This is a genomic window from Kribbella sp. NPDC104218 (assembly GCF_055584105.1).
On sequence record NZ_JBVJMQ010000001.1, the window covers coordinates 2,286,072 to 2,342,691 of the forward strand.

50 protein-coding genes (2 of these 50 only partly in view) are annotated in these 56,620 nt (G+C 68.5%); 29 read left to right on the top strand and 21 right to left on the bottom strand.

Annotation, left to right across the window (positions count from 1 at the left end; genetic code table 11):
• Both ACZ6ZD_RS10900 and ACZ6ZD_RS10905 read left to right on the top strand, forming a co-directional pair.
• Positions 1-552, top strand: partial view of a hypothetical protein gene (locus tag ACZ6ZD_RS10900; protein WP_465670618.1) — the 3' portion only. Its footprint begins 270 nt before the window's first position; 552 of the gene's 822 nt are visible here — the last part of the coding sequence; its start codon lies off the left edge, out of view; the stop codon is at positions 550-552.
• The gene (locus ACZ6ZD_RS10905) at positions 545-2,212 is read left to right on the top strand and encodes a hypothetical protein (protein WP_465670620.1); all 1,668 of its coding nucleotides are present in this window, start codon (positions 545-547) and stop codon (positions 2,210-2,212) included. The genes ACZ6ZD_RS10900 and ACZ6ZD_RS10905 overlap by 8 nt, the downstream gene beginning before the upstream one ends.
• 3 nt (positions 2,213-2,215) lie before the next feature.
• On the opposite strand, the gene ACZ6ZD_RS10910 is transcribed toward ACZ6ZD_RS10905, so the two are convergent.
• From ACZ6ZD_RS10910 to ACZ6ZD_RS10920, 3 genes are read right to left on the bottom strand one after another with little or no spacing between them, the layout of a single operon-like run.
• Entirely contained in the window at positions 2,216-3,709 is a 1,494-nt protein-coding gene (locus tag ACZ6ZD_RS10910; RefSeq protein ID WP_465670622.1) for a class I SAM-dependent methyltransferase, read from the bottom strand.
• Complete coding sequence (pseI, locus tag ACZ6ZD_RS10915; protein WP_465670624.1) at positions 3,706-4,758, bottom strand: pseudaminic acid synthase; 1,053 nt, start codon at positions 4,756-4,758, stop codon at positions 3,706-3,708. The genes ACZ6ZD_RS10910 and pseI overlap by 4 nt, the downstream gene beginning before the upstream one ends.
• A complete protein-coding gene (locus ACZ6ZD_RS10920) occupies positions 4,755-5,264 on the bottom strand; it encodes a GNAT family N-acetyltransferase (RefSeq protein ID WP_465670626.1) in 510 nt (169 codons plus the stop codon). Before ACZ6ZD_RS10920 ends, pseI begins: the two co-directional genes overlap by 4 nt.
• A gap of 83 nt (positions 5,265-5,347) precedes the next feature.
• Here ACZ6ZD_RS10920 and ACZ6ZD_RS10925 point away from each other — a divergent pair, with 83 nt between their 5' ends.
• A complete protein-coding gene (locus tag ACZ6ZD_RS10925; RefSeq protein WP_465670628.1) occupies positions 5,348-6,922 on the top strand; it encodes a glycoside hydrolase family 10-like protein in 1,575 nt (524 codons plus the stop codon).
• Here ACZ6ZD_RS10925 and ACZ6ZD_RS10930 read toward each other — a convergent pair.
• Positions 6,919-9,216: a hypothetical protein gene (locus ACZ6ZD_RS10930; RefSeq protein ID WP_465670630.1), complete on the bottom strand. Its 2,298-nt coding sequence runs from the start codon at positions 9,214-9,216 to the stop codon at positions 6,919-6,921. The genes ACZ6ZD_RS10925 and ACZ6ZD_RS10930 overlap by 4 nt on opposite strands.
• A gap of 1,026 nt (positions 9,217-10,242) precedes the next feature.
• On the opposite strand from ACZ6ZD_RS10930, the gene ACZ6ZD_RS10935 reads away from it, so the two are divergent.
• From ACZ6ZD_RS10935 to ACZ6ZD_RS10950, 4 genes are read left to right on the top strand one after another with little or no spacing between them, the layout of a single operon-like run.
• Positions 10,243-10,452 (top strand): hypothetical protein, encoded by a 210-nt coding sequence (locus ACZ6ZD_RS10935; protein WP_465670632.1) that lies wholly within the window; start codon positions 10,243-10,245, stop codon positions 10,450-10,452.
• Entirely contained in the window at positions 10,445-10,660 is a 216-nt protein-coding gene (locus tag ACZ6ZD_RS10940) for an acyl carrier protein (RefSeq protein ID WP_465670634.1), read from the top strand. Before ACZ6ZD_RS10935 ends, ACZ6ZD_RS10940 begins: the two co-directional genes overlap by 8 nt.
• Positions 10,657-11,898 carry an AMP-binding protein gene (locus ACZ6ZD_RS10945; protein ID WP_465670636.1) on the top strand — a complete coding sequence of 414 codons (1,242 nt, stop codon included), beginning with the start codon at positions 10,657-10,659 and terminating at the stop codon, positions 11,896-11,898. The genes ACZ6ZD_RS10940 and ACZ6ZD_RS10945 overlap by 4 nt, the downstream gene beginning before the upstream one ends.
• Positions 11,891-12,637: an SDR family NAD(P)-dependent oxidoreductase gene (locus tag ACZ6ZD_RS10950; protein WP_465670638.1), complete on the top strand. Its 747-nt coding sequence runs from the start codon at positions 11,891-11,893 to the stop codon at positions 12,635-12,637. The genes ACZ6ZD_RS10945 and ACZ6ZD_RS10950 overlap by 8 nt, the downstream gene beginning before the upstream one ends.
• Here the strand turns inward: ACZ6ZD_RS10950 and ACZ6ZD_RS10955 are convergent.
• Complete coding sequence (locus ACZ6ZD_RS10955; protein ID WP_465670640.1) at positions 12,634-13,989, bottom strand: FAD-binding oxidoreductase; 1,356 nt, start codon at positions 13,987-13,989, stop codon at positions 12,634-12,636. The two genes, ACZ6ZD_RS10950 and ACZ6ZD_RS10955, sit on opposite strands and share 4 nt — an antisense overlap.
• Positions 13,990-14,091: 102 nt before the next feature.
• On the opposite strand from ACZ6ZD_RS10955, the gene ACZ6ZD_RS10960 reads away from it, so the two are divergent.
• A complete protein-coding gene (locus ACZ6ZD_RS10960) occupies positions 14,092-15,312 on the top strand; it encodes a DUF2786 domain-containing protein (protein WP_465670642.1) in 1,221 nt (406 codons plus the stop codon).
• Entirely contained in the window at positions 15,309-15,842 is a 534-nt protein-coding gene (locus ACZ6ZD_RS10965; protein ID WP_465670644.1) for a dTDP-4-dehydrorhamnose 3,5-epimerase family protein, read from the top strand. The genes ACZ6ZD_RS10960 and ACZ6ZD_RS10965 overlap by 4 nt, the downstream gene beginning before the upstream one ends.
• A 28-nt stretch (positions 15,843-15,870) precedes the next feature.
• Here ACZ6ZD_RS10965 and ACZ6ZD_RS10970 read toward each other — a convergent pair whose 3' ends face one another.
• From ACZ6ZD_RS10970 to ACZ6ZD_RS10980, 3 genes are all read right to left on the bottom strand, one after another.
• On the bottom strand, positions 15,871-16,854 hold the full coding sequence (locus ACZ6ZD_RS10970) for a GNAT family N-acetyltransferase (RefSeq protein ID WP_465670646.1): 984 nt from the start codon (positions 16,852-16,854) through the stop codon (positions 15,871-15,873).
• 40 nt (positions 16,855-16,894) lie between these two features.
• The gene (gene argS, locus ACZ6ZD_RS10975) at positions 16,895-18,580 is read right to left on the bottom strand and encodes an arginine--tRNA ligase (RefSeq protein WP_465670648.1); all 1,686 of its coding nucleotides are present in this window, start codon (positions 18,578-18,580) and stop codon (positions 16,895-16,897) included.
• A 78-nt stretch (positions 18,581-18,658) separates the two neighbouring features.
• Positions 18,659-20,680, bottom strand: a complete 2,022-nt coding sequence (locus ACZ6ZD_RS10980) for a bifunctional glycosyltransferase/CDP-glycerol:glycerophosphate glycerophosphotransferase (protein WP_465670650.1) — start codon at positions 20,678-20,680, stop codon at positions 18,659-18,661.
• 24 nt (positions 20,681-20,704) lie between these two features.
• Here ACZ6ZD_RS10980 and ACZ6ZD_RS10985 point away from each other — a divergent pair, with 24 nt between their 5' ends.
• The gene (locus tag ACZ6ZD_RS10985) at positions 20,705-21,481 is read left to right on the top strand and encodes a Fic family protein (protein ID WP_465670652.1); all 777 of its coding nucleotides are present in this window, start codon (positions 20,705-20,707) and stop codon (positions 21,479-21,481) included.
• A 291-nt stretch (positions 21,482-21,772) separates the two neighbouring features.
• On the opposite strand, the gene ACZ6ZD_RS10990 is transcribed toward ACZ6ZD_RS10985, so the two are convergent.
• Positions 21,773-22,597 (bottom strand): HAD family hydrolase, encoded by an 825-nt coding sequence (locus ACZ6ZD_RS10990; RefSeq protein WP_465670654.1) that lies wholly within the window; start codon positions 22,595-22,597, stop codon positions 21,773-21,775.
• Between the two features lie 506 nt (positions 22,598-23,103).
• On the opposite strand from ACZ6ZD_RS10990, the gene ACZ6ZD_RS10995 reads away from it, so the two are divergent.
• Both ACZ6ZD_RS10995 and ACZ6ZD_RS11000 read left to right on the top strand, forming a co-directional pair.
• On the top strand, positions 23,104-24,789 hold the full coding sequence (locus ACZ6ZD_RS10995) for a chitinase (RefSeq protein ID WP_465670655.1): 1,686 nt from the start codon (positions 23,104-23,106) through the stop codon (positions 24,787-24,789).
• The gene (locus ACZ6ZD_RS11000; protein ID WP_465670656.1) at positions 24,789-25,706 is read left to right on the top strand and encodes a helix-turn-helix domain-containing protein; all 918 of its coding nucleotides are present in this window, start codon (positions 24,789-24,791) and stop codon (positions 25,704-25,706) included. The genes ACZ6ZD_RS10995 and ACZ6ZD_RS11000 overlap by 1 nt, the downstream gene beginning before the upstream one ends.
• A gap of 5 nt (positions 25,707-25,711) precedes the next feature.
• Here the strand turns inward: ACZ6ZD_RS11000 and ACZ6ZD_RS11005 are convergent, their stop codons facing one another.
• On the bottom strand, positions 25,712-26,161 hold the full coding sequence (locus tag ACZ6ZD_RS11005; RefSeq protein WP_465670658.1) for an aminoacyl-tRNA deacylase: 450 nt from the start codon (positions 26,159-26,161) through the stop codon (positions 25,712-25,714).
• Positions 26,158-27,363 carry an MFS transporter gene (locus tag ACZ6ZD_RS11010; RefSeq protein ID WP_465670660.1) on the bottom strand — a complete coding sequence of 402 codons (1,206 nt, stop codon included), beginning with the start codon at positions 27,361-27,363 and terminating at the stop codon, positions 26,158-26,160. The genes ACZ6ZD_RS11005 and ACZ6ZD_RS11010 overlap by 4 nt, the downstream gene beginning before the upstream one ends.
• Before the next feature lie 71 nt (positions 27,364-27,434).
• Here ACZ6ZD_RS11010 and ACZ6ZD_RS11015 point away from each other — a divergent pair, with 71 nt between their 5' ends.
• Positions 27,435-28,322, top strand: coding sequence for a LysR family transcriptional regulator (locus ACZ6ZD_RS11015; protein ID WP_465670662.1), 888 nt, complete (start codon positions 27,435-27,437; stop codon positions 28,320-28,322).
• A 49-nt stretch (positions 28,323-28,371) separates the two neighbouring features.
• Here the strand turns inward: ACZ6ZD_RS11015 and ACZ6ZD_RS11020 are convergent, their stop codons facing one another.
• Together ACZ6ZD_RS11020 and ACZ6ZD_RS11025 are read right to left on the bottom strand one after the other, a co-directional pair.
• Positions 28,372-29,910: a cellulose binding domain-containing protein gene (locus ACZ6ZD_RS11020; protein ID WP_465670664.1), complete on the bottom strand. Its 1,539-nt coding sequence runs from the start codon at positions 29,908-29,910 to the stop codon at positions 28,372-28,374.
• Positions 29,911-29,938: 28 nt separating this feature from the next.
• The gene (locus tag ACZ6ZD_RS11025; protein ID WP_465670666.1) at positions 29,939-31,678 is read right to left on the bottom strand and encodes a glycosyl hydrolase family 18 protein; all 1,740 of its coding nucleotides are present in this window, start codon (positions 31,676-31,678) and stop codon (positions 29,939-29,941) included.
• A 211-nt stretch (positions 31,679-31,889) separates the two neighbouring features.
• On the opposite strand from ACZ6ZD_RS11025, the gene ssd reads away from it, so the two are divergent.
• From ssd to ACZ6ZD_RS11070, 9 genes are all read left to right on the top strand, one after another.
• The gene (ssd, locus tag ACZ6ZD_RS11030; protein ID WP_465670668.1) at positions 31,890-32,999 is read left to right on the top strand and encodes a septum site-determining protein Ssd; all 1,110 of its coding nucleotides are present in this window, start codon (positions 31,890-31,892) and stop codon (positions 32,997-32,999) included.
• Complete coding sequence (locus tag ACZ6ZD_RS11035; RefSeq protein WP_465670670.1) at positions 32,962-34,107, top strand: TadA family conjugal transfer-associated ATPase; 1,146 nt, start codon at positions 32,962-32,964, stop codon at positions 34,105-34,107. Before ssd ends, ACZ6ZD_RS11035 begins: the two co-directional genes overlap by 38 nt.
• Positions 34,104-34,883 carry a type II secretion system F family protein gene (locus ACZ6ZD_RS11040; protein WP_465670672.1) on the top strand — a complete coding sequence of 260 codons (780 nt, stop codon included), beginning with the start codon at positions 34,104-34,106 and terminating at the stop codon, positions 34,881-34,883. The genes ACZ6ZD_RS11035 and ACZ6ZD_RS11040 overlap by 4 nt, the downstream gene beginning before the upstream one ends.
• A 9-nt stretch (positions 34,884-34,892) precedes the next feature.
• Complete coding sequence (locus tag ACZ6ZD_RS11045; protein WP_465670674.1) at positions 34,893-35,606, top strand: type II secretion system F family protein; 714 nt, start codon at positions 34,893-34,895, stop codon at positions 35,604-35,606.
• Between the two features lie 118 nt (positions 35,607-35,724).
• The gene (locus tag ACZ6ZD_RS11050) at positions 35,725-35,943 is read left to right on the top strand and encodes a DUF4244 domain-containing protein (RefSeq protein WP_465670676.1); all 219 of its coding nucleotides are present in this window, start codon (positions 35,725-35,727) and stop codon (positions 35,941-35,943) included.
• Positions 35,944-36,002: 59 nt separating this feature from the next.
• On the top strand, positions 36,003-36,323 hold the full coding sequence (locus tag ACZ6ZD_RS11055; protein WP_465672676.1) for a TadE family type IV pilus minor pilin: 321 nt from the start codon (positions 36,003-36,005) through the stop codon (positions 36,321-36,323).
• Between the two features lie 105 nt (positions 36,324-36,428).
• Positions 36,429-36,767 (top strand): Rv3654c family TadE-like protein, encoded by a 339-nt coding sequence (locus ACZ6ZD_RS11060; RefSeq protein ID WP_465670677.1) that lies wholly within the window; start codon positions 36,429-36,431, stop codon positions 36,765-36,767.
• Positions 36,768-36,943: 176 nt separating this feature from the next.
• Positions 36,944-37,564 (top strand): response regulator, encoded by a 621-nt coding sequence (locus ACZ6ZD_RS11065; protein WP_465670679.1) that lies wholly within the window; start codon positions 36,944-36,946, stop codon positions 37,562-37,564.
• A gap of 29 nt (positions 37,565-37,593) precedes the next feature.
• Entirely contained in the window at positions 37,594-38,013 is a 420-nt protein-coding gene (locus ACZ6ZD_RS11070) for a hypothetical protein (protein ID WP_465670681.1), read from the top strand.
• A gap of 613 nt (positions 38,014-38,626) precedes the next feature.
• Here ACZ6ZD_RS11070 and ACZ6ZD_RS11075 read toward each other — a convergent pair.
• The 8 genes from ACZ6ZD_RS11075 to ACZ6ZD_RS11110 all read right to left on the bottom strand — a co-directional run bounded on the left by ACZ6ZD_RS11075 (position 38,627) and on the right by ACZ6ZD_RS11110 (position 48,616).
• Complete coding sequence (locus ACZ6ZD_RS11075) at positions 38,627-39,871, bottom strand: CehA/McbA family metallohydrolase (RefSeq protein WP_465670683.1); 1,245 nt, start codon at positions 39,869-39,871, stop codon at positions 38,627-38,629.
• A complete protein-coding gene (locus ACZ6ZD_RS11080) occupies positions 39,871-40,956 on the bottom strand; it encodes an ABC transporter ATP-binding protein (protein ID WP_465670685.1) in 1,086 nt (361 codons plus the stop codon). The genes ACZ6ZD_RS11075 and ACZ6ZD_RS11080 overlap by 1 nt, the downstream gene beginning before the upstream one ends.
• Positions 40,956-41,777, bottom strand: a complete 822-nt coding sequence (locus tag ACZ6ZD_RS11085; RefSeq protein ID WP_465670687.1) for a carbohydrate ABC transporter permease — start codon at positions 41,775-41,777, stop codon at positions 40,956-40,958. Before ACZ6ZD_RS11085 ends, ACZ6ZD_RS11080 begins: the two co-directional genes overlap by 1 nt.
• Positions 41,774-42,634, bottom strand: a complete 861-nt coding sequence (locus ACZ6ZD_RS11090) for a carbohydrate ABC transporter permease (RefSeq protein ID WP_465670689.1) — start codon at positions 42,632-42,634, stop codon at positions 41,774-41,776. The genes ACZ6ZD_RS11085 and ACZ6ZD_RS11090 overlap by 4 nt, the downstream gene beginning before the upstream one ends.
• An 83-nt stretch (positions 42,635-42,717) precedes the next feature.
• A complete protein-coding gene (locus ACZ6ZD_RS11095; RefSeq protein ID WP_465670691.1) occupies positions 42,718-44,136 on the bottom strand; it encodes an extracellular solute-binding protein in 1,419 nt (472 codons plus the stop codon).
• 579 nt (positions 44,137-44,715) lie between these two features.
• Positions 44,716-45,477 (bottom strand): hypothetical protein, encoded by a 762-nt coding sequence (locus ACZ6ZD_RS11100; RefSeq protein WP_465670693.1) that lies wholly within the window; start codon positions 45,475-45,477, stop codon positions 44,716-44,718.
• Between the two features lie 415 nt (positions 45,478-45,892).
• A complete protein-coding gene (locus ACZ6ZD_RS11105) occupies positions 45,893-46,273 on the bottom strand; it encodes a hypothetical protein (RefSeq protein ID WP_465670695.1) in 381 nt (126 codons plus the stop codon).
• Between the two features lie 36 nt (positions 46,274-46,309).
• Positions 46,310-48,616, bottom strand: a complete 2,307-nt coding sequence (locus tag ACZ6ZD_RS11110) for a DEAD/DEAH box helicase (RefSeq protein WP_465670697.1) — start codon at positions 48,614-48,616, stop codon at positions 46,310-46,312.
• A 149-nt stretch (positions 48,617-48,765) separates the two neighbouring features.
• Between ACZ6ZD_RS11110 and ACZ6ZD_RS11115 the strand changes: the two genes are divergently transcribed.
• From ACZ6ZD_RS11115 to ACZ6ZD_RS11145, 7 genes are all read left to right on the top strand, one after another.
• Positions 48,766-49,125, top strand: a complete 360-nt coding sequence (locus ACZ6ZD_RS11115; protein ID WP_465670699.1) for an STAS domain-containing protein — start codon at positions 48,766-48,768, stop codon at positions 49,123-49,125.
• A 225-nt stretch (positions 49,126-49,350) separates the two neighbouring features.
• On the top strand, positions 49,351-51,657 hold the full coding sequence (locus tag ACZ6ZD_RS11120) for a sodium-translocating pyrophosphatase (protein WP_465670701.1): 2,307 nt from the start codon (positions 49,351-49,353) through the stop codon (positions 51,655-51,657).
• A gap of 72 nt (positions 51,658-51,729) precedes the next feature.
• Positions 51,730-52,932 (top strand): DUF4142 domain-containing protein, encoded by a 1,203-nt coding sequence (locus ACZ6ZD_RS11125; protein ID WP_465670703.1) that lies wholly within the window; start codon positions 51,730-51,732, stop codon positions 52,930-52,932.
• Between the two features lie 216 nt (positions 52,933-53,148).
• Positions 53,149-54,147, top strand: coding sequence for an ABC transporter ATP-binding protein (locus ACZ6ZD_RS11130; protein ID WP_465670705.1), 999 nt, complete (start codon positions 53,149-53,151; stop codon positions 54,145-54,147).
• 1 nt (position 54,148) lies between these two features.
• Complete coding sequence (locus ACZ6ZD_RS11135; RefSeq protein WP_465670707.1) at positions 54,149-54,913, top strand: hypothetical protein; 765 nt, start codon at positions 54,149-54,151, stop codon at positions 54,911-54,913.
• A gap of 91 nt (positions 54,914-55,004) precedes the next feature.
• Positions 55,005-55,793 carry a DUF2785 domain-containing protein gene (locus ACZ6ZD_RS11140; protein WP_465670709.1) on the top strand — a complete coding sequence of 263 codons (789 nt, stop codon included), beginning with the start codon at positions 55,005-55,007 and terminating at the stop codon, positions 55,791-55,793.
• Positions 55,794-56,133: 340 nt separating this feature from the next.
• Positions 56,134-56,620: the start of a cytochrome P450 gene (locus tag ACZ6ZD_RS11145; protein WP_465672678.1), read on the top strand. It continues 818 nt past the right edge of the window; the window shows 487 of its 1,305 coding nt (coding positions 1-487); the start codon lies at positions 56,134-56,136; its stop codon lies off the right edge, out of view.

The window sequence follows — 56,620 nt, forward strand, 5'->3', positions numbered from 1 at the left end:
GAGGAGGAGGAGCGCGAGGGCACGCTGTGGTTCCTCTTCCATGGCTGGGAGGGCGGGAAGATCCAGGGCGACCACAAACGCCTGATCGACGAGATTCGCGACACCGAGCCCGGTCCGGTCACGTTCAGCCTCTACTACACCGAGTACGACCGGCCGGAGGTGCGCGGCTTCTACGAGGACGCCGGCTTCCGCGTGGTGTCCTTCGGTCGCCGCGGGTTCTCCTACGAGGGGACCGATAAACAGTTCCTGTACAAGCAGCTGGCCGAGCTGCGGCGGCACAAGCGCGTCGCGGCGAACCGGCTGTCCACTGCGATCTTCTACGGCGTCGCTGCGGGCTGTGAGCCGGCCGTCTACGGCGACCCGATGGAGATGGAGGGCGAGAACCCGCTCTTCGGCGGCCAGAGCCGGATCGAGCGCCTCTGGCCCGAGATGCTCGGTACGTCGATCGATCTCGAGGCGGCCCGCGCCACCACCGACGCCGAGCTTGGCCGCGACTGGATGCTGCCGGCCGCGGAACTACGGATGTTGTTCGATTGGAGAGAGCGTGTCTGAGGTCCTGGTGGTCCGCGGTGAGATGCAGCCGTGGACGGATCACACGGCTCCGCAGCCGGCTCTGGCCGCGCTGCTCACCGACGTGCTCCCGGCCAACCGCCGGACGCTGGTCCTCGGCCCGCACTCCGCACTCCAGCTCGAGTCCGTCCTGGCGCACTCCGCCGACGTCACCGCTCTGGTCCGCTCAGTCTCGGACGCCGAGGCGCTCGCCGAAAGCTTCGGTCCGAACCTCCAGGTGATCACCGGGGCGCTCGACGGCCTGCACACCGAGCCGTTCGAGGTCATCGTCGCTACCGACGGCCTGGACCGAGTCCTCGGCTACGACAGCGACCACCTCACCTGGCTGGACCGTCTGGCCGCCGTCCAAGCTCTCGCCACCCCCGACGCCGTCGTCGTCCTGGCGCTGCAGAACGAGTTCTCCATCCTCAACCTGCTGGACCGCCGCCCCGACCACCTGCGCCACGGCGACAACGACTGGACGCCGCTCCACGACGACCCCACCCGCCCAGTCTCCGCAGACCAGCTAACCGCAGCCCTCCCCTGGCCGGCCACCGTGTACGCCCACTACGCCGACCACACCCTCATCGAAACCAAAGCCGCCACCGCCGCCCGCCCCGGCCACCTCCCCACCCGCCTAGCCCTAGAAGCCCTCCAAACCTCCCCCACCCCCCTCCTAACCACCCCCACCGAATCCGTAGAGTCCGCCAGCCGAGCCGGCCTCCTAGCCGCCATCCCCACCACCTACCTAGCCATCTGCAACACCCCCCCACCCCAAACCCTCTACACCCCCACCCTCAAAGCCACCCCCACCCCCCAAGGCTGGCAAATCACGGCCTCTCCAACCGATCCAAACCCTTCCGGCGTGTACTACGACTCCGCGGTTGTTCCGGCGACGGTTCCGGATGGCGTCACCGTGGAAACTGCCCTCTTCCGTCTGGCGGCAGCTGAAGACGTACCTGGTTTCCGCAAGCTGGCGGCCCAGCTAGGGGAGTGGGCGACCAGTTCGAACCTCCTCCTCCGCTGGGACGAAGTAGTACTGACCGGCGACACGTTCGCGCACGGCGTCTCCGGCTGGGTAGCCGCCGAGCCCGTCGACAAGGCCGACCTGCTCGCCGCCGCCTGGCTCCGCTTCCACAACCGCCTCGTCGACACCCACCGCCGCCACCCCTGGCCCCCGTGGATGATCGGCGACGACCTCGTCGCCACCTGGCTCGCGATGTCCGGCATCACCCCCGCCCCCGCCACCCCCGCGACCGCACCGCACGCCGAGTCGAGCGCCGCCGAGCAACTGGCCCGCGCCAAAGAGCTCACCGCGGCCCTGTCCGCAGCCCTCGAGACCCAGGACCACTCCGACCCGGACCTCCGCACCGCGCTCGCCGACGCCGCCCGAGCCCGCCACGACCTCCACGAACTCCAAGGTCACGTCTTCGGCCTCGAACGCACCCTCAACTTCCGCAACAAAGCCCTCAAGACCCGCGAGAACCGCATCCGCGAGCTCCGCACCCAAGTCCAGCAAGCCACCGCCGCCCGCGCCAAACTCAACAACTCCCGCGCCTACGCCCTGGCCCGCCAAGTCTCCCGGGTGGCCCAACTTCGCAAGCCGCGCAAACTGAAGAAGGCCCTCCGCAAGTACACCAACAAACTGCGCCCGCGCCGCTGACCTTCAGCGTCGCGCGATCAGGAGCTGGTGCGTGTCCGGCCAGTCGAGCGCCCCGCCGTCCAGACTGCTGAGTGCGGCGACCGGTGCGATCCGGTTGTCGATCACCCAGTCGTTGCGCCACGGCTTCGAGGACGGGTCGAGCGTGAAGCCGGCTTGGGCAGCCACGGCTGACCAGCCGGCGAAGTTGAGGCCGCAGAACTGTTCGTGGGTCTCGCTGAGCCAGTTGTCGACGTAGTCCTTGCGGGTAAGGAAGTCCATCGCATCGGCCAGCCGAAGGACAAGGCGACCATCGCGGACGGCGTACTCGAACGGGACGCGCGCATTCCGCCGGAAGTCCTGGGCGAACTGGAAGAACCGCGCGCGCGTCGACAACCCGCCGATGTACGCCACGGGGTCGTCAAACGACTCCAGCTCAGCCGGCGCGGCCGGGTTCAACCCGTCGCTGTCGTCCAGCGCGAGGACGACGGGCCGGTCCGGCTCCGCGGGCCCGCAAACGTCGGAGTTGATCCACACGCCGCCCGGCGCCGTGTGCGCGAACACGGCGTCCGCGAACCGCTGAACGGTCTCCGGTCGCGACCCATCGGCGTACGACCAGATCTCGTGCGTGAGCGCGAGCGTCAGCGTGGTGTCGATCGAGCGCGGCGGGAAGACCGCCGAGCCGAGCATGTTGCGCTGGTAGAAGTACACGTTCGGGTTGGCGAACCGCCCCTGCTCCTTCTTGTGCTCACACTCGGCGTACAGATGCCGAGCGACCTCCACCCCGATCAGATCCGACTCGTGGAACCGCGGATCCGCGTCGATCAGCTGTAATGTCGCCCCGGTCGCGCACCCGATGTCGAGGATCCGCCCCGGCCGGACGAACTCCCGGATCTGCGCCCACTTGCGATCCGCGGCGGTCTCGAACGCGTCGGCGTACGTCTTGTAGTCCCGCGTCGTGGTCAGCCCGCCGTCGTCCCCGACCACCGGATCGTTCACGCAGCGCCGGACATGCGCGTCCAGCGCGTACCGCTCGAAGACGTCCACCGTCGCCGGATGCGCCTCCGACCGCCACAGTTCATTGCCTGCAGCAACCATCAGCAAAACGTCCCACGGCCGGACGACGCCCTCCGGTTCAACCCCGATCACGGCGAACCCGAGCCGCTCGTACAACTTGCTCACCTCGGGCGTCGAACACGCAACCACCGTGTTCGCCGGCGTCAACCGCACCAGATCGTCGGTCCCCGCCTCGATCGCCTTCACTGTCACCTCGGCGAACTCGTCCGTCGGTGGTGTGTCCACGACGCCGACCACCAGCGACCGGATCCCCTCCAGCACGCTGAACCGCTCGATCGCGGCCTGACGCCGATCAAAACCGATCGGGTTCCGCTTCGTCGTCCGATGGTTCGCCGACGTGACCGCCCACACCACAGTCCGCCCGGCCGCGTGCTCCCGCAGAAACTCACCCTGGAATCGAGTCAGCACATGATGCCGCCCCGGAAACAGGAGGTACTCGCTCACAACAGCTCCCAGGTGAACGGCGTCCCAGCCGCCACGTCAGCCCGAAACACTCGCCCTTGCACCTCAGAAAACAGATGCGGTGCCAGCCCGCCCGCTGGTCGCACCGAGCGCACGTTCTCCCGGGTGATCACGTCACCCGCCGAGACGTCCTGTGCGACGTACAGCGACCGCCGGAAGCGCAGTACGTTCTGTTCGGCCTCCTTCGGCCCAATCACCGGCCGGCCAAGCGCCAGCTGCGCGACGCGCGTGTTCTCGACCAGCGCCTCCAGCTCCTCTGGCTGCAGCGAGAACGCCGAGTCGACGCCGCCGTCCGCCCGCTTCAGCGTTACGTGCTTTTCGATCACCGTCGCGCCCAGCGCCACCGCTGCGACCGCCGCACCGATCCCCATCGTGTGGTCCGACAGGCCGACCTGGACGTCGAGCGCGTCCCGCAGCACCGGAATGCCGCGCAGGTTCGACTGCTCGGGCGGCGCCGGGTAGCTCGCCGTACAGGACAGCACGATGATCTGCTCGTTCCCGGTCGCCCGAGCGGCGCGGACGGAGGCATCGATATCGGTCAGCGTCGCGGAGCCGGTCGAGATGATGATCGGCTTCCCGGTCGCGGCCATCCCCTGGACCAGCGGCAGGTCGCCGATCTCGTTCGACGCGACCTTGTACGCCGGCACCTCGAGCTTCTCCAGGAAGTCGATCGCCGTCTGGTCGAACGCCGACGAGAACGCCACCAGCCCGAGCGACGTCGCCAGCTCGAACAGCGGCTCGTGCCACTCCCACGGCGTGTGCGCCTCGTCGTACAGGTCGTAGAGCCGCGCCGAACTCCACAGCTCGTGCTCGACCGGCAGCCGGAAGGCCGGCAGGTCGACGTCCAGGGTCATGGTGTCCGCGGTGTAGGTCTGCAGCTTGATCGCCTGCGCGCCGGACTCCGCGACCGCGCGGACGATCTCCTTGGCCCGCTCGAGGTCGCCGTTGTGATTCCCCGACATCTCCGCGATCACGAACGGCTGGTGCTCCGGCCCGACCGGCACGCCGCCGATCTCGATGGTGGTCCTCATACCTTCTTCCCCTGTCTCCGGTCCTCGCGGCGCAGGCTGATCGGGATCACGGTCAGCTCCCGCCCATCGGCGTACCGCTGCTCGGGCGTGCCCTCGGTGAACCGGAACCGCCGGTTCATCTGCCGGACGACGGTGTTGTGCTCGAGCACCTCGCCGGTCAGCACGTCCAGCCCGAGCTCGTCGAACGCGTACGACGTCGCCTCGCGCATCACCTCGATCCACGCGGGCAGCGTCTCGCCCCGCTCGGCCAGCCCCTCCGCGTCGAGGAAGAACCCCCACGCGCCGGTTGCGCCGTCCAGATCGAAGAAGCTCACCGCGCCGGCCGTCGCGCCGTCGCGCTCGTAGATCAGCACCCGGCGGGCCGGATCGACCGAGGTCTTCGCCCACCACGCCGCATGCTCCGCGACCCCGATCTCGTGGCTGGTGATACTCACCTCGCGGTTGGCCTGCTGGTTGCGCAGCCTCCGCATCTCGTCGACATCGTTGTCCGTGGCGGCCCGCAACATGGCTCTAACCTAATGCCTTCTCAGTCGCCGTCTTCTGTGTAAACATCTTTCCAACTCATCTGGAGACGATGTCGGAGAGTGACATGAGAGTCTGGCGTGCCATGGGCGTTCTCGGTGCCACCGCAGGTCTGTTGCTGGGCAGTCTGACCAGTACGGCGTCCGCTGCGCCGGTTGCGGACGACGGAAAGTGTGTGCCGAGCCAGACCACACCACTCCGGCAGTTCCGGGCCTCCTGGGTCGCGTCGGTGGTGAACATCGATTGGCCATCCAAGACCGGTCTGAGCGCCGCGCAGCAGCGGTCTGAGCTGATCAGCTGGCTGGACGACGCCGTCCGGCAGCGCCATAACGCGGTCATCCTTCAGGTGCGGCCGACCGCAGATGCGTTCTGGCCGTCCAAGGTCGAGCCCTGGTCGCAGTACTTGAGCGGCAAGCAGGGAGTGGACCCGGGCTACGACCCGCTGGCGTTCGCCGTCGCGGAGGCGCACAAGCGCAATCTCGAGCTGCATGCCTGGTTCAACCCGTACCGGCTCTCCATGGGGACAGACCTCAACACGCTGGTGCCGACGCACCCGGCGCGCCAGAACCCGGACTGGGTGGTCAACTACGGCGGAAAGCTCTACTACAACCCCGGCATCCCCGCTGCGCGCAGACTGGTCGAGTCGGCGATCATGGACGCGGTGTCGCGCTACGACATCGACGGCGTCCATTTCGACGACTACTTCTACCCGTACCCCGTTGCTGGTCAGGTCTTCGACGACGCTGCGACGTACGCGCAGTACGGCGCCGGCTTCCCGGATCTGAAGTCGTGGCGGCGGAACAACATCGACCTCCTGATTCAGGAGCTGCAGCAGCAGATCAAGGCCGTCAAGCCGTGGGTGAAGTTCGGCATCTCGCCGTTCGCCGTCTGGCGGAACAAGGCGACCGATCCGGAAGGCACCGACACCACTGCGGGCGTTCAGACCTACGACGACCTCGCTGCGGACACTCGGCGCTGGGTGCGCGAGGAGTGGATCGACTACATCGTTCCGCAGGTCTACTGGGCCGGTGGGTTCGCTCCGGCCGACTACAACAAGATTGTCCCCTGGTGGGCCGAGCAGGTCCGCGGCACGCGCGTCCACCTCTACATCGGTGAGGCGACGTACAAGGTCGGTACGTCGACGCAGTCGCCGGACTGGGCCGACCCGGCCGAGCTGAGCGACCACATGACCTTCGGGAGCACGATTCCGGAGGTGAAGGGGCACATCTTCTTCTCTGCCAAGGACGTCCGCGCAGACCGGCTCGGTGCGACCACTCTGCTCAACAACACCTGGTACACCCGGCCTGCGCTCATTCCGGCGATGCCCGAGCTGGACTCCCGTGCGCCGCTGCCGCCGCTCGCCGTCCAGGCCAAGCGCGGTGCGGACGGCGTCCAGCTCAAGTGGCGGCGGACGTCGAGTGACACCACGTCGTACGCCGTCTACCGGCGTGAGCTGCTGGCCGGCGACCACTGCCCGGACAACGACGCGCGGAACCTGGTAGCGACGCTGCGCTCGACAGGCGCTGCGCAGTCGTACGTCGATGCGACAGCTGTGCCCGGCAAGCTGTACCTGTACTCCGTTGCCGCGCTGGACCGGCTGTCGAACCAGAGCATCGCCATCCCGACGATCTCGCTGCGCTAGACGCCCGGTGAGAACGGCGTGGTCGGCATAGAGCTGCTGCCCGACGGACTGCTCGGACCGCTTCCGGGTGGGAAGGGCTGTGACGGCGGCGTCTGTCCTGGGGTTTGACCAGGAGTTTCGCCTGGTGTCTGACCCGGTGTCGGCGGTCCTGACGGGTTCTGAGTCGGGAAGCCGGGTGTTTGGCTTGGGAAGCCCGGCGTCTGGGTCGGAAAGCCTGGAGTCTGCGTCTGGCCCGGCGTCGGTGTCGTCGACGGGTTGGCTGGCACGGTCGGGTACAGCTGGTAGACGCGGACGGTGCCGAGCTCGAACCGGAGCTCGGTGAGCTTGGCCAGGTCTTCCGGCGCTTCGCCGACGCGGGTGTCCAGGAGGAGCCACTGCACGCGGTACTGCGTTCGCAGCGTCTCCAGGAGATCGCGGGTCGGCTTGGTGAAGACCTGATCGTTGAGTCGCAGCCGCTCCTCCTCCCAGTACGGGCTCTGCGGCCTGCCGGGGTAGGTGTCGTCCACTCTGGTCTGGTGGGCCCAGCCCTGGATGAGGACCCGGCGTTCGGCGTACCCGGCGATCCAGTACGAGCCGGCCAGACAGCGCGACGTGCCGGGTTTGTGGCAGTGCACGTTGGTCGCGATCAGGTCGTCCGAGCCGGAGTTCCGCCGAATGAAGCGCGCGGCCTCGATCCCGCCCGGTGCGATGGATTCGTACTCCGTGAGCGGCGGTTTCGCGAACTTATGCAGCGACTCGACGGTCGGGGAGACCGTAGTGCCCAGTAGGACTGCTACCGCGATGACTGCCCACGTACGCCGGGAGCCGCGCAGGATCAGGCCGAAGAGGCCGATGCCGATCGCTGCGATCACCAGCGCGACCGCAAGACCCTGGCCGTAGCAGTTGGTCGACGTACAAGAGTCGGGGGAGCGGTAGCGGCCCCAGTAGATCGCTGCGACGCCGATGAGCAGTGCGACGGCGGCGATCCAGTACTGCTTGCGCTCCAGTGAGCTGAGGGCCCAGGTGGCGAGCAGTACGCCGAAGATGAAGCCGGTCCGGACGAAGAAGAGCTGTGCTTGGCCGTCGACGTACAGGAGGGTCGCTGCGGTGACTGCGGCCAGCAGGCCGACTACCAGGAAGACTGGCATCGGGTCTCGGCGTACGCGGCTTCTGATCAGCAACGCGCCTACTGCGGGCATCAGCCAGCCGACGAGCAGTACGGCGCCGACAATCGGCTTGTTGAACAGGTGGTCCGGGTCGAAGCGAACTCCGGCCGGAGTGCCGCGGAGTACGACGAAGAACGTTGCGGCGTAGGCGGCGGCGATGCTTATGCCGATGACCAGTGCGCGGAGGTTGAGCCGGCGGGCGCGGACGGTCAGGTAGATCCATGCTGCGGCGACACCTGCTGCGTAGACGGGCAGTGTGGTCGATTTGGTCAGCGCTAGGGCCGTGATGAGGACGCCGGCTGTTACGAGCAGTCGGAAGACGTATGACTTGGACTGGCCGGGTTTGCGACGCAGTAGCAGTGCAGTGGTCGCGATGAGCGGTAGTAGTAGGACCGTTGAGAACGCCTGCGCCGGATTCGTCAGCTGGCCAAGCGAAAACGGGCCGTCGGCGAACGTGCGGTCCGACACGGCCCACGGCCACGCCGTCAGATCTCCTGCGGCGACGGTCAGCCCGGCGGCGATCGGAGCCGCCACCGCGCGGCCGGTCAGCACCATGCCCACCGCAGCCGCGCCGACGACCGTCATCAGGATCCACGCGAACGGCACCATCCGGTGCGTGAGGACGTCGAGTGGAACGGTCGTGATCCAGTGCGACGAGGCGATGTGGTCGTACGCCGCCCAGTGCCCGGTGAGCCACCGGCCGTCGGCGTACGGAAGCCGCGGCGGGAAGTGGTGCGTCAGCTCACTTGCGATCGCCAGGTTGTACGGCGCATCCGAATTCGGTCGCAGCGCGGCCGGACCGTTCAACGGAATCAGCTGCGACCCCACTCGCACGAACCACGCAGCCGCGACCCCGACCGCCACCATCACCCCCGCGACCGCCCACCAAGGCGTCGGCCGCGCCGCCCGCGGCGGCCGTGGCAACCCCCGGTGCATCCCGAACGCCAACGCCGGCATCAGCAACGCCGCGAACGGCATGCTGAACACCATCCCCACCGGATAGATCAGCGCCTCGACCGCCAACCCCAACCCGGCCCCCACCACCACATCAACCGCGAACCACCCGCTCCCACCCGTCAACCGCCGCCAGAAAACAACCCCCGGCACCCCCACCACCAACACGAAGTACCCGAAATAAGCACCCGCCATCCACACCGGATGCGCCCCCAACCCCAAAAACCACCCCACCCCCAAAACCGGCGCACTAACCACCCCCACCACCCGAACCCCCCACCCCGGCCGCCCCCGCCGCCCACCCCCACCCCGTCCAGAACCCCCAGCAGACGACGCCCCACCCGAACCACCCGAAGCAGCCGTGCCACCCGCCGCACCCACACCACCCGCCGCACCCGCGCCGCTCGCACCACCCGCGGCAGCCGACGCGGACTTGCCCCCGGCTGCCGCCACACCCCCGGCGGCAGCCTCCTTCGCCCCGCTCACCTCAGCTACCGGACGAACGCCCTCGGCACCTACCTTTCCCGCGGAAACAGGAGTCGCCGACTCCACAGCAGCCGCGGGACCGGAAGAAGACGCACCGGCGCCAGCCGCGCCTCCGGAAGCCGAGCTACCGGCGGACGACGTCCCAGCCGCACCAGCCGCGCCACCCGCGGCTGCCGGGGGTGCCGACGCGGACTTGCCCTCGGCCGCCGCCGCACCCCCGGCGGCAGCCTCCTTCGCCCCGCTCACCTCAGCTGCAGGCTGAGCGCTCTTGGCACCCACCTCTCCCGCGGAAATGGGAGTCGCCGACTCCACAGCATCCGCGGGATCGGAAGGAGACGTACCGGCGCCAGCTGGGCCTCCGGAAGCCGAGCTACCGGCGGACGACGTCCCACCCGAAGTACCCACACCGCCCGAGGTACCCGCAGCAGCCGCGCCACCCGCACCAGCCGAACCGCCCGCACCACCAGACAGGGGGTTGGTGGGTGGGGTGGGGCGGGGGCGGCGCCACCAGCGGGGGCGGCGGGGTGGGGTGGTGGGGAGGGGAGGGGGGTCGGCCGCGGGGACGGCGGGGAGCTCTTCGGTGACCGCTTCGGACGCGGTCTTGGGGTCCTCGTCGCCGGCTGAAGTCACCCGGAGAGTCTAGGCAAGGAGTGCGGGCTCCGAGGCGTTTACCGGCGGCGGGATCGCGTTTACACTCGGTAACCTCCCAGCGAGCCTACGCATCGGGGAGGTCCCATGGTCGCCTTCCACATCGCCGGCCTGCCGGTCGAGGAGGTCCTGCTGGCCGCGATCGCGGCCGCCGGTCCGTTGATCGCACTGATCGGGTGGGAGATCTCGAGCCGGGTGAAGCGGCTCAGATCGGCTCTGCGGCGCCGGTCGGGGCAGGCTAGGCTCTGGGACCATGAGTGCGGTCGCGCGGAACAGGGTCAGGGAGTTGATGGGTGAGGTGATGACCGCGCAAGGCCGGTCGTTACCGGCCGACGACAGCGCCGATCTGCGCGAGATCGGCTTCCGGTCGCTGGACTTCTCCGAGCTGGCCCTCCGGGTGGAGGACGAGCTGGACGACGAGCTGAACTTCGATGCCCCCGGGCTGCGCCGGATCTCCACCGTCGGCGACGTACTGGACTTCATCGAGCACCTCCAGTCCGCGTGAGTACGCGGCGCCGGACCACCGCGCTGATCGGTGACGACAACACAGTCGTCGTCGCTGGTAAGCGGCTGACCTGGCGAACCCTGCACAAGCTCCCGCAGCTGCCGTCCCCGGCCGCGGTTCTCGTCGACAACGGCGCCGATGCGCTGGCGGCTCTCCGACACCACGCAGTCCACGGCACCGAGCTGCTGGTCGCGACCAGCTCCCGCGTCGACGAGCACATGCGGGAAGAGCTCGGCGAGTCCGGCTTCGCCGTCGTTCTGCCCGGTGGCGACGTCACTCCGGCCCGGCTGAAGCGTGTCGAGGAGTCAGGCCGCGCCTGGCTGCTCACCTCCGGTTCAACCGGCCGCCCGAAGCGCATCGGCCACACGCTGGAGACGCTGACCACAGTGACCGCCGACCAGCCGCCGCGCACCTGGCTGCTGCCCTACTCGCCCGGCACCTACGCCTGGTGGCAGGTGGTCACCCTCTCCATCACCCAGGCCGACCAGGGCCTGGTAGCGATCGAGCCCCACGAGCTGGACGACTGGCCGGCCATCGCCGCCGAGCACGGCGTCACAGCAGCCTCCGGTACGCCGACCTTCTGGCGCCAGGCCATCTACCGGGACGCCGACGCCCTCGCCTCCGTCCCGCTGGAGCAGCTCACGCTCGGCGGTGAGCCGGTCGACCAGCCGATCCTCGACCAGCTCCGCGAGCTGTTCCCGAAGGCCCGCATCTCCTGGATCTACGCCTCCTCCGAGGTCGGCGCCTCGATCGTCGTCCACGACGGCAAAGCCGGCTTCCCCCGCGCCTGGCTGGACCGCAAGCCCGATCCGGACCGTCCGATGCTTTCGGTGGACGGCGACGAGCTGGTGATCCGCTCGCCGCACCACGGCGCCGGCCAGGTCGGTGCGGTCCACACCGGCGACAGAATCGAGTACGACGGCGACCGTGTCCTCATCACCGGCCGCCTCGACACCGACGAGATCAACGTCGGCGGCTCGAAGGTGTCGGCCGGCGTCGTCCGCAACGTGCTGATGGGTCACCCTGGCGTGTCGTGGGCCCGCGTCTTCGCCCGCAAAGCCCCACTGGTCGGTCGGATGGTCGCGGCGGAGGTCGTCACGAACAACTCGCTCGGCCCGATCACGGACGCCGACCTGGTGCAGTGGTGCTCCAGCCGCCTGCCGGACTACGGCGTCCCACGCCGCATCAAGTTCCTGGACGCGATTCCGCAGAAGGAGACCCTGAAGAGCGATGTCTGAGCCCAGCGCCGTTCCGCCCGCTTCGGTCGTGCTGGTCTCGGGAGGCTCCCGCGGCCTCGGCCTGGCGATCGTCACCGACCTCCTCACCGCAGGTGTCAAAGTGGCCGCCTTCGCGCGCACAGTGACCCCAGAGCTCACCGAGCTGGCAGCGAAGTACCCAGACCAGCTGTACGCCGGTTCGGCCGACATCAACGATGCCAAAGCCACGCAGTCCTTCGTGAAAACCGTGGAGTCGACGCTCGGCCCGATCGACGGCCTGGTGAACAACGCTGCGATCGGTCAGGACTCGCTGCACGTCCACACCGCTCCGGAGCGACTCGAAGACATCATTCAGACCAATCTGACCGCGCCTCTGCTGCTGACGCGGTTCGTCCTCCGCCGCATGCTGGCCAAGGGTCTGAAGGGCCGAATCGTCAACGTCACCTCGATCTGCGCCCAGCGCGGCTTCCCCGGCCTCGTCGCGTACTCCGCGACCAAAGGCGGCATGGATGCGGCCACCCGCTCACTCGCACGTGAGCTGGGCGGCCGTGTCCTGGCCAACGCCGTAGCGCCCGGCTTCTTCGCGTCAGAGATGTCCGCAGTGCTCGGCCAGACCCAGCTGGACCAGATCGTCCGCAGGACGCCGACCGGTCACCTGACCGAGCCCGAGGACGTCGTCCCCGTCGTCCGCATGCTCCTGCTGGAGAACACGAACATCAACGGCCAGGTGCTCGTCATCGACGGCGCCGCCTCGATCTAGGCCGGCCTGATGTTCGCGTTCCGGCGGAACACGTTGTCCGGGTCGTACTTCGCCTTCAACTGCTGAAGCCGCTCGTACTTCGATCCGTACGTCGCTCTGATCCGCGCGTCCTCCGCCTCGGTCATCCCGTTCACGTAGCTGCCGATCCCAGACGTCGCCGGCTGCAGCGCCTCCCAGAACGACCGCACCCACCGCTGCTCCGCGTCGAACAGCTCTGGCACCGGCGCCTGCCCGACGATGAACACGGCGTACTGGTCAGTGCGGCTGCCGCCGAACGCGGTGGCGTCGTCGTCGACCGCTGAGTACGCGTGGTCGAGCCGGTAGAACAGCGTGGCCGACAACGGCGACTGCTTGCGCGGCACGTGTTCCGTGATCACCGCGATCGCCTCATCGGTCAGCTCCGGCAGGTAGGCGCCCTTCTCGTACGAGTGGTGCCCCCACCCGTTCGCGTCGTCCAGCGACTGCTGCAGCGCGGTGTACGGCATCGGCGTGCCGAACGCGAACGTCGGCGGCAGCTCTCCCCGAATGCGGTTGACCACCGCAGCCTGCTCTTCCGGCGTACCGAAGCCCACAATGACCAGACCGTAGCCAGGCGCGAAGTGCAGCTCCTCCGGCACGAACGGCGCCGGCGGCGCGTTCAGACAGGCCAGTACGACGTTGGTGTCAGCCGAAAGCGACGGATACAGCTCCCGGGCCAGCCGCAGTACGTCGGCGCCCTGGTCGAGCGTCCAGAACAGCAGGTCGTAGTTGACCATCGGCCCGGCCTCGTTCAGCCGGAACTCGAACTCCGTGACCACACCGAAGTTTCCGCCGCCGCCTCGTACGCCCCAGAACAGATCCGGGTTCTCGTCCTCGGCAGCGCGCAGGATGCTGCCGTCCGCCGTGACGATCTGCACCGACTCCAGATTGTCGATGCTGAGCCCGTACTTGCGTGTCAGCCACCCCATGCCGCCACCGAGGGTCAGCCCGCCGACTCCGGTGTGGCTGACCACTCCGGCCGGTACGGCGAGGCCGTGCGCCTGTGTGGCCGCATCCAGATCTCTCAGCAGCGCACCGCCGCCTACGCGTGCCCGCCGGGCCGCAACATCAACCGTCACGCTGTTCAGCGCGCTCAGGTCGATCATCAGTCCGTCGTCGACCGACGACGCTCCGGCGATGCTGTGCCCACCGCCGCGGACGGCGATCTCCAGCCCGTTCTCAACGCCGTACCGCACAGCAGACTGGACGTCTGCGGCGTTCTGCACCTGTGCGATCACCGCTGGTCGCCGATCGTGGTGCGCGTTCCACAGCCGCCGCGCGTCGTCGTACCCGTCCTGCCCGGGCGTCAGTACCGTCCCCGCCAAATCCAGCATGCTTCCTCCCCGATCCGTTGTCGCCAAGGTAGATCTGCGGGCCGGCCGGGGCGGAGTCCTTTCGGGCAGACCTTCGCGCTGAATCCGTGTCAGACTCTGCGCGTGAGCGACGACGAGATCCTGCGCCTGCTTCCGATGGCGGCCGCGATCGTTGCCCTCAACGACGACCGTGCCGATCAGCAGTTGGCCCTCTTGGGAGCGTACGACGAACGCGACCAGCTGCAAATGGATCGGGTCCTGCGTGGTTTCCTGACCGGTCTGCTGCGCACCACCTGGGAGCGCGGCTGGGCGCCGGCCGATGTCGCACAGCACAGCCGCCGCACTCTGGAGTCAGGTGTCGAGAAGCTGCTCCAGGCCGCGATCTCCGCCGAACACCAGGCCTACCGCGCCGAGGCGATCGACCCGCGCTGGCTCGACCAGCTGACCGATCTCGGTGTCGAGCAGCCGTTCCAGGAGCTCGATCTGACCGCCTGGGCCGCCGCGGAGCGCGTCGGGCGCTATCTGACGCTCCACCACACGCTGTCGCTGGCCGGCTTCCTGCAGACCCTGCCGCCGCTCGCCCAGCTCTTCCCGCGCCCCGGCGCCGCCGTACGCCGAACCGCCGGCGACCGCCCCGCCGTACCGGCGAACGCGAAGATGCTGGCCCGGATCCGCGCCCTGCTCGCGAAGGCGGAGGCGACCGGCTTCCCGGACGAAGCCGAGGCGCTGTCGGAGAAGGCGCAGGAGCTGATGGCCAAGTTCTCGCTCGATCAGGCGCTGGTCGACGCGGGGCCGGCGGTCGAGATCCCGGACGACTCGGCCGCGCGGCGGATCTGGCTGGACACGCCGTACGTCTCGGCCAAGGCCCAGCTGGTCGGCTCGGTCGCGTCGGCCAACCGCTGCCGGACCGTCATCATCGAGCAGCTGGACGTGGTCACGATCGTCGGCGACGAGCTGGATCTGCAGCTGACCGAGCTGCTCGCGACGTCCCTGCTGGTCCAGGCCAATCGCGCGATGATTGCTGCTGGCAAGCATTTTGGCCAGCGCGGCGAATCCCGGACGCGCTCGTTCCGGCAGTCCTTCCTGATGGCCTACGCGCAGCGCATCGGCGAGCGGTTGCAGGCCGCCGCGGACGAGACCAAGGCTGCCGTCTTCGCCGCCGACGCGGACCGGCTGCTCCCGGTGCTGAGCCGTCGTGAGGAGCAGGTGGAGGCCTTGTTCAGCAGGCTGTTCCCGAACACCACGACCCGGCGAACGCGGATCACCAACGGCGCCGGCTGGGCGGCCGGGCTGTCCGCGGCCGACCAGGCACAACTCCAGGCCCGCAGGCAGGTCCGCCGATGAAGGCGCACGCGACCTCGATCGAAGGCCTCCTGCGGATCGAGCTCGAGCTCCAGCCGAATGCGGACGGCTGGTTCGCGGAGAGCTTCCACCGCGACAAGCTGATCGCCGCGGGCGGCCCGGCGTACGACGTCGTCCAGCACAACGTGCTCGCCGTCGACCGGGCCGGCGTCCTGCGTGGGATCCACGCCGAGCCGTGGGACAAGTACCTCGCGCCGTCAGCCGGCCGGGTGTTCGCGGCGATCGTCGAGCTGCGCGCGAACGACCACTTCGGCCAGGTCGAGTACTTCGAGCTCGCGCCCGGCGACGCGCTCTACGTCCCGCGCGGCTGCGGAAACTCCTTCTGCACGCTCGAACCGCACACGGTCTACAACTTCCTCGTGAACGAGACCTGGTCACCCGAGCGGATCGCCGTCGACCCCTTCGACCCGGAGCTGGCCATCCGCTGGCCCTTTCCACCGGCGCAGCTCAGCTACACCGAGCGGGACGCCGCCAACCCATCGCTAGCCGCAGTCAGGGCGCAGCTGGCCTAAGCCCGCAGAGCAGCCTGTGGTGGTCGACTCACACTTCTAGGGGCAGCCGGTAGGTGATCCACCTGCTGTGGACGGTGAAACCGAGGCCTTCGTACAGGCCGAGCGCACCGGTCGGGTTGTCGGCGTCCACGCCGAGAGCGGCCCGCTGGTAGCCGGCCTGTGCGCCCTCGGCGAGCACAGTGCCCAGTACGAGCCGAGCCAGCCCGCGCCCGCGGTACTCGCGTCGCGTGCCCACCTGGCCGATGTACACCTCACGGATGCCGGTGGCCTCGGTATCGGCGACCCACTCGTATCCGAGCGCGTACGCCGCCACAGTGTCGCCGTCCAGCACCAGATACGAGACGCCGGACCGGAACGCCCGGGAGCCGGAGACCTCACTCTTCCAGGCGTCCGGCTCGCGTGGCGTCGAGCCCCAGTGGTCCAGGAAGGCCTCGTTGTGGGCGACCCGCAACGCCTCGTCGTACGCCGGTTCGAACTGCACCAGCCGGAGTCCCTCCGGGACTGCCGTTGTTGTGACCGGCTCCGCGAGAGGGCGTTTCATGTCGAAGAAGTAGCGGGACTCCTCGAAGCCGAGCCCGGTGAGCAGCTGGACGGCTCCGACGTTCGAGTCCTTGGCGCTCGCCCGCACCTCGCCCGGGGCCTCTGGGAACGTCGCCCGGTGCTGTGCGTCCGCTGCCTGGATGAGCCACTGCATCAACGCCGTGCCGATACCGCGCCGGCGCCACTCCGGGTGCACAGTGCCTTCGACGGCCACCCGGTCGATGTCCACGACGGACGTCGACGCATGGACCTTCGCGTAGCCGACCATGAGCTCGCCGACCCACAGACCGACGGTGTGCCGCTCGGCATCCAGACGGGGGTCGTCCAGCTCCTCGGTCAGGTCGTCCGCGTCGTAGGACTCGCCGTCCTGGTCCGCCTGCTCGCGGGCCGCGAGCAGGGCCGCCCACGCGTGGACGTCGTCCTTGCGGATCGGCCGGGCGACCAACGGGTCCGGCCAGGTCACTGTCGTCATGGCACGACTGTAGGAGAAGGCCCGGTGGGCGGCGACGGAATTACATCGCGTCCGGAGCCGCGATACCCAGCAGGCCAAGCCCGTCCTGCAACACCTGCCGAGTTGCCGCGCAGAGCGCGATCCGACTGGTCTTGGTCGGCCCCTCACTGGTCAGCACCGGACACTGCTCGTAGAACACCGACAGCGCGGCAGCCACGTCGTAGAGGTAGGTGCAGAGCCGGTGCGGCTGCAGAGTCTCCGAGACCTGGACGACGGTGTCCGCGAAACCGGTCAGGAGCAGCGCCAGCCGCTGTTCAGCTGGGTGGTCGAGCACTGTCACCGTGTCGGACGTCTCGCCGGCCTTCGCGAGTAGCCGCGTCAGCCGTGCGTGGGCGTACTGCAGATACGGCCCGGTGTTGCCAGTCATCGCGACCATCCGGTCCAGGTCGAACACGTAGTCGTTGCCGCGGTCGCTGGACAGGTCGGCGTACTTGACCGCACCGATGCCGACGGCCACGGCGGTGGCGGACCGGTCGATTCCGCTCCGGTCGGCGAGCAGTGCGTCCGCCCGGTCGACTGCCTCGTCGAGGAGCGTAGTCAGCTTCACCGTGCCGCCGGCTCTGGTTTTGAAGGGCTTTCCGCCCGGACCGAGCACAGTGCCGAAGCTGACGTGCTCCGCGCTGGTCGTCGGCGGTAGCCAGCCAGCGGCCCGCGCGAGCGTGAAGATCATCTCGAAGTGCAGCGTCTGCCGGTGGTCCACGACGTACACGATCCGGTCAGCGTGCAGCGGGCCCACCCGACGCCGGATCGCGGCGAGGTCGGTGGCGCTGTAGCCGAAGCCGCCGTCCGACTTCTGCACGATGACAGGGAGCGGCTGGCCGTCCCGACCGTGGAAGCCCGGCAGAAAGGCGCACAGCGCGCCGTCCGACTCGGTGAGCAGACCGGACTCCAGCAGCTCGGCGACGATCTTGGCCAGGTCGTCGTTGTAGGCGCTCTCGCCGACCACATCGGCCCGCTGCAGCCCAGAGTCGAGCCGCGCGTACACCTGCTCGAAGTCGGCCAGTGAGACCTCGACCATCCGTCGCCAGCTCGCCCGGGTGTCAGGATCGCCGGACTGCAGCTTCACCACCCGCAGCCGGGACAGGTCCGCGAATGCCGGATCGCTGTCGAAGTGCCGCCGACTCCGCTCGTAGAGCTCCTGAAGCCCTTGTAGATCAAGAGAATCCGCGTCCAGCTGCTCCTCGAGCAGCTGCTCGATCATCATCCCGTACTGCGTGCCCCAGTCGCCGACATGGTTCTGCCGGATGACCTGGTAGCCGACGTACGCCAGCACGTTGCAGAGCGCGTCGCCGATCACTGTTGAGCGCAGGTGGCCGACATGCATCTGCTTGGCCACGTTGGGCTGTGAGTAGTCCACCACGACTGTCTCGGCGCGCGGTGCGAACTGCGGCCGGGCGTTGACCGCAGCCGCCAGAGTGCTGGACCGCAAGGTCAGATTGACGAAACCAGGCCCTGCGATCGTCGGCGGCTCGCACAGGTCGTCGACGTCCAGCGCCTCGACCAGCTGGCTCGCAACGGCCCGCGGCGGCGTACCGAGTTGGTTTGCCAGCCGCAGCGCCAGGTTGGTTTGGAAGTGGCCGAACTCCGGCTTGGTCGCGGACCGCAGCTCAGGATCGAGCGACGTACCGAAAGCAGTGGCGGCGGCGTTGGACAGTCTGGTGGAAAGCACAGACACAACAGCGGACATGAGAAGTCCTTCAAGACGACGTGCGTGAACAGGGAAGCTGAGGTGTTCAGGCGGTACGTCGTCGTCGCATGTCAGCCATTATGCACGAAGTCGGCTCCAGTACGCCGACGGCGCCGGACTGCGCTCGGCCAACGGGGTGACCGGCGGTACGTCGTCGGCGTCGCCGAAGAGCCGTCGTACGACGCGCTCCGCGGCCCGGCCGTCGTCGTACTCGCAGAACTTCTCGCGGAACAGCTGTCGGTGTTTGGCGGCCTCCGGCGCCGCGAAGGCGCCACTGCGGAACGCAGCGGTCAGCTCGTCGCGGGAGTAGGCCACCAGACCCGGCGGCTGCTCGGACAGGTCGAAGTAGGTCGCCGGCCGGTCGCCCTCGAGTAGTAGCACGATCGGACGGTCCAGATTCGCGTAGTCGAAGATCAGCGCCGAGCAATCCGCCACCAGGACGTCCGCGGCGAGCATGAGCTCCTCTACGCGCGGCCCGGCGGACAGACCGATGACAGTCCCCTCCGGAACCTCCAGACCGTCCACTGTGGACAGGACGACGAGCTGACTGTCGTCAAAGCCCAGCGCGGACCGGGCTGCCCGGACCTCGTCGGCATCCGCGGTCAGCAGTCGGTCGTTCCGTGGCGAGCCGTACTCCAGCTGTTCGAAGTAGGAGGGGTAGATCCGCTCCCAGATCTCTGAGGAGTAGCGGTTGGCGGACAGGTTGAAGTCCCAGCGGTCGACCAGATGCAGGTCACGGACCGGTCCGACCCGCTCGAGCGGCGTACTGCGCTGGGTCTGCAGATAGAGCTGCCCTGGGTGCTTCTCCAAGGCAGCGGCCCAGCTGGTGTCGTTGACGAAGTACGTCGCCCGGCTGGCCAGCTTCTGGTACGCAGGTGACCCGGCGACGACGTACTCGACCCCCTCCGGGACAGCGCCGAGGTGGTCGGGTGCGATCACCCAGACGCCCCGCACCTGCGGGGCGAGCCTGGCGGCCTCTTCGTAGATGGCCCGCGGGCTCCCGGCGTACTGGGTGCAGCCGAGGGAGGCGTACGCGGCGAGGTTCGGGTCGAGTTTGTCGCGCCGGAGCAGCTTGCTGACGGTCTTGCGCGGACTCGGCAGCTGCAGCACCTTCGCGCTGAGCTTCAGCGTCGAGTACGTCGCGTAGTCGTCGTGGATGAGTTGCCAGCGCTTGAAGCCGCGACGAGATCGGTCTGTGGCGTAGCCCTCAGGTTTCCAGCGCTTGGCGAAGGCATGTGCCGCGTGGAAGAACTCCGCGCGGTCGTCCGGGTCGATCCGCTCCGGCTTGGCCAGAACGGCCAGAATGTGGTCCAGCGACCGGTCGAACGCGAACCGCCGCCAGCCGGCCAGCTCTGGATCGGACTGGATGAAGGCGTGCACCCGGTCGTACTGATCGAAGATGTCCCACTGTCGGCGTCCGCTGGTCGCGTGGATGTTCCGACCGGTCCGGTGCTGTCGGTAGTGCACCACCACGCGGTCCAGCGTCGCGATCCTCTCCGCGGTCAGCATGGTCGAGTACGTCCAGGGGGCGTCCTCGTAGAAACCCGCAGTGAAGGCGAAACCGTGCCGAACCAGGAAGTCCCGTCGGCAGGCCTTGTTCCAGACAACTTCGAGGAACGTGAGGAAGATCGGCCGCTCCGCCGCGGTGAACACCCCTGCGCCCTCGCGGGCGAACGCATCGTGCCGCTGGTTCCCGACCAGCCGACCGTCCCAGAAGATCCGCTCGTAGTCGAACAGCACGATGTCCGGCCGGTTCGTCGCGTCGATCCGCTCCGAGATCGCTGCGAGCGATCCGGGCAGGTAGAGGTCGTCGGCGTCCAGAAACAGCACGTACTCGCCGCGGGCCGCCTTCAGCCCGGCGTTCCGGGCCAAACCGGGCCCGACGTTCTCCTCCAGGTGCAGCACCCGCACTCTGGGGTCAGCCGCGGCGTACTCGTCCAGAATCCGCCCGGAGTCGTCCGGATCAGCACTGTCGACGCCCAGCACCTCGAAGTCGGTGAACGACTGACTCAGCACGGAGTCCAGACACGGCCGCAACCAGGCCCGCGCAGCACGACACGGAACCACAATGCTGAACCTAGGGACCGTACCGAGCGCCATACGACCTCATCCTAGGCTGCACCCATGACAACCGATGTGTTCGAGCCACTGGCCGCTCTGGAGGGGGTGGGCTCGTCGGCCCGCGCAGCCCGGGACGCCGTGGATGTGCTGCTCCGGGACCGCGGACTGCGCAAGGTCGGCTCGGACATGACGGCTGAGGCGCTGCTGCGCGGTGCGCACGCCTCTGCGGCGCTTGCGGGCAGTACGGCGACGCTGGACGACGTACGGCGGGACAGCGGTGCGGACGGGCTCGTGGCGGGGGCGGTCCGCGTCACCGGGGAGCTGATGCGACTCGCTCCGCAGGCGGATACGGCTCCGGTGCAGGTCTGGACCAGACTGCACCAGTTGGCTGGAGCGGACCTGGGGCCGGAGGCGACGCTCGGCCACCTGCGGACTGCTCGCGAGCCGCTGCCGGACGACATCCCCGGTCTGCCGCCGGCACCGAGTGCGGGAGAGATGTGGGAGCGGCTGAGCGCGCTGGCGCAGAATCTGTCCCGTCCGACGAAGGCGCCGGGGATCGTGGTCGCGGCGATCGTGCACGCCGAGCTGGCGATGCTCCGGCCCTTCCCGACGGCCAACGGCCTGGTCGCCCGGGCCGCCGAACGCGCCGTACTAGTTGCCCGAGGCATCGACCCGGTCGCGGTCACGGTGCCGGAGGTCGGTCACTGGGAGTTGTCGGCGACCTATGCGCCCGGGCTGGTCGACTACGCAGAGTCGGGGCTGGTCGGCGTCCGGGACTGGTTGCTGCGCTCCTGCGAAGTGGTTGCCCTCGGGGCCGAGCGCTCACCGCTGGCGCGCTGAAACCCCTTGTTCTCCTGACAGATGCGAACGGCGCTCTCACGGGGAGAGCGCCGTCGCTGGCACGCCATCCTGGTTACCATGCGTGCACCTGTCTGCCGTCACAGGACTGAGCCTGGATCGCGCTGCCCGGTTGGGATGGGCTGGTCGCCGCGTGGGTACCTGACTGCCGTGCAATCTCTACCGGATCCGAAGATCCTTTGTACTTCCTTTGTACTCCTGAAAACCCTTCCTGTGAAGGGGATGCGGCGTCTTCATGGAGTTGAAAAGAATGAAGCAAACTTCAGCTATGAGCTAGTCCGCCGATGATCTGGAACGCCGCCTTGATGCCAGCAGGAAAGCGCCGGCGGCGATTCCGGCGAGCAGGCCGGCGGCCACGGCGGGCCGGCGGACCTCCTGCAGGCGCGAGCGCTCGGTCAGCCCGACCGGCTGGCTGAAATCCAGAACCGGCCAGTCCCGGGACTGTGCCAGCCGGCGCAGCGCCTTGTCCGGGTTGACGGCGAACGGGTGCCCGACGGCCGCCAGCATCGGCTCGTCGGTGATCGAATCGGAGTAGGCGTAGCTGTTCGCGAGATCGTAGTTCTGGCTGACGGCCAGCTCGCGGATCGCGGTCGCCTTGTGCGGGCCGTAGGTGTACTCGGCGATCTCACCGGTGTACTTGCCATCGGCAACTACCATCCGGGTGGCGACGACCTTGTCGGCGCCGAGCATCGCGCCGATCGGCTCGACCACCTCGGCGCCCGACGTCGAGACGATCACCACGTCCCGGCCGGCCGCGTGGTGGGCGTCGATCAGCTCGACGGCCTCCTCGTGGATCATCGGCGTGACGACGTGGTGCAGCGTGTCGGCGACGATCGCCTTGACGGTCTCGACGTCCCAGCCGGTGCACATCGCCGACAGGTACTCGCGCATCCGCTCCATCTGGTCGTGATCGGCGCCGCCGAGCAGGTAGACGAACTGGGCGTACACGCTGCGTAACACGGCCCGGCGGTTGATCAGCCCGCCGGCGTAGAACGGGCGCGAGAACGCGAGTGTGCTGGAGCGCGCGATGATGGTCTTGTCGAGATCGAAGAAGGCGGCCGGCCGGGCCGGTCCTGGGGGCTGTGCGGCGGGCTCCATGGGACGAGCATAGGCACCGCGAAGAAACGCCGAGGGGCCCGGGCTTTTGTGTTGGCCACTCGGCGGTTAGACTGTTGAGCAGTGTGACAGTGACACTGGTTGCGAGCGGCGTTCGGCTAGCTGCAACACCCGAAAGACAGACACTCGGTTGCAACAGAACTGAGATGTGTGAAGCTCGGGCTCGGGGGGTACATACCTCCTGACAGTGGCAGACTGTCGCCTCCTGAACGGCCCCCGGCTCCTCCCCCCGAGCCCGTGGCCGAAGACGGCCCCCGGTCACCCCCCCGCCGGGGGCCGTCGCCTTTCCTCCATCAGGTCGCCGCTCGCGTTCCATCTGACGGTTCGCCGCGACCGCCGTCCGAGGTGGTTTTCCATCTGGAGTGGTCTTGGCCGGATCGTGTTTCACCGGGCGGAATCTGTACATTCTTCACTTTCCTGCCCGTGAGAGCGCGTTCACTTTATGCAGGGTCTTGACAATGTAGTTACGCAGCCACAGTTTGTAAATCATGAAACCGCCTGCGTACCGCCCCCAGGCAGCGGTCCTCTCCAGCCTGCTCGCTTTCGTCCTCGCCCTCACGGGCCTGACCCTGGTCCCCGCGACGGGGTATGCCGCCACCAACCTCGTCGTCAACGGCTCCTTCGAGACCGGGACGCTCTCCGGCTGGCAGTGCACAGCCGGCAGTGTCAGCGGAACCGCCCGCACCGGCTCCCACGCGTTGCAGTCGGCGCCCAGCGGTTCCGACATCGGTCGCTGCAGTCAGTCCATTCCGGTCCGGCCCGGTACGGCGTACACGCTGTCCGCCTGGGTGACCGGCTCGAACGTGTACCTCGGCGTCGACGGCGGTCCGTCGACCTGGACGACCAGCGGCTCGTGGAGTCAGCTGACTGTCCCGTTCACCAGCAGTGCGTCGGCCACGTCGGTCACCATTTATCTGCACGGTTGGTACGGCCTCCCGCCGTTCCAGGTGGACGACGTCGTCCTGGACGGCCCGGGTGGGACGCCGGACACGACGCCTCCGACCACGCCAGGTGGCCTCACTGTCGGTAGTCCTTCGTCGAGCTCGCTGCAGCTCAACTGGTCAGCCGCGACCGACGCGAACGGGATCGACCACTACGACGTCGTCCGCGGTTCGGATGCGCCGCAGAGCGTCGGCAACGTCACCAGCTGGACGGCGACCGGGCTGAGCCCGACCACGACGTACAGCTTCAAAGTGCGCGCATGTGACCCGAGCGGCAACTGCTCGCCGTACGGCGCCACTGTGTCCGGTACGACGACCACTGGGCCGACCAACCCAGGTGGGAGTCTGCCGAAGCACGTGCTGACCGGGTACTGGCAGAACTTCAACAACGGCGCCGCCGTCCAGAAGATCTCCGATGTCCCGGCGGCGTACGACCTGATCGCCGTCGCGTTCGCGGACGCCGACGCGGCCCGGCCGGGTGGTATCACCTTCACCCTCGACAGTGCCGGCCTGAACGGCTACACGGTCGCGCAGTTCAAGGCTGACATCGCTGCGAAGAAGGCGGCGGGGAAGCGGGTCATCCTGTCCGTCGGCGGTGAGCGCGGCACGATCTCGGTCGGCAGTGCGACCGCGGCGACGAACTTCGCCAACAGCGCGCTGACGGTGCTGCGCGAGTACGGGTTCGACGGGATCGACATCGACCTCGAGAACGGCGTCAACGCGCAGTACATGGGACAGGCGCTCCGGAGCCTGCACAGCCAGTTCGGCAGCGGGCTGATCATCACGATGGCGCCGCAGACGATCGACATGCAGAGCACGTCGTTCGAGTACTTCAAACTCGCTCTGGCGATCAAGGACATCCTGACGATCGTCAACGTCCAGTACTACAACTCCGGTGCGATGAACGGCTGCAACGGACAGGTGTACTCGCAGGGCTCGATCGACTTCATCACCGCGCAGGCCTGCATCATGCTGCAGAACGGCCTGCGTCCGGACCAGGTCGGTCTCGGTCTGCCTGCGTCGACCCGCGGCGCCGGCAGCGGCTACGTCTCGCCGACCATCGTGAACAACGCGCTGGACTGCCTGTCGCGGGGGACGAACTGCGGCAGCTTCAAGCCGACCACTACCTGGCCGGGACTGCGCGGTGCGATGACCTGGTCGACGAACTGGGATGCGACGAACGGCAACCAGTTCTCGAACACGGTCGGCCCACACGTCGACGCCATGCCCTGATGCACAACTACCGCCCCGCTCCGGTGCTGGAAGCGCTCGGTGTCTGCTCGGAGGACGAGCAGCTCTACCGGGCGCTTCTGGCCCGCCCGGAGTCCACGACAACCGACCTGTCCGTCGAGACCGGCTGGCCGGTCACCCGCGTCGGCAGGCACCTCCGGTCCCTGCTCGTCCTCGGCCTGGCCTCCCGGATGCCCGGGCGGCCGGCCCGGTACGTACCGGCCGTGCCGGAGGCTGCAGTCGAGCTGCTCGCGCTGCGCAAACAGGCGGCGATCGTCCAGGCCCGGCTCGGTGCCTCCGTGCTCACTGCGGAGTTCCGGGCGCGGCACGACGCGTTCGCGGTGATCCGGGGAGCTGAAGCCGTCGCGCAGCGCTTCCAGCAAGCGCAGCAGGCCGCCCAGACCGAAGTCCTGGTGCTGGACCGTCCGCCGTACGTCGTCGTCCCGCTGGAAGCTCGTCGGGCCCATGGCGTCACCTACCGGACGATCTTCGATATGGCCTCCTTGTCGGAGCCCAGCGACCTGGTTGCTGCCCGGGCCACCGGTTGCCGGATGCTGCGCGACGTCCCTCTCAAGATGCTCGTCGCAGACCGCCGTACTGCCCTCCTGCCGACCAGGCACGACGTCGTGGTCGAGCTGGGCCCGTCCACGCTCCTGGACGGCCTGCTCCGACTCTTCGACGTCCTCTGGCATCAGGCAACGCCACTCACACCGGTGCCTGTCGACGGCCCACTGACGCCGGAGGATCAACAGCTGCTCTCCCTAGCCGCGGCTGGTCTCACGGACCAAGCCATTGCCCGCCGCCTCGGCGTTGCCCAGCGGACGGTCGAACGCCGCATGCAACGCATCCTCAAGGCCCTCGACGCCACCACCCGCTTCCAGGCTGGACTCCGAGCCGGGCAACGAGGTCTGCTCGGGTAGCGGGCTCAGTCGGTCACATCGGCGACGGTCGCGTTGAGAGCCTTGTTGAGGCTTTCGGCGTCGACGGTGATGCCTATGCCGAAGTCGCCGCCTCCGATCGAGATGGTGCCGGTGATGCGCTCGTCGGCGATCACCGGCCAGGCCCGGGTGCTGCCCAGCGGAGTGATGGTGCCGCGGAGGTAGCCGGTGACAGCGAAGGCGGTGTCCTTGTCGGGCATCGACATGCGCTTGACGCCGAGGAGTGTGCGCAGTTTGGGCCAAGCGATCTCCCGGTCGCCCGGAACGAGGACGAAGCGGTAGTCGTCATCGGACAGGCGCACCACGATCGTCTTGATCAGCCGGGCCGGTTCGATACCCCGCGCGGCGGCCGCCTCCTCGAGGGAGTTCACCGGGCCGTGCTGAGTCACTTCGTAGTTCAGTCCGAGCTGGTCTGCCGCTTCCGTCGCCTTGGTCACCGGTCCAGTCTAGGAACCGCCCGGAGTAGCAAGGTCAACACCAGTGCGACGGTGAACAGCGCTCCCGCCTCCAGCGCGACACCCTGCCAGCCGCCGTGGCTCCACGCTGCGCCGGCGAGCCCGCCGAATACCGACGAGCCGAGGTAGAACGCGAACAGGTACATGCTGGACGCCTGTCCGGTACTCACGCCCGCCGCGTGTGCCCGGGCTGGCACCCACCCACTCGCTACGCCGTGTACCGCAAAGAAACCTGCAGTCATCACAGCCAGGCCCGCCACGATCAGCGGCAGCGGTGCGGCCAGAGTGATCGCGACGCCGGCCAGAGTGATCAGGCAGCCCACCGGTACGACGGCGCGTCGGCCGTGGCGGTCTGCCAGCGTGCCTGCTGTCGCGGACCCGACCGATCCGAGCAGGTAGACGCAGAAGACCAGTCCGGCCGCGCCTGCGCTCAGGTGGTACGGCCCGCCGGACAGCCGAAAGACTGCGCCGTTGTAGACGGCAACGAATCCACCGACAGCGGTAGCCGCAATGCCATACAGCGCTAGCAGTGCCGGATCCCGTAGTACTCGCATCTCCTTGGGTCGGGCAGAGCTCGCCCGGAAGTTGCGTGACGCCGGCAAGAGCCACCAAACCACTGCAGCGCACAGGACGCCGACGACCGCGATTCCGGCTGCTCCGACGCGCCATCCGCCGACGTCGGCCAGGCTGCCTGCGATCAGCCGACCGGACATGCCGCCGACCGCGGTACCGGCGATGTACAAGCCACTTGCTCGTGCGTGACTGCTCGCGTGCACCTCTTCGCGGAGGTAGGCCATTGCCACTGCAGGCAGTCCAGCCATCGCAATGCCCTGCAGACCGCGCAGCGCGAGGAGGGTGTGCCAGGTGGGTGCGAAAGCGGTCAGGAGCGCGAAGAACGACGTCGCTGCTACGGACCAGCGCATCAACGCAGTACGGCCGATTCGCTCCGACCATGGGCCGGCGACCAGTAGCGCGAGACCGAGGCCGAAGGTTGCGAACGAGACGCTGAACGCACTCTGGCCAGGGGAGACGTGGAAAGCGTCGGTGAGCTCGGGGAGTAGCGGCTGGGTGCTGTAGAGCAGCGCGAACGTCGCCAGGCCGGCCGCGAACAGAGCGACCGACAATCGCCGGTACGCGCGTTCGCCCGGCCGGTAGCCGGTGCTGACCGCGACGGACTGGGACATGACTTCGACGGTGCCACGATCTTTGCGATACGTAAAATGTCGATCTCGACGGAGATTGATACGATTTCCATATGCATGTCGAGGATCTGCGTTGGTTCGCCGTCCTGGCGGAGACCGAGCATCTGACAGCGGCGGCCACCGCGCTCGGCACGAGCCAGCCGAACCTGTCCCGTTCGCTCCGCCGGGTCGAGGACGGTTTCGGCGTACCGCTGTTCGAGCGTGAGCACCGCGGTCTACGGCTCAACCCGTACGGACGCATCGTCCTCGACGCAGCCCGGGCGGGGGCGGCCGCCGTGGACGCGGCTCAGCAGCGGATTGATGCGCTGCTGGACCCGCAGTCCGGGACAGTGCGGCTCGCCTTCCTGCATTCGGTCGCTTCGAGCCTGCTGCCCGATCTGCTCAAGGCCTACCGCGTTCCGGGGCCGAACGCCGAGTTCGCACTGCGGCAAGGAGCTGGGCACGACATCATCCATGACCTGGAGAGCGGCGACGCGGAGATCGGCATCATCTCGCCGCGGCCGGATCCGGAGCGGTTCGGCTGGCACCTCCTGGAGCAGCAACGGTTGGCGCTGCATGTCCCACCAGGTCACCCGCTGGCGTCGCGGCGCCGGGTTGAGCTGGCTGCGGCCGCAGAAGAGCCTTTCGTCGGGCTCCAATCAGGCTTCGGTTTCCGCCGCATCAGCGATGAGCTGTGTCGCGCAGCGGGCTTCACGCCCCGGCTGGCCTTCGAGGCCACCGACCTGACCACCATCGACAGTCTGGTTGGTGCTGGGCTCGGTGTGGCGGTTCTGCCATCGAGTGCGGTGCGTGGTGGTGACAGCGGCGCAGTCGCGGTACCACTGGCCGGCGTACAGGCTCGGCGGGAGATCGGAATGATCTGGCGGCTGCAGGCGTCGCTGACACCGGCGGCGGAGCGGTTTCGGACGTTCGTCCGGTCTCGGCCGGTCACCTCGACCTGAGTACGGCGGGTGCCCCTGACGAGCACCCGCCGTACCGATCAGGTGGTGATTAGAACCCTGCAGTGATCCGGGTGAACTCCCAGTCGGGCTGGGCGATTCCGCTGCAGTTGGAGACCACACCGCCGCCGGCGCAACCGCGGTCGCGGTTCACCGACCAGAACGCCAGCCGGGACAGGCCGTTCGTCTTGGCCCAGTTGGTGATGTTCTGCCAGGTGGCCGTGGTGGTCATCTCCTGCTGGTCGGACAGACCGTTCATCCCGGAGATTCCCTGGTGCGCGTAGGCCTGGGCCGTCGTCCACCCGAAGACGGACTTGAGCTTGTTGTTCAGGCCCACCGACGCGTTGACGGTGTCGTTGTAGATGTTCGAGCTGCCGAAGTCGAACGGCATCAGCGTGAAGACGTCGATATTCGCGTTCAACGCCGCCGCCCGCTCGATCAGCCGGTTGCCGTAGTAGTTCGGGCCGGTCGTCGAGGTGCCGAAGGTGAGGATCGTCTGGATCCCCGGGTTGTTCTGCTTGACGATCTTCAGCGCGTTCAGGATCCGGTCCTGCACGACCTCGTTCTCGAACTCGTCGGAGTTCTCGATGTCGACGTCGATCGCCTTCAGGCCGTAGGCGTCGATGACCTTCTGGTACGCGCCGGCCAGCGCCTCCGGCGTGCTGCAGTTCGGACCGAGCTTGTTACCGCTCCAGCCGCCGATCGACGGCACGATGTCGCCGCCGGCCGCACGGATCTGTGCGATCGCAGTGGCGTCCGCACTGCCCTGCAGCGGGCGAGCGCCGTCCCAGGCCGGGTTGCAGCCGCCGGACGACAGGATGAACGCCATCGTGAACCACTTGATCCCGGTCGCGTTCATGACGGTCTGCGGGTTCGGCGGGTCACCCCAGCCCATGTAGAGGTACGGCGCGGCCCGCCGCGACCCCACTGGGTCGGTACCGGTCTTGGTCGTCACCGACACCGAGCTGCTCTTCGGACCCTCGCCGGCGCTGTTCGAAGCGCTGACCTGGTAGCTGTAGCTGGTGTTCGCGGTCAGACCCGAGTCGGTGTACGACGTCCCGGTGGACGTGCCGACCTTGGAGCCGTTGCGGAAGACGTTGTAGCTGGACGCTCCGCTTGCTGCCGTCCACGACAGGCTCACGGTTGAGGCGGTCGACGTACCGGACAGTCCGGTCGGTGCACCGGGCAGCGTGACCGGTCCGCCGCTGCAGGAGCCGCCGTTGACCCGGCACGCGCTGATCCCGGCGAAGTTGCCCGGGGTGCCGTTGAAGCCGAAGGTGACGCTGGCGCCAGGCGCGAGCGGTCCGGCCCAGGTAGGCGGCGTGAACGTGTGCGTCTGGCCGCTGCTGCTGCGGACGGCGTCCCACGAGCTCGAGATCGAGTAGCCCGACGGGAAGTCGAGTGCGACCGACCAGGTGCTGACTGCGCTCGTGGTGTCGTTCTTGACGGTGACCTTGCCCTCGAATCCGCTACCCCAGTCGGACACCTTGAGGAAGGTCGCTGTCACACCGGCCGCGTTGGCGACCGGGGCGACGAGAAGTGCGAGTACTACTGCGGTGACGGCGGTGAGCGCCATCGACATGCGTTTCATGTTGCTCCGATCAGTGGGCGGTACGTGATCAGACCCGGCCCCAGAGTGCGGGGACGTTCGGGGGCTCCCAACCGGTCAGAGTGGTGTGACCCTGAATGCACTTGTAGGTAAGGCCGTTGTAGCTCACCAGTGCGCCGGTTGCGTAAGCCGTGTTGGGCGCCCACGGGGTAGCCGTCGGGGGCGTGGGAGTCGGAGTCGGGGTGGGCGTAGGCGTCGGCGTCGGAGTGGGCGTCGGCGTCGGTGTGGGGGTCGGAGTGGGCGTCGGGGTCGGCGTCGGGCCGTCGCAACCAGGCGTTGACGCGTTGACCGCGTTGACGACGTGGTTGAACAGAGTGACGCCCGGGTCCAGGGCCTCCATCGAATACATCATTGCGCCGGCCAGACCCTTGCAGTGCGCGTAGTCGGCCTTCGCCTTGATGGACTGCTGGTTGTCACCGGTCCAGAAGGTGCCGTTCTGGTAGAACCACGAGGACTTGGTGGTGTCGTCCCAGAACGTCGCGGACGGGTTGTCGACGAAGCCGGTCAGCTCCTTGTAGAAGGAGACGCCGGGGACGTTGCCGCTGAGTGCGTGCCCGTCGGCCGGTCCGGTCGCGGTCTGGTACTTCCCGTTGGCTGTGCTGGGCACGCCCTTCCAGCCGCGGTAGTAGAACGGGTAGCCGATGGTCAGCTTGTTCGCCGGGAACCCACCGGGGATGCCGTACGCCGGGTCGCCCTCCGTCCAGGCCTTGATCGCACCGTCGACGGAGTACTTCGCCTGTCCCGGCGGGATCGGCGTACTCGGGTCGTTCGGCGCCTGGTAGAGCGGGTCCTGGAAGTTGGTCGGCCCGGTGGCGTCCCAGCCGCCGTGCATGTCGTACGTCATCACGTTGTTGTAGTCGAGGTACTGCCCGATCTGGTCGGTCTCGATCGTGGCGATCTTGTCCTGACCGGCCGGGGTGGCGGCGGTCAGCCAGTAGCGCTTGCCGGTCTGGCTGCCGTACGCGTTGAGCTGCGCCCGGAACTCGGCCAGCAGCAGGGTGAAGTTCCGCTTGTCGGCCGCGCTGTAGTGGTTGCCCACGTGGCCGTTCGGCGAACCCGGGTACTCCCAGTCGAGGTCGATGCCGTCGAAGATCCCGGCCGCGCTGCCCGCGCCGCCGAACCCGTCGATGACCGGCAGGTTGCCCTTCAGGAACATGTCCACACAGGACGAAACGAAGGTCTTCCGCTTGGCGTCGGTGGAGGCCGCGTCGGAGAAGTACTTCGAGTACGTCCAGCCGCCGATCGAGATCAGGATCTTCAGGTTCGGCGCCTGCGCCTTCAGCTTCTTGAGCTGGTTGAAGTTGCCCTGGATCGGCTGGTTCCACACGTCACCGACGCCGTCGACGCTGATGTCCGCGCCGTACGACTTGCCGTAGTCCGCGAACGCGTCGCCCGCGCCGTCGCCGGCGTTCGGGTCGTTCTCGTTCTGCGACGCGGCCTTGTTGGCCATGAAACAGGTGTGGCTGGTCGGGTGGATGTTGGCGAACGCGTAGTTCAGGAAGTCGAGCTTCCCGGCGGCGCCGGTGGTGAGCAGGTTCTTCGGGTAGAAGCCGTTGGCGTAGATCCCCCATTGGGTGAAGTACGCCGTCTTGATGCCGCCGCTCGCGGCGGCCGGGGCGGCCGCTGCCGCGGGTTTGGGGCTCGCGGCGGTCGGCAGCTCGGCACTGGCGAGCGAGACGCCGGCGGCGGTGACGAGCGCGGTCGCCGCGACGGCTGCCGTGGCGGTGAGCAAGCGCAATCGACTACTCATGGGCGGGTCCTCCGGAACTGGGCGGGGAGCGAAAAGCGGTCCGGTGAAAATTAGTTAAAGACGCTTCGAAAGGAACGGTAACTGTTTCCGCCGACTTGGTCGCGGGCTCGTCGTGGCGGATTCCCGCTGCTGACGGAAAACCGACAACGCCGTTGTCCACAACCTCGAGATCACCCGTCCGGAACCGGCCCGGTCACGGCATCTTCTTGGCATGAACACTTCGCCCCCGCCCCAATCAGTGCTCATGGCAACTACTGACGAACAGCTGCTCGACGACCTGCTCCGGCTGGCCGCCGCGGCCTCGATCACTCCGCTCGTCGAGCGCGACCTGCACGGATTGCGCCGCAGCTGGCAGGCGTGTGCGTTGGTGATCGTCGGCGACGACCTCGCCGCGGCGCTGGCCCGCGCGACACCGGTTCGGCGTACCGGAGTCGTGATCGCCGGCGTCGGTCCCGCGGCGGATGCGCTGTACCACCACGCGTTCGACGTCGGCGCCGACACCGTCTTCCGGTTACCGGGTGACGAGGTCGCGTTGTCCGGTCGCCTGGTCGACACGTTGGACGGCGGCGTCCGGACGGCGGTCACTCTCGCCTTCGTCGGCGGCTGCGGGGGAGCGGGTGCCACCACGGCGGCGACCGCGGTCGCCGTCGTCGCCCATCGCCGCGGCTTGCGCACGATGCTGATCGACGGCGATCCGTTCGGCGGCGGGATAGAGCTTGCCCTCGGCATCGAACGGGACGTCGGGCAGCGCTGGCCCGATCTCCTCAACGCTGCCGGGCGGGTGAGTGCGACCGCGTTGCGATCCGCGTTACCGGCCGCCGACGGGCTGCCGGTTCTGTCCTGGGATCGTTCCGACATCACGGTCCTGCCGCCCGAGACGATGAGCTCGGTCCTCAATGCGGCCCAGCGCAGTAACGATCTGGTGATCCTCGATCTTCCGCGCCGAGCCGATCCCGCCGTCCAGGAGGCGTTCGTCCGGGCAACAGCGACCTTCCTGGTCGTGCCCTGTGATATCCGTTCCCTCGCCGCAGCCAAACGCCTGATGACGCCGTTGGCCGCTCTCTCCGCGGACCTGCGGCTGATCGCTCGCCAATCGCGCCGCTCGTCGATCCCGCCTCCGGCCGCGGCGACTCATCTGGCGCTGCCGATCGCGGCCGCCTACGCGGATGAGCCTGTGCTCGCGGCTGCCATCGACGCCGGTGACTTCGCTCCCCACCCCAAAGGTTCCCTGGCCCAAGCGGCCACCGCTGTCCTGTCTCTCTTCCCCCAACTGGAGGTGCCAGGTGAACGTGACTCCCGAGCTTCTCGACAGCGTTCGTGACCGGCTCGCGGTCACCGGCGCGGAGCCGACGCCGGCTCGGGTCGCGGCCGCGCTCCGAGCCGATGGGCGGGTGTACGGCGATTCGATCGTCCTCGCGGTTGTCGCGGCCTTACATCGCGAGGCGATGGGCGCTGGCCCGCTCGACAGCCTGCTGGCCGAGCCGGGGATCACCGACATCTTGGTCAACGGTCCCGACGAGGTGCATATCGATCGCGGCTCCGGCCTCGAGCGCGTCTTCGTGCGGACCGGCGACGATACGGCGATCCGCCGACTCGCGACCCGATTGGCGGCCGCCGCGGGCCGACGCCTCGACGATGCGACGCCGTACGTCGACGTCCGCCTGCCGGATGGGACCCGCTTCCACGCGATTCTCGCGCCGATCGCTAGCTCCGGGACGTGCCTGTCTCTGCGCATCCCGGCCCGCGAGGGGTTCACCCTCGACTCGCTGATCGCCGCGGGTTCGCTCCCGGCCGCTGGCGCGAAGCTGCTGCACAACCTGCTGATCACCCGGAAGGCCTTCCTGATCAGCGGCGGGACGGGCACCGGTAAGACGACACTGCTGGCGGCGCTGCTGTCCGCGGTCGATCCGGCCGAGCGGATCGTCATCGTCGAGGACGCGGGCGAGCTCCGGCCCGACCATCCGCACGTCATCCGCCTCGAAGCTCGCCCGGCGAATGTCGAAGGTGCTGGTGAGATCTCCCTGCGTGACCTCGTCCGGCAGGCGTTGCGGATGCGGCCGGACCGGTTGGTCATCGGTGAGGTCAGAGGTCCCGAAGTCGTTGATCTCCTGACCGCGTTGAACACCGGCCACGAAGGTGGTTGCGGGACGATCCACGCCAACTCGCCCAGCGATGTCCCTGCCCGGCTTGAAGCTCTGGGTGCGCTGGCTGGGTTACCTCGAGACGCCGTCCACAGTCAGCTCGCCTCGGCTCTTCAGGCTGTTGTCCACCTCACCCGACACTCCAACGGCGTCCGCCGGATCAGCTCTATTCACGCTCTGCATCGACTCCCCAGTGGCGAAGTTGTCACGCGCCCGGTGGCCGAGTTTCCTGCTGATGCCCCGGCAACCTTCCATCCACCGGCCGCGCTGTTCGCCAACGCGGCATGACCAAACTCCTCGCGGTGCTGGCCGTGCTGTTGACTCTGCATCTCGTTTTCCCGCCGGTGCCTGATCCACTCCGCCGCCTTGCTGCCCGGCGTCAACGTCGCCACCCGCGCCTCGTGCTACTTGCTGTCCCTGTTGCGGTCGGTCTGTTGCTCCTTGGTCGACAAGTCCTAGCCGGTACGGCCGCGCTGGCCGTCATCGCCGCTCTTGCCCGCTCCCAACGAACCCAACAACTCCGGCGGTCTGCCGCGGCTCGTCGACGGACGACGGTCATCGAGGCGCTCGACGTACTTGCTGCCGATCTGGCCGCTGGTCGCCCGCCGCTCGACGCCCTAGGAGGTGCTGCCACCATCGCTCCCGAGTTGGGGGCAGTCCACGCCGCAGCGAAGCTCGGCGCCGACGTCCCGGCTGCGCTGAACCAGACGGCTCAATCCCCGGGTGGCGAAGGACTCCGGGCTCTCGCCGCCGCGTGGCAGGTGGCCGAAGAGTCCGGTGCGGCCTTTGCCGCCCTCACCGAACGGCTCGCCGACTCTCTGCGAGCTGACGAATCCATTCACCGTCAGACGGCGTCCGGGCTGGCCGGCGCCCGGGCGTCCGCGCGGATCCTCGCTGCCCTGCCGCTCTTCGGTCTGGCGCTCGGCTACTCCCTTGGCGCCGACCCGCTCACCTTCCTCACCAACACCCCGGTTGGCTGGCTTTGTCTGGCCGCAGGGCTCGCCCTCACCAGCCTCGGTCTGCACTGGACCTCCCGGCTGGCTGCCACGCCTATCCACAGCTGAGTGTTGCCCATGACAACTACTTCTTTGGCGGCGGTGGCTGGGGCGATCGCCGTTGCTCTCCTCGTTCGAGTTCCGCCTGACCTGCGACGTCTTGCCCCGCGGCACGTACCTCAGCCGGGGCCGCCCCGCCCACATCGCCTCGTCGCGGCTCTGGTCGCCGCAGCGCTCGTCATCCTCGTCCATCCGCCGTGGGGGCTGCTCCCTGCGGCCGCCGCGTACTACGCCGTCCCGCGCGTCCTTGCCCGTCTCGAACCCGCCGCAACCAGACGCCGGCGAGCTCAGCTCGCTCGCGATCTACCACTTGCCGTCGATCTCTTGTCCGCCTGCCTCAGAGCCGGCCGTCCACCCCAACAAGCCCTCGCGACCGTCGCGACCGCCGTCCACGGGCCCCTCGGCGACCTGTTCGCCGAGGTCGCCCACCGGCTCACTCTTGGCGCCGACCCGCAGGCTGCATGGTCGCTCCTGCGCGCCGAGCCGCCCTGCATCCCCTTCGCCCGGGCCATCGACCGCTCGCTCAGCTCAGGTGCGTCGCTGTCCCGCACGCTCGAACGTCTCGCCGACGACCTCCGCCAGTCCCGTCACCATCTGGCCGACCAACATGCCCGCACCGTCGAGTCCCGAGCCGCGCTTCCGCTCGGCCTCTGCTTCCTGCCCGCCTTCGTTCTGCTCTCCATCGTCCCGACCATCGCCGACGCCCTGGTCCCTTACCTCAACGCGCCCTAAAGATGCCGAGGGCAACAAGTTTTCCACAGTTCGGAAACTCGCCCCGAAATCCACCGTCCGACAGCTGCATCTTCTCTACAAGAACCTCAACCCGACGGCCGACCCCCTGGAGGTCACCATGCCCAAGACCCTCGCGATCCGCCCCCGGCGCAGCCCGCTCCGCCGCCGCTCCGAACGCGGCGCCGCAACCGCCGAGTACGCCGTGAGCATCGTCGCCGCCTGCGGCCTCGGCGGCATCCTCGTCGCGCTCCTCAAGTCCGAGGTCATGATGAACGCCCTCAAAGCCCTCATCAACTACGCCCTCGAGCTCGCCGGCGTAGACGGCGTCCAACTCTGACCACCCATCGGCGGCCGGCGCTCCCGGCCGCCACCCACCCCAACCCCCAACGCGGCGCCATCACCGTAGAGCTGGCCCTCACCCTTCCCCTCCTCCTGACCCTCCTCGCCGTGTCCCTCTACACCCTCTCCCTCCTCACCACCCACCTCCGCGCCCTCGACGCCTCCCGAGACATAGCCCGAGCCCTCGCCCGCAACGAACCCCCCGAAACCATCCGCCACCTGACTGAAACCCTCCCGCCCCCCAACTCCACCGTCACCCTCCAAACCACCCCCACCATCCGCGTAACCATCCACTCCGCCCCTCCCCATCCCTTCCCCCTCCTGCCCACCCCCACCACCAAAGCCCAGTCCACCCTCCACCCCGAACCCGCCCCCTAACTCCCGCTCCGGTGTCTCACGTCCGCCAGTTGGCTCGGGTGAGCAGTTGTTGTCCGTTCAGTAATCCGACAGTTGGGAGAACTTGTGGCCGAGAGGTTGGTTCGTGTGGGTGGGGAAGAGGGGGCGGGGAGTTTGCTGGTGTTGGCGGGGTGCTTGGTGTTGGGGGTGGCGGTGGTTGGGGGGATGGGGTGGGGATCGGTTTCGGTGGCCCGGCATCGGGTGGGGGCGGCGGCTGATCTGGTGGCGTTGAGTGCGGCGTACTCGCTGGGGGCGGATCCGTGTGGGGTGGCGGCGCGGGCGGCCGCGGCGAACGGGGTGGTGCTGGTGGAGTGCGTGCCGACCGGGAGCGACGTGACGGTGCGGGTGGGGGTGGAGGTTCGGCTGCCGTGGGGGTCGGCGCCGCGGGTGAGCGGGTGGGCGCGGGCGGGGCCGGGAGGGCAGTGACGAGACTCGGCGGATGCGCGGAGTACTGAAGCGGTCGCGATCTGGTCGCAATCTGATAGAGATGCCGCGTTGATCTGGACTGGACCCGTCGGGTCGCTCCATGATCTGGTCCGATGTCCTGCCCACCCTCCCGGACGCACTTCCCCGGCGCCCGGACGGTTACCCCGGAGGCCCGTGTGCCCGACCGCATCCGGCTGTTGCTGGTCGACGACCAGATCCTCAGCCGAGGCGTGCTCAGAACCGGTCTGGAACGCGAGCGCGATCTGGAGATTGTTGCCGAGATCAACAGATCGGACGACGTGGTCGCCGCCGCCAAGCAGCACCGGGCGAACGTCGCGCTGCTCGACACCACCGGTCCGGGCACCGCGAGCCTCGCGGTGACCACCGAGCTGCGGACGTCGATCCCGGAGTGCCGGGTCGTGATGCTGACGACGTACGGGCGTCCGATCCATCTGCGGCGCGGGCTGGAGGCGGGCGCCAAGGGGTTCGCGCTGAAGGGCTCCCCGGCCCCGCAGCTGGCGGACGCCGTCCGCCGGGTTCATCTCGGTCTCCGCGTGGTCGACGCGAACCTCGCCGCCGAGTCCCTCAAGTACTCCGAGACCCCGCTCGACGACGGCGAGACCGACACTCTCCGCGCCGCCCGCGACGGCGGTTCGGTCGCCATGATCGCCCGATCGCTGCACGTCTCCGAGCGCGTCGTCCGCCGTCGGCTCTGGTCCGCCATCGGCAAGACCGGCGCCCGGACCCGCTCCGACGCCATCCACATCGCCGAGCACAACGGCTGGCTCCTCGACTGACCGACGCCCGTCGCGGGCACACTGTCCAGGTGAGTACTCCGCAGCAACAGATCGTGGTCGTCGACGCAGCGAACGTGATCGGCTCGCGCCCGGACGGTTGGTGGCGCGACCGAGCCGGCGCGGCCCGCCGCTTCGTCCTCAAACTCGCCCAGCTCGACGCCACCCTCCCCAACACCTCAATCGTCGTCATCCTCGAAGGCGCCGCCCGAAAAGCGCTCCCCGCGGCCGACGCAGCAGACGCCCTAGACCTAGGCGACCTACGAGTAGTCCTCGCCACAGGCTCCGGCGACGACACCATCACCTCAGTCACCGCCGACCTACTAACCCCCGCCAACACCCCCGCCGTCACCGTAGTAACCGCCGACCGAGGCCTCCGCCAACGAGTAGAACCCCTCGGAGCCGAAACCACAGGCCCCACCTGGCTCTGGTCCCAACTAGACAACCTCTAACCCACCCCACCCACCCACGCTCACCCACACGAGCCCAACCCCGCTAATCCCCCACGCACCTACGTACTCACCACCTGCGTGCTCACCACACGCTTACGCGCTCGCCCTCACGGACCGACCTCCGCCCGTTCGCCGCGCACGTACTCACACCTGGTCAGCTCACCCGCCACGCGCCTGCCTGTTCACCACGTGCTCGCGCGTGCGCCCGCTCGTCCACCACGCACCTGCGTGCTCACCACACGCTTACGCGCTCGCCCTCACGGGCCGGCCTCCGCCCGTTCGCCGCGCACGTCCCCGCGCCTGGTCAGCTCACCCGGCCATGTGCGTGCTTGCTCGGCATGCGCGTGCGCCTGCTCATCCACCACGCGCTTGCGCGCTCCACGCTGCGGCTCCGTGTCTGTTCGTCCGCTGCGGAGGTGTGCCCGAATGCTCACGACGCGTTTGCGCATGCGCTCGCTCATGCGCCGCGCGCTGGCCGTCACGGGTCGGGCTCCGCTCGTTCGCGCCGCGCGTATTCGCGCCTGGTGAGCTCACCCGCCATGCGGCTGCGTGTTCACCACTCGCCCGCTCGTCCGCCGCGAGCGTACGCCTGTTTGCGGCTGCGGGGTGGGGGTTAGGTGCAGGAGGAGAGGAAGCGGCCGTCGTGGGTTATGAGGGTGTGGGGGCCGGGGGTGGCGGGGAGGTGGTGGGTGGGGGAGGTGATGGGGTGGCGGGTGCCGTCGGGGGCGAGGACGAGGGTGTTGGGGGCGTCTAGGGCGATGAGGGTGTCGTCGGCTCGGAGGAGGACGGGGGCTTGGTAGGTGGTGGAGACGGCGGTTCGGCCGGCGGTTAGGGCTTGGAGGGCGGCGGTGGCCAGTTCGGTTGGGGTTTCGGCGGCGGCGTCGACGGCTAGCCAGGTGGTGGGGGTGCCGATGGGGGTGGGGGAGGTGGGGTTGTGCCAGTCGCTGCCGCCGATGGGGGTGGTTTCGAGGCCCCAGGACTGCCACCAGGCGATCGGGCCGCCCCAGCGGTGGTCGAGCCAGGAGGAGTGCCAGATCTCGGCGAGTGGCGGGTGTTCGGTGAGGGGGTGGCGCCAGGCGCAGTCGCCGGAGAGTGGGTGGTTGATGGAGAGGAGGCCGCCGCGGCGTGCGACTTCGCTGACCCAGGTGTCCGCGGGACGGCGGATGTCGATCGGGCCGATGGCGCCGAAGGCGTTCGCGTGGCCGGTGTCGGTGGTGACTTCCTGGCCGGGGATGAGGCCGAGGCCGAAGCGTTCGGTGAGGCCGGGGAGTTCGAGGTGGTGGGCGACCGTGTTGTGGTCGGTGATCGCGAGGACGTCGAGGCCGGCGGCGACGCCCATCGCGGCGAGGTTGGCGATCGGGGTGGCTCCGTCGGAGTGCAGCGAGTGCGCGTGGAAGTCGCCGGCGATCCATTTCAGGCCTGCGGTGGCGGGGAGCGTACGCCGGGGCGGGCGCTCCGGTAGGGCGATCGCCGCGGTCGCTTCGGCGTACGACGCCAGCCCGGGGATCGTGGGGACCGGGCCGGTATGCGCCTCGACGAGGAGCTCGGCGCCTTCGACGGGGAGGCGGTGGAGGCCGAGGACGATCCACCAGGTGCCGGGCTCGAGGTCGCCGGCCAGGTAGCCGGGGGTGGCCGCGGTCGGGGTGATCGCGAAGGTCTGGCGCGCGCCGCCGGACCAGCCGCGCCAGCCGCCCGCGCCCTCGCAGCCGAGGTCGATGACGACGCCGTCGATCGCGGGGATGGTCAGCGTGACGAGCAGGCCGGGGCAGTCGGCGGGGATGTCGACCGGGAGCGAGTGCCAGACGGATTCGGCGCGGTCGTCGAGCGTCCAACGGCGCTTGTACGACGTGAGCGCCATCAGGAGACCGTGGTGGTCTGGCGGGTGATGAGCTCGCCGGAGTCGCGGTCGTAGAGCAGGACGCGTTCGGCGGGCGCCGTCAGGAAGACGGGTTTGCCGGGGGCGGGCTCCTGCTCCTCGGCCACGGTGACGCCGATCAGCGTGCCGTCGCAGTCCACCGAGACGAGTGATTGGACGCCGAGGTTCTCCGCCACGACGACCGTCCCACGGATCCCCGCGCCGGACGCATCCCCGGTCGAGAGCGTCAAGTACTCCGGCCGGACGCCGACCGTCACCTCGGCGCCCGCCGGTGCAGAAGTTGCTGCAGGCAACGTTCCGCCGGCGACCGAGACCCCGGCGGAACTGACGGTGCCGGGGAGGAGATTCATGGGGGTGGAACCGATGAAGTTGGCTACGAAAGTGTTGGTGGGGTGGGCGAAGACTTGCCGAGGGGTGCCGAGCTGGCGGAGTTTGCCGGACTCCATGACGGCGATGCGGTCGGCGAGGGCGAGGGCTTCGGCTTGGTCGTGGGTGACGAAGACGGTGGTGATGCCGAGGTCGCGCTGGAGCTTCTTGAGGAAGGTGCGGGCTTCGAGGCGGAGCCGGGCGTCCAGGTTGGACAGCGGCTCGTCGAGGAGCAGGACGTTGCCTTTGGAAGCGATGGCGCGGGCCAGGGCGACGCGTTGCTGCTGGCCGCCGGAGAGCTGGCCGGGACGGCGGTCGAGGTAGGGGCCGAGCGAGAGCTCGCCGGCGGTCTGCTCGGCCGTCTCCTGCCGGGTGGCGGCCGGGACACGCCGGACCTTCAGCGGGTAGGTGATGTTCTCGGCGACGTCCATGTGCGGGAAGAGGGCGTAGTCCTGGAAGACCATCGCGACGCCGCGCTTACCCGGCTCGGTGCGGGTGACGTCGACCGCGTCGATCCGGACGGTGCCCTCGGAGGCGTTCTCCAGGCCGGCGATCGTGCGCAGCAGCGTGGTCTTGCCGCAGCCGGACGGGCCGAGGAGGGCGAAGAACTCGCCGTCTTCGACGTGCAGGTCGAGTCCGTCGACGGCGCGGACGCCGTTCGGGTAGACGGTCGCCAGGCCCTCGATGTCGATACCGGCCATCAGCTCTTGATCCCTCCATGGAAACGGAACCCGTAACGCGAGTTCACCAGCAGATACAGCACGACGACCGGGATCGAGAAGAGCAGCGAGAACACCGGCAGCACCTGCAGGTTCACGCTGCCGCCCTCGTCGGTGAGGGTCTGCATCAGCACCGCGCCGGGTTGCAGGTCGATCGACCGGATGAGCAGGAAGGGCACCAGGAAGTTGCCCCAGGAGTTGACGAACGCCCAGACCATGATGGTGGCCAGGCCCGGCCGCGCGACCGGCAGGACGACGTCCCGCAGGATCTGCAGCGTGGACGCGCCGAAGACCCGCGCCGACTCCTCGTAGGACTTCGGCACCGCGTCGACGAAGTCCTTCAGGATGAAGATCGCCGCCGGTAACAGCCCGCTGGTCATCACCAGCGCGACGCCGAAGCGGGAGTCGATCAGCCCGAGCTGGTAGATCATCACGAAGATCGGCACCATCGCGGCCGTCCCGGTGACGACCGAGGAGAGCAGCAACAGCCCGTACAGCAAGGCGTCCCGGCCCGGGATGCGGACCCGCGACAACGCGTAGCTGGCCAGCGCCGCGAACGCCGTCACCGCGAGCGCGGTCGTGATGCAGATGATCAGCGAGTTGACCATCGAGCCGAGCGCGTACGGGTGGTCGAGCGTCTTGCGGACGTTCTCCAGGGTCCAGTCCGGCCAGTGCACGCCGAGGCCCGGGTTCCGGTCGAACGGCGCGGAGGCGATCCACAGCATCGGGACCGCGAAGAAGATCGTGATCGCGCAGATCAGCACGTAGAAGCCGATCCGCCGGACGACGTACGCCGGTGTCACGCGCGCCTCCTCAGCAGCCGCAGGTAGACGAGTGAGACGAGCAGGTTCGCCAGCAACAGCAGGAACGAGATGGCTGACGAGTAGCCGAGCTCACCGCCCTGCAGCGCGACGTTGTAGATGTAGACCGGCACGGTCTCGGACTCGTGGTTCGGCCCGCCCTTGGTGAGCAGGAACGGCGAGAAGTCGTTCGCTGTCCACAGGGAGATCAACAGGGTGTTGGTCAGTACGTGACCCCTGATGTGCGGGAAGACCACATCGCGCAGCGTCTGCCAGCCCGACGCCCCGACCATCCGCGCCGACTCGAGCTGGGACGGCGGAACGGCTTGCAGGGCTGAGGAGTAGAGCATCATCGAGAACGCCGTACCGCGCCAGGTGTTGAAGACGATCAGGCACACCATCGGGTAGTCGATCAGCCAGGCGGTCCCGGTCGTGCCGAGGATGCTGTTCAGGGTGCCGGTGTCCCGGTCGAAGAACGCGACCCAGAGGTAGGCGACGACGGTCGACGGGAGGATCCAGGCGAGCAGGGTGAGGGCCTCGACGGTCCGGCGGACGGCGGGGCGGGCGCGGCGGAGGACCCACGCGAGGGCGAAGCCGAGGATGTTCTGGCCGAGGATCGCGGATCCCAGGACGAAGAGCATCGTGAGCCACAAGGCGTTGTGGAAGAGGGCGTCGTTCAGGGCGCGGGTGTAGTTGGCGAGGCCGACGACGGACGGGGAGACGGCTTCGACACCGGTGAGCCGGTAGTTCGTGACGCCGATGTAGATCGTCCAGATCGCCGGGAACACCAGGAACGCGCCGATCAGCAACATCGCCGGCGCCACGAACCCCAGCGCCCGCCCGACCCCCAACCCAGCCACATCCCGAGCCGGCCCCCGCCCAGGGCGGGAGACGGGGCCCGCGTTGGATTCCCCGCCGGGGGCGGGGGGAGAGACGGTGGTCATCAGTTGCCGGCGACCTTGTCCTTGCCGCCGGCGGCGGTTTCGACGGACTTCTGGTAGGCCTTGGCGGCCTGGTCGGTGGACTTACCGCCGACGACGTCGGCGGTCGCCTGCTGCAGGGCGGCGGAGACCTTCGGGTACTCGGCGAGGCCTGGACGGTACTGGGTGAGCGGGAGCACCTTGGTGGCCACGAAGCTGAGCATCGGGTCGCTGGCCAGCACCTCGGTGTTGACGTCGGTCCGCTGGGTGATCTTGGCGGCGCCGTCCAGCGATGCCTTGACCATCTCGGCGGAGTTCATGAACTGCATCAGCTCCCAGGCCTGCTGGGGGAACTTCGTGTTCGGGTTGATCACGGTCGCGCCGCCGCCGGACATCGAGACGAAGTCCTGGCCCTTGACGCCGCCGCCGGGCCGGGCGGCCGGGATCAGCGCGTAGCCGACGGCGGCGTCCCGGTCGGCCATCTTGGCGACGCCGGCCTTCGGCTCGACGACGCTGCGCCAGAAGTAGTCGCTCTCCAGCAGGATGCCGATCTTGTTCGCGGCGAACTCCGCGAACGACTTGTCCCGGCCCTTGGCCTCGCGCTGCAGCACCGGGTCGCCGAGACCCGAGCCGTAGACCTGCTGGTAGAAGTCGAGCACCTGCCGCAGCTTCGGGGTGTCCCCGAGCCACTTGCCGTCGGCGTTGATCGAGGCGCCGGTGCCGACCAGCAGCGGCAGCACGCCCTGCATCGTGGTCGCCTCACCCATCGCGGTGCCGCCGTTGACCTGGATCGGCGTCACCCCCGAGAGCTTCTTCAAAGCCTGACCGGCTTGGAGGATCTCCTCCCAGGACTTCGGCTGCCAGTCGGCCGGCAGCCCGGCCTGCTGGAACAGCTTCTTGTTGAAGTACAGGACGCGGCCGTCGGTGCCGCCGGGCACGCCGTACCGCTTGCCCTCGAAGATGCCGAGCTGCTGGACGGACTCCGGGATCTGCTGCCAGCCGTCCCAGCCGTCGACCTTGGCGGCGTCGCCGACGGTGTCGGTGAGCGGCTTGATGTAGCCGGCCTGGGCGAACTCGCCGACCCAGATGCCGTCGATCTGGATCAGGTCCGGGCCGGACTTGTTCGACAGGTCGAGCGACAGCTTCTGCTTGTACACCTCGTCGTCGGAGCCGTCGCCCTGGAACTTCACCGTCACCTCGACGCCCTTGGCCTTCTGGTCGGCCACGAACTTCGGGATCAGCACGTCCTCGGTGAAGGTCGCCCCGGCGCTGCTCTTCCCGCCCTTGACCGAGTTCGAGCCGATGGTCAGCTCGACCTGCTTGGCGTCGGCGTTGCGGTTCGCGTCCTGCTCGCCGGCGCCGGAGGAGCCGAGACAGCCGGTGAGCAGGAGGGTGGCGGTCGCGCCGAGCGCGAGGGCCGAGGACAGCCGGAGTGATCGCATCGAGGGGGCTCCTTGCGAGGGGTGTCGGAGTGCCGGGACACACCTTGGCACTCGCGGGCGACTATGTGAAGACATTTGCTCATACCTTGTACGCCGAGTAGTCGACGCGCCGTTCGCGGTTACCGGGAGTCGCCGCCGGCCGTCAAGTTGGAGTTCGCCGCAACGCATTGCGGGTCCGTTAAAGGAAGCTCAAAGTTCTGTCGCAACCGGTGATTGAGTAGATACAGAACGTGACGCCGACAGGTAGCGTCAGCTTCGTTCGATCGAGGATCGGAGGTGAAAGATGCTCCACATCAATCTGGATCTGCTGCTCGGGTTCTGGCATCACGGCCACTGGTGCTGGTGGTGACCGGCACCGACTGGTGAAGCCTTCGGAGGTCAGGATCAGCCGGTGACGACGGCGTACGGCTCCCGCTGACGCGCAAGCAGCGGAATCCCGCGCCGATCCCCGAGCACCGCTCTTCCTGACCGACGAGGACCACCAGGTGCACACAACTGAAGCAGTGTCGATCTCTAAGGAGTGAGAAAACAGCCGGCCCCGACATCGTCGGGGCCGGCTGTCCGTTGGTGCGGTGTCGGTTACTTCTGCGCCAGCTGCATCATCTGCTTCGGCAGCGTGGTCATCTGGGCCGGGATCGGCAGCTTCGGCCGAACCAGTTCGAGCAGGCTGCCCGCGGCGTTCGCGATCGGCAGCGGCAGGGCCAGGCCCAGCGATGCCAGCAACGCGTTCACCAGAGCCAGCACCGCGCCCAGGATGTCCAGACCCGGGAGCGGCAGCGCGCTCCAGCCCTGGACCGGTGTGCCGGCGGCGTCGAAGCTGCCGGTCGGTTGTGCCTGCTTGGCCTTCCCCTTGCCGAGCAGGGAGGTGAGGGCGAGGCCGCTCGCTTCGTTCACGAACGTGCCGACGCTCTCGTCGTAGTTCCACTTCTGGCCGTCACCGGCGCGGCAGGGCAGGACCAGCAGCGGGGCCGCGGCCGGAACCTTGGCCAGGTCCGCACCGCTGTCCAGGCAGGCTCCGGTCTTGGCAAGGGCGCCACCGACGCTCTTGCTCATCGCCACCTGCAGCTGGCCGGACTCGGTGTAGACCCACTCCTGGGTCTTGCCCTCCTTGCCCGGGGCGCACGCCATCATGACCGCCATCGGGACCTTGGCGGCCGCGACGAAGGTCAGGCAGTAGCGGGTGTCGGCGCGGGTGGCGATCTGCTTCGCCACGCCGACCTCGACGCCGGGTGCGGGCTTCGGCGCCGGTGCGGCGGCCTGGGCCGGGATCGCCGTGGCCAGCGCGACGCTGACCGCGAGGACTACCACGCCGGTACGGCTGAACAGTTTACGGGTGATCAAGACAACCTCCGAAGGTCGTACCATCTCGCGGCGTCCGGGTCGTCGGGACCTCGTTACGAGAGTCGGTCCGAGTTCCGGGAACCGCTTCGCCACCCCTTGCGCGGTGGGCGGGTTGCGGGTCGATCCCCCGTGAGGAGGCGGTCTGGCCCGGAAGGCCGACAGTGACTCAACGCGACGTTGACGCCACAACCAGTAAGGCACAGGTGTGTCGGAGGTGGTTATGGCAAGACCGGGGAACTTGATGCCAATGGCAACTAACTGCCACCCGAAACTCGTTGCGCTGGGCATCGAAATCCGGCTGCTGGGTGGCCGTGGTTGCCCCGAGTGGAGGCTGTGTTCCGTTCGAGATACTACAGCATCGCCCGGATACTGGGGTAGTCCACTGTGCTAGTTGATGCCATGGGCAACAGAGTGCTCAGTGGGGCTGCTTGGTGTCGCTGGGGTTGTCGACGACGTGCGCGTCGGACGCCGGTCGCGGCGTTTCGACTGTATCGTCAGGTACCTCTGCGTCGCGGTCGGCGGTGACCGCCGGAGCCGCGTCACGCTGGGTCACCTGGGCGCGCAGGTCGCGCACCTCCTTGTGCCGGCGCCAGCCGCGGGCAAGTCCCTTCTTCGTCAGCCAAAGTCCGGCGACCAGGGCGGCGCCGGCGGCCGCACCGAGGAAGAACACCGTCGGCACGATGACGCCGAAGTCGATCCCGAACACCTCGAGGGTGGTCGAGGCCGACGAGGACACCGAGACCCCGAGGCCGAACAGCACCGCGATCACGATCAGGACGACTCCGAGAGCGAACATGGCACTGCCTCTCCGTCCGGGACTCCGCCGGACCGTTCAGGCCTCACTGCTGAGAAGTGCGGCGAGCAGCGCCACGGCGCCGCTCTTGTCGAGTGGGTTGTTCTGGTTCCCACACTTGGGTGACTGTACGCAGGATGGGCATCCATCCGTGCACTCACAGTGTGCAATCGCCGACCGTGTCGCGGTCAACCACTCGCGCGCCGCGGCGTATCCGTGTTCGGCGAATCCGGCTCCGCCCGGGTGGCCGTCGTACACGAAGACGGTCAGCCGGCCGGTGTCCGCGTGCCGCGCGGTGGAGACGCCGCCGATGTCCCAGCGGTCGCAGGTGGCGAACAGCGGGAGCAGACCGATCGACGCGTGCTCGGCGGCGTGGGCCGCGCCCGGTACGTCGTCCAGGCCGAGCGACTCGACCAACTCGTCGGGCACGGTCCACCAGACCGCTTTGGTCTGCAGCGTCCGCTCCGGTAGATCAAGCGGTTGTTCGTCCAGGACGTCGCCGGTCGAGATCAGCTTGCGCTGGAACGAGATCACCTGGCTCGTCACTCGGACCCACCCGCGGCACAGCTCCGCCGTCCCCCAGGACTGCGTCTCCTCGGTGGCCAGGATGCTGATCTCGGTGGTGTCGCGGGCGAACGTCGTGTAGTCCGGCGCGGCGGCCTCGACAACAGCGGCGTGCCCCTCCAGGTCGAGTGACTGGACCAGATAGGACTCGCCCGCGTGCACGTAGACAGCACCCTCGTGGACGGAGGCATGCGCCGAGCCGCCGTCGACAGTGCCCAGCAGTCGCCCGGTCCGGTCCTCGACGATCTGTACGGTCTTTCCACCGGCGGACCGGATGTCGATCGCGTCCACCGCGCGCTCGCGGCGCGTCCAGAACCATCCGTGCGGCCGCTCCCGCAGCGCGCCTTGGCGAACCAACTGCGCGATGGTGTCGGACGTCGTACTGCCGAAGACCTCGTAATCCGCTGCGGTCAGCGGAAGCTCCTGTGCGGCCGCGCAAAGCTGCGGTCCGAGCACGTACGGGTTCTCCGGGTTGAAGACCGTGGCTTCTACCGGCCGCCCGAACACTGCGGCCGGATGGCGAACCAGGTAGGTGTCCAGTGGGTCGTCCCGCGCGATCAGCAAGGCCACGGCGTCCCCGCCAGCTCGTCCGGCCCGTCCGGCCTGCTGCCAGAGGGATGCGCGTGTGCCGGGCCAGCCGGACAGCAGAACGGCGTCCAGTCCAGCGATGTCGATCCCGAGCTCAAGAGCGTTGGTCGCGGCGACTCCGGTCAGCTCACCGGTCTGCAGCATGCTCTCGAGCCGTCTGCGCTCTTCCGGCAGATAGCCGGCCCGGTATGCCGACACCTGGTCGATCAGCGTGGGGTCGACCTCGGCCAGGTTGTCCCGCGCTGTCAGGGCAACTGTCTCCGCACCACGCCTCGATCGAACAAAGGCGACCGTACGAACGCCCGACACGACGAGGTCGGTCAGAAGGTCGGCCACCTCCGCGGTCGCCGAACGGCGTACCGGGGCGCCGTTCTCGCCGCGCAGTGAAGTCAGCGGCGGCTCCCACAGCCCGAATGAGATGCCGCCGCGCGGAGATCCGTCGTCCACTACCTCTGTCATCGGTAGACCGGTCAGCCGCTCTCCGGACGCCGCCGGCTCGGCCACGGTCGCCGAGGCGCAGACGAAGATCGGGTTGGCGCCGTAGTGCGCACAGACGCGGCGCAGCCGACGGAGTACGCCGGCCACGTGCGCACCGAAGACACCGCGGTAGTGGTGGCACTCGTCGATGACGACGTACTGCAGACAGCCGAGGAACCGCGCCCAACGCTGATGGTTGGGCAGGACCGACCGGTGCAGCATGTCGGGGTTGCTCAAGACATAGGTGGCGTGGTCGCGCGCCCAGTCCCGTTCGGTGCGCTCGGAGTCGCCGTCCAGCGTCGTCGCGCGCAGCCCAGGGACGTCGTACGCCGAGACCGCACGCAGCTGGTCATGGGCCAATGCCTTGGTCGGCGACAAGTACAGAACGGACGCGGTCCGTCGATGCGGTGACGCCGCTTGCGCGATGCTCAACGTCGCGAACGAGGGCAGCAGATAGCCGAGCGACTTCCCGGACGCCGTACCGGTCGCGACCACCACATGACGACCCGAGTACGCCGCCTCGGCCGTGGCGACCTGATGCGTCCACGGGGCTGCGATGCCCGCGTCGCCCAGCTGGTCGAGCACCTCGGGTGGCACCCAGCGCGGCCACTCGCACGTCCGGCCCGGTCGCGGCGGCACGGACTCGACATGCGTCAGCCGATCGGTTCGTCCGGTGGCCAGGCGTCGCAGAACCGCAGCCGCCTCGCCCTCACGCATGAGAACGAGACTAGTACTGCACGAATCCGTGCACGAACCGCCTGCAGGTGCGGATGCACGCGGCATTTTCGGGACGGAGATCGACTTTCGGCAGTACGAGATGAAAGAGTTTTCGGTAACGGTCCTACTCACGGTCCGTACATGGTTGAATGCAGCAGTTCACGGGATCGGAGGCCGAAGTGGATCTGTCGCTGACCGCGCGCGCCGAGGGCGGGCGGACCGTCATCGAGGTGGCGGGGGAGATCGACGTCTACACCGCGCCGAAGCTCCGGGAGAAGATCGCCGCCCTGGTCGACGACGGCGTCCACGACCTCGTCCTCGACCTGGATCGCGTGGAGTTCCTGGATTCCACCGGTCTCGGCGTCCTCGTCGGCGGCCTGAAACGGGTCCGCACGCACGACGGTTCGCTGTCCCTGGTCTGCACCCAGGAGCGGCTGCTGAAGATCTTCCGGATCACCGGCCTGACGAAGGTCTTCGACATCCACCCGGATGTCGCGTCCGCGATCTGAGGCCTTCACCACAAGCGAAAACGTGTCCCCGCCGGCACGCTGTGTGACACCTCCGCGTGATCGCCGCGGTATGGCGTAGACCACCCTGTCGTCAGGTCTGGTCGGATTGCCGTTAGAGTGACCCACCGCGCCAAGTCCTTGGCGCTGTTTGCTATTTTCCCCAACCCTTCGGTTGCGGCAGACGGGGGCCGTCAAGCCTGGATGGGTTGCCTACAAGGAGGACGGATGTCCGCGCTGCTTGCACCACAAGCGGTGGATCTTTCGTCGAGCAACACCACTCTGGTGATCGTCGTTGGCGTGATCGCGATCCTCGCGGTCGCGATCGCGATGGTCTTCCGGAACCAGGTGCTTGCCGCGAACGATGGCACCGAGAACATGAAGACGATCGCCGGTGCGGTCCAGGAGGGCGCATCGGCCTTCTTGAACCGGCAGTTCCGGACGTTGTCGATCTTTGCCGTGGTGGCGTTCCTGCTGCTGTTCCTGTTGCCCGCGCACACCGACGGCGGCAACGAGACCACGCTGAAGATCTTCCGTTCCGTCTTCTTCCTGGTCGGCGCGGGCTTCTCCGCGCTGATCGGCTACCTGGGCATGTGGCTCGCGACGCGCGCCAACGTCCGGGTGGCCGCGGCGGCCCGCGACGAGGGCCGCGAGCCGGCCATGCGGGTCGCGTTCCGCACCGGTGGAACGGTCGGCATGTTCACCGTCGGTCTGGGCCTGCTCGGCGCCGCGCTGGTGGTGTTCCTCTTCGAGGGTGACGCCCCGACGGTGCTCGAGGGCTTCGGCTTCGGCGCCGCGATGCTCGCCATGTTCATGCGAGTCGGCGGCGGTATCTTCACCAAGGCCGCCGACGTCGGCGCCGACCTGGTCGGCAAGGTCGAGCAGAACATCCCCGAGGACGACCCCCGCAACGCCGCGACGATCGCCGACAACGTCGGTGACAACGTGGGTGACTGCGCCGGTATGGCCGCGGACCTGTTCGAGTCGTACGCCGTCATGCTGGTGGCGTCGCTGATCCTGGGCAAGGCCGCCTTCGGCGAGCAGGGCCTGGTTTTCCCGCTGATCGTGCCGGCCATCGGCACCATCACCGCCGTGATCGGCGTCTTCCTGACCCGGCCGCGGAGCAACGAGAACGGCCTGCGCACGATCAACCGCGCCTTCTACATCTCCGCGGTGATCTCCGGGGTGCTCTGCGCGGTGGCGGCCTTCGCCTACCTGCCGAGCAGCTTCGCCGACCTGAGCGGCGCCGCCGGCACCGCGGTCGCCGGCTACGACGGCGACCCGCGGATCATCGCCACCGTCTCGGTGCTGATCGGTATCGTGCTCGCCGCGATCATCCTGGCCCTGACCGGCTACTACACCGGCACCGAGGACAAGCCCGTCCAGGACGTCGGCAAGACCTCGCTGACCGGCGCCGCGACCGTCATCCTCTCCGGGATCTCGGTCGGCTTCGAGTCCGCCGTCTACACCGCGGTCGTGATCGCCGCGGCCGTGTACGGCGCCTTCCTGGTGGGTGGCACCGGCGTCGTCGCGCTGTTCGCGATCGCGCTGGCCGGTTGCGGTCTGCTGACCACCGTCGGCGTCATCGTCGCGATGGACACCTTCGGCCCGGTCTCCGACAACGCCCAGGGCATCGCCGAGATGTCCGGTGACGTGGACGGCGAAGCGGCCCAGATCCTCACCGAGCTGGACGCCGTCGGCAACACCACCAAGGCCATCACCAAGGGCATCGCGATCGCCACCGCCGTACTGGCGGCGACCGCGCTGTTCGGCTCCTACACCGACGCGATCCGGTCCTCGCTGGCCGAGAACTACGCCAAGTTCGAGGCGGACGCGCTGGTCTTCAACCCGGGCACGCTGGTCGGTCTGATCCTCGGTGCGGCCGTCGTGTTCATGTTCTCGGGCCTCGCGGTCAACGCCGTCGGTCGCGCCGCCGGCGCGGTCGTCTACGAGGTTCGTCGCCAGTTCCGCGACATCCCCGGGATCATGGAAGGCACCGGCAAGCCGGAGTACGGCAAGGTCGTCGACATCTGCACCAAGGACTCGCTGCGTGAGCTGGCGACCCCGGGTCTGCTGGCGCTGACCGCTCCGATCGCCGTCGGCTTCGGCCTCGGCGCCGGGGCCCTGGCCGGCTACCTGGCCGGTGCGATCGGCGCCGGCACGCTGATGGCGGTCTTCCTGGCCAACTCCGGTGGCGCCTGGGACAACGCCAAGAAGCTGGTCGAGGACGGTAACCACGGCGGCAAGGGCTCGCCCGCGCACGAGGCCACCATCATCGGTGACACCGTCGGTGACCCGTTCAAGGACACCGCCGGCCCGGCCATCAACCCGCTGATCAAGGTGATGAACCTGGTCTCCGTGCTGATCGCCCCGGCCGTCGTCGGCCTGTCGGCCATCGGCAGCGACACCAACACCCCGCTGCGGATCGGCATCGCCGTCGCCGCCGTGGTCGTGCTGGCCGCGGCCGTGATCGTCTCCAAGCGCCGGGAGTCGGTCATCGCCGACACCCCGGCCGAGGCGAACGTCGCCGCGTAACAACGCCGTACCACAGTGAACGGCCCGCCGGACAGACTGTCCGGCGGGCCGTTCGCCATTTACGGTTGAGGGGTGAAACTACTGCGGGTACCGGCCGCGCTGCTGCTGGTCGCTGTCGGAGTCCTCGGCGCGACGCAGCAGGCGAGCGCTGCGACGCCCGCGGACGGCGCCTACCTCGCGCCGGCGCATCAGCTCAATCTGACGATCATCGCGGCCGCCCGCACCGCGGTGACCCAGGGCACCACGCCGTGTATCCGGAAGGTCGCCGCCCAGCTGGAGCGCGACCACCTGAAGCTGGCCGCCCAGGAGACCCTGGTCGCCGCCCGCGTCGATCTGGAGCTCCCGACCACGATCTCGACCGAGGAACGGCGTCAGCTGATCGCTCTGGCCGCGAAGTCCGGTAAGGACGGGTACGACGCGGCCTGGATGGTCTTCCAGCGGCAGCTGCACCAGGAGTACCTGAAGCTGATCGCCGGTGACGCCCCGAAGGAGGCCTCACCGGCCGTCGAGGCGGTCGCCAACGGCGCCAAGCCGGTGGTCGAGATGGATCTGCGGCTGGTGGGCCCCGGCCAGTGCAAGGCGCAGGTCCGGCCGCCGTCCGTGGACACCGGTACCGGCGGCATGGTCGCCGACGCCCAGGAGACGCGCACCCGCGCCGCGCTCGGCCTGATCGCCCTCGGGCTGCTCCTGCTGCTGGTCGGTAAGTCGGTCTCGGTCCGTCGGCGCCTGCTCGGTATCGGCGCGCTGGCGGCCGGTCTGGTGATGATGTTCGGCGGTACGGCGCGCGACACCGGCTCGGTGCCGCAGGCGGCGTCCGGGCCACAGGAGCGGGAGGCCGCCGTACCTCCAGTTCAGTTGAAGGTGCCCGGGCTGATGGACGTGAAGGTCCAGGCGGTCGCCACCGCCGGGGACGGGCGCCTGGAGGTGCCGACCAAGGCCGATGTGGGCTGGTGGGCGGCAGGCGCCGCTCCGGGCGCTCAGGGCGGCACTGTGCTGCTCGCCGGGCATGTGGACACGGCCGCCGGGCGAGGGGTGTTCGCGAAGCTGGAGAAGGTGCCGATGGACGCGCGGGTCGCGGTGACCGACGGTGCGGGTGAACAGCACTGGTACCGGATCGTCGCGCGGCGTACGTACAAGCAGGACAACCTCCCGCCGGACCTGTTCAACGGCGCGATGAAGCCGCGGCTGGCGCTCGTCACCTGCACCGGCGCCTACGACCACAAGGCCAAGAAGTACAGCCACAATCTGGTGCTGTACGGCGAACCGCTGGACTGACCCACTTGGGAGTGACTACCACTCTCGGGGGTGCTCGGGGTTCGGGTCAGGGGTTCAACCGATAGGCCCCGGGCCACTCGTTCGCCAGAATCAACCCACGGGTGGACACACCGGATCCGCCCCGGGTTCGATGAATACGGCCGGTCGTCCCACGATACTGGGACGGACACAGCCGCCCGCACTTTACTGGCGCGTCCCCGAACGAGGAGTACGGCGATGATCGAGGCAAAGGGCCTCACCAAGCGATACGGCGCAACCGTTGCCGTAGACAACCTGTCGTTCGAGGTGAAACCCGGCAAGGTGACCGGCTTCCTGGGCCCGAACGGGGCCGGCAAGTCCACCACCATGCGGATGATCCTCGGCCTGGACACCCCGACCTCCGGTACCGTCACGATCGACGGGCAGCGCTACCGGGACCTGCACCAGCCGCTGACCAAGGTCGGCGCGCTGCTGGACGCGAAGTGGGTGCACCCGAACCGGTCCGCCCGCGCGCACCTGATGTGGATGGCGGCGTCCAACAAGCTGCCGAAGTCGAGTGTCGACCGCGCGCTGGACATGGTCGGTCTGACCTCGGTCGCCAACAAGCGGGCCGGCGCCTTCTCGCTGGGTATGTCGCAGCGGCTCGGTATCGCCGGCGCCCTGCTCGGCGACCCGGGCGTACTGCTCTTCGACGAGCCGGTGAACGGCCTCGACCCCGAGGGCATCGTCTGGATCCGGAACTTCATGCACCGGCTGGCCGACGAGGGCCGCACGGTCCTGGTCTCCAGCCACCTGCTGTCCGAGATGGCGCTGACCGCCGAGGAGCTGGTCGTCATCGGCCGCGGCCGGCTGATCTCCCAGAGCTCCACGCAGGAGTTCGTCGACCGGGCCAGCGGCACCACGGTCAAGGTCCGGACGCCGGAGCTCGACAAGCTGGCCGCCGTCCTGCAGGGCCAGCAGCTCAAGACCCGGATCGAGGACGTCGAGGAGCAGGGCAAGGTGCTGTTCGTCGAGGGCGACCTGACCACCGACCAGGTCGGTGAGTCGGCCGCCGCGCACGGCATCGTGCTGCACGAGCTGACCCTGCAGCGCGGTTCGCTGGAGGCGGCGTTCATGCAGATGACCGGTGACTCGGTCCAGTACCACGCACAGGACGACGTCGCCGCGGTGACGAACGTGAACCTCGAGGCTCCGTCGAGCACCGAGGTGGCCGCGGGGCCGAAGGAGGACAACTGACATGTCGGTGATCACTGTCGAGCGGATCAAGCTCTTCTCCACCCGCTCACCGTGGTGGTGCATGGTCGTCGCGGCCGTGCTGACCGTCGGCCTGGCGGCGTTGACGACCGGCTTCCTGAAGGGCGTCGAGGAGCAGCAGGCCTCGATCTTCATCACCCAGCCCGGTGCGCAGCTGAGCCGGATGGTGATGATGGTGATGGCCGCGCTGGCCGTCACCACCGAGTACCGGTTCGGCACCATCCGGACCAGCTTCCAGGCCGTTCCGCAGCGCGCGGCGCTGCTGCTCGGCAAGACCGCGGTGGTGGCCTTCCTGGCCGGTGTCGTCGGTCTGGTCGCGTCGTTCGGCGCCTGGGGCGTCGGCGTCCTGTTCGCGAGTAACGCCGACCTGGCGATCGACACCAGCGCCGAGTGGCGGCTGCTGGCCGGTCAGGGTCTGGTCTTCGCGCTGTCCGCGGTGATCGCGGTGGCGGTCGGCATCCTGATCCGGCAGAGCGCCGGCGCGATCGCGATCCTGGTGCTGTGGCCGCTGATCGTCGAGAGCCTGTTCAGCCTGATCCCCAAGGTCGGCGACGAGATGACCAAGTACGCGCCGTTCGTGAACGGCGGAGCGTTCCTCAACCAGGGCCAGGAGTACGGCCTCGCGGGTGAGGGCGTGGCCGGTAGCGACTTCGCCTTCGGGCCCTGGGGTTCGCTGCTCTACTTCGCCGCCTGGGCGGTGGGGTTGATGGCGATCGCCTTGTTCTCCGCGAGCAAGCGCGACGCGTAAGAAAAGCCCGGCCGGGCTGAGGGGTCCTGGCCGCGCAACGGCCCGTGGAACTCACGTTCCACGGGCCGTTTCCTGCGTTACCCTTCCGCGCATGACTGATTGGGCGCGGGTGCGCGCCGACGACTTCGCCGTCCCGGCCGACCGGCCGTTACCCGAGCTGGTCACGGAGTTGTCGGAGCTGCTGCGCTCACCGGATCCGCTGGTCCGCGACGGTCAGGCGTACGCCGTCCTCGCGACCTGGATCGGGCGCGACGTGCTGTCCGCCAACGAGCTGGTCGCGCTGGGCGATCAGATGGTCGAGCGCTTCGGCGACTCCGAGATCCAGGCCCGGACGTTCGCGCCGCTGATCCTGGACTGCATCGTGTCGGCCGGTGTCTACGAGGCGCGATGGGTGCCGCCGTTCGAACGCTGGTACGTCGCCGAGACCGACCTGCGCGGTCAGGACGCCGACCTCGGCTGGCTGCATGCGGTCGCGCACGGCGCCGATCTGCTCGGGACGTTCGGGCTGCACCCCGCGGTCGAGCCGGTGGAGATGCTCCGGCTCGGGATCGGGCGGTTGCTGACGCCGACGACGTACGTCCTGCGGGACATGGAGGACGATCGGCTCAGCTACGCGCTCGCGTTGACGCTGACCCGGGCCGAGCTGACCGAAGCGGACGCTATCGGTTGGCTGGACCCGGCGTACGCGGGGCTCGTGCTGCCGGCCGAAGCGATCAGCCCGCTGACGACGAACACGCTGCGAACGCTGCGCGCGCTCTACCTGCTGGTCGATCGCGGCGTCCGGCTGCCGGCCGGGAAAGTTGCCCAGGTCCCGTATCGCGAGCAGGTCAAGACAAAGCTGGCCGAGATCGTCGCGCTGGTGAATCGCACGTATTTCTGAGCCGGGTAAGGCTACCCTGGGTCGATGGGGGCCGGGGGCACGTTCAGCACATCAGTCGCGGGGTGGTTCGCGCATCCGACTTTCGGCGGTGTTTTCCCTGGTTCGTCCCCGAGACCGGGTGGGTCGCGGTCCCGGGACCGGTACAGGTGGATACCTGTGGATGCGGCGCCGGCGCCGTGACAGTGTCAGTAGGACACGACCGTGGTCCCCTCCCATGGTGGTGCCAACGCCACTACCTGAAGTAGTGCCAACACCATCAGAATCTGGTCCTCGGCGACGTTAACTTTTGGTTGACGAAAGCCGTCGGGGGCAGGCAGGGCAGAGAGGGCGCGTGGAAGTCATGGTTGCGACGTACCTGAAGAAATGGGTGGGCAACCGGATCTTGAGCAGGACCACCGGTAAAGGTGGGCTCAACCTGTCGAAGATGCGGATGTTCCCGCCGCAGGTCTCGATGCCGTTGCGCAGGCACGGCCTGGACCCGGTACCCGCGCTGGGGGAGGCCCGGGAGACCGATCCCGTGCACCGGCTGGCGCACCTGTTCGGGCTGACCGTCTGGCTGGTGACCGGGCACGCCGAGGCGAAGGCCGTGCTCGCCGACACGACGAACTTCAGCAACGACATCCGCCCGATGGTCGGCTCGGATCCGAACCGGCCGTCCGAAGGGATCGGCGGGCTCGGGTTCACCGACCCGCCGGACCACACCCGGCTGCGCAAGCTGCTGACCCCGGAGTTCACCAAACGCCGGCTGGCCCGGCTGGAGCCGGCGATCGAGAAGATCGTCAACGACCAGCTGGATCTGATGGAGGCCAAGGGGCCGGTCGCCGATA

What these genes read in the sequence shown, in the direction of transcription:
- ACZ6ZD_RS11140 (WP_465670709.1), top strand. Translation starts at nt 55,005, where the DNA reads ATGACTGATTGGGCGCGGGTGCGCGCCGACGACTTCGCCGTCCCGGCC.
- ACZ6ZD_RS10995 (WP_465670655.1), top strand. Translation starts at nt 23,104, where the DNA reads ATGAAACCGCCTGCGTACCGCCCCCAGGCAGCGGTCCTCTCCAGCCTG.
- ACZ6ZD_RS10965 (WP_465670644.1), top strand. Translation starts at nt 15,309, where the DNA reads ATGAAGGCGCACGCGACCTCGATCGAAGGCCTCCTGCGGATCGAGCTC.
- ACZ6ZD_RS11050 (WP_465670676.1), top strand. Translation starts at nt 35,725, where the DNA reads ATGCCCAAGACCCTCGCGATCCGCCCCCGGCGCAGCCCGCTCCGCCGC.
- ACZ6ZD_RS10970 (WP_465670646.1), bottom strand. Translation starts at nt 16,854, where the DNA reads ATGACGACAGTGACCTGGCCGGACCCGTTGGTCGCCCGGCCGATCCGC.
- ACZ6ZD_RS11105 (WP_465670695.1), bottom strand. Translation starts at nt 46,273, where the DNA reads ATGTTCGCTCTCGGAGTCGTCCTGATCGTGATCGCGGTGCTGTTCGGC.
- ACZ6ZD_RS10940 (WP_465670634.1), top strand. Translation starts at nt 10,445, where the DNA reads ATGGGTGAGGTGATGACCGCGCAAGGCCGGTCGTTACCGGCCGACGAC.
- ACZ6ZD_RS11115 (WP_465670699.1), top strand. Translation starts at nt 48,766, where the DNA reads ATGCAGCAGTTCACGGGATCGGAGGCCGAAGTGGATCTGTCGCTGACC.
- ACZ6ZD_RS10955 (WP_465670640.1), bottom strand. Translation starts at nt 13,989, where the DNA reads ATGCTGGATTTGGCGGGGACGGTACTGACGCCCGGGCAGGACGGGTAC.
- ACZ6ZD_RS10985 (WP_465670652.1), top strand. Translation starts at nt 20,705, where the DNA reads ATGACAACCGATGTGTTCGAGCCACTGGCCGCTCTGGAGGGGGTGGGC.
- ACZ6ZD_RS11045 (WP_465670674.1), top strand. Translation starts at nt 34,893, where the DNA reads ATGACAACTACTTCTTTGGCGGCGGTGGCTGGGGCGATCGCCGTTGCT.
- ACZ6ZD_RS11040 (WP_465670672.1), top strand. Translation starts at nt 34,104, where the DNA reads ATGACCAAACTCCTCGCGGTGCTGGCCGTGCTGTTGACTCTGCATCTC.
- ssd (WP_465670668.1), top strand. Translation starts at nt 31,890, where the DNA reads ATGAACACTTCGCCCCCGCCCCAATCAGTGCTCATGGCAACTACTGAC.
- ACZ6ZD_RS11025 (WP_465670666.1), bottom strand. Translation starts at nt 31,678, where the DNA reads ATGAGTAGTCGATTGCGCTTGCTCACCGCCACGGCAGCCGTCGCGGCG.
- ACZ6ZD_RS10990 (WP_465670654.1), bottom strand. Translation starts at nt 22,597, where the DNA reads ATGGAGCCCGCCGCACAGCCCCCAGGACCGGCCCGGCCGGCCGCCTTC.
- ACZ6ZD_RS11015 (WP_465670662.1), top strand. Translation starts at nt 27,435, where the DNA reads ATGCATGTCGAGGATCTGCGTTGGTTCGCCGTCCTGGCGGAGACCGAG.
- ACZ6ZD_RS11010 (WP_465670660.1), bottom strand. Translation starts at nt 27,363, where the DNA reads ATGTCCCAGTCCGTCGCGGTCAGCACCGGCTACCGGCCGGGCGAACGC.
- ACZ6ZD_RS11135 (WP_465670707.1), top strand. Translation starts at nt 54,149, where the DNA reads ATGTCGGTGATCACTGTCGAGCGGATCAAGCTCTTCTCCACCCGCTCA.
- ACZ6ZD_RS10935 (WP_465670632.1), top strand. Translation starts at nt 10,243, where the DNA reads ATGGTCGCCTTCCACATCGCCGGCCTGCCGGTCGAGGAGGTCCTGCTG.
- ACZ6ZD_RS11120 (WP_465670701.1), top strand. Translation starts at nt 49,351, where the DNA reads ATGTCCGCGCTGCTTGCACCACAAGCGGTGGATCTTTCGTCGAGCAAC.
- ACZ6ZD_RS11095 (WP_465670691.1), bottom strand. Translation starts at nt 44,136, where the DNA reads ATGCGATCACTCCGGCTGTCCTCGGCCCTCGCGCTCGGCGCGACCGCC.
- ACZ6ZD_RS11080 (WP_465670685.1), bottom strand. Translation starts at nt 40,956, where the DNA reads ATGGCCGGTATCGACATCGAGGGCCTGGCGACCGTCTACCCGAACGGC.
- ACZ6ZD_RS10920 (WP_465670626.1), bottom strand. Translation starts at nt 5,264, where the DNA reads ATGTTGCGGGCCGCCACGGACAACGATGTCGACGAGATGCGGAGGCTG.
- ACZ6ZD_RS11000 (WP_465670656.1), top strand. Translation starts at nt 24,789, where the DNA reads ATGCACAACTACCGCCCCGCTCCGGTGCTGGAAGCGCTCGGTGTCTGC.
- ACZ6ZD_RS11130 (WP_465670705.1), top strand. Translation starts at nt 53,149, where the DNA reads ATGATCGAGGCAAAGGGCCTCACCAAGCGATACGGCGCAACCGTTGCC.
- ACZ6ZD_RS11075 (WP_465670683.1), bottom strand. Translation starts at nt 39,871, where the DNA reads ATGGCGCTCACGTCGTACAAGCGCCGTTGGACGCTCGACGACCGCGCC.
- ACZ6ZD_RS10925 (WP_465670628.1), top strand. Translation starts at nt 5,348, where the DNA reads ATGAGAGTCTGGCGTGCCATGGGCGTTCTCGGTGCCACCGCAGGTCTG.
- ACZ6ZD_RS10980 (WP_465670650.1), bottom strand. Translation starts at nt 20,680, where the DNA reads ATGGCGCTCGGTACGGTCCCTAGGTTCAGCATTGTGGTTCCGTGTCGT.
- argS (WP_465670648.1), bottom strand. Translation starts at nt 18,580, where the DNA reads ATGTCCGCTGTTGTGTCTGTGCTTTCCACCAGACTGTCCAACGCCGCC.
- ACZ6ZD_RS11110 (WP_465670697.1), bottom strand. Translation starts at nt 48,616, where the DNA reads ATGCGTGAGGGCGAGGCGGCTGCGGTTCTGCGACGCCTGGCCACCGGA.
- ACZ6ZD_RS11020 (WP_465670664.1), bottom strand. Translation starts at nt 29,910, where the DNA reads ATGAAACGCATGTCGATGGCGCTCACCGCCGTCACCGCAGTAGTACTC.
- ACZ6ZD_RS10950 (WP_465670638.1), top strand. Translation starts at nt 11,891, where the DNA reads ATGTCTGAGCCCAGCGCCGTTCCGCCCGCTTCGGTCGTGCTGGTCTCG.
- pseI (WP_465670624.1), bottom strand. Translation starts at nt 4,758, where the DNA reads ATGAGGACCACCATCGAGATCGGCGGCGTGCCGGTCGGGCCGGAGCAC.
- ACZ6ZD_RS10930 (WP_465670630.1), bottom strand. Translation starts at nt 9,216, where the DNA reads ATGGCGGGTGCTTATTTCGGGTACTTCGTGTTGGTGGTGGGGGTGCCG.